The sequence below is a fragment of the Actinomadura rubrobrunea NBRC 15275 genome (assembly GCF_001552235.1).
Taxonomy (GTDB): domain Bacteria; phylum Actinomycetota; class Actinomycetes; order Streptosporangiales; family Streptosporangiaceae; genus Spirillospora; species Spirillospora viridilutea.
Map to the genome: position 1 here is coordinate 1 of NZ_BCQU01000055.1, position 44,784 is coordinate 44,784.

Here is a 44,784-nt window from a genome sequence, read left to right on the forward strand (position 1 = left end):
GCTGGCCGGGGGAGCGGCCGGCGCCGCCGCCGGACGGCTGGCCGGGGACCGCGCCGCCGCCGCGCCCGTCGCGCAGTCCACGGCCGGGCCGGTCGACGCCGGGCCCGCGGACCTGAGCGACGTGGCGGCCCGGGTGCAGCCGAGCGTGGTGTCGGTGGAGACGCGGTCGGCGCGCTCGCGCGGCACCGGATCCGGGTTCGTGATCGACCGCGGCGGCCACATCCTGACCAACGCGCACGTCGTCGAGGGCGCCGGGGAGGTCACCGTGGTGCTCGCCGACCGGCGCCGCCTGCCGGCCCGGGTGGTGGGCGCCGACCCCGGCGACGACCTGGCCGTCCTGGCGATCCCGGCCGGGGAGAGCCCGCCGCCGCTGGCGTTCGGCCGCTCGGCGGACGTGCGGGTCGGCGACCCGGTGCTGGCGCTCGGCTCGCCGCTGGGCCTGCACGGCACCGTCACCGGCGGCATCGTCAGCGCGCTGAGCCGCGAGGTCAGCCTGGGCGGCGGCGCGCGGCGCAGCGCGCTGCAGACCGACGCGTCGATCAACCCGGGCAACTCCGGCGGACCGCTGGTCAACGCGCGCGGGGAGGTCGTCGGGGTGAACACGGCGATCGCGCGGGGGCAGGTCGGCGGCATCGGCTTCGCGATCCCCGCCGACCGCGCGGTCGACGGCGCGCGGCGGCTCATCCGCTGACGCGCGCGTACCGTCGAGAGGGACGGGACCGGGTCCGCGCCCGGTCCCGCCGGACAGGGAAAGGGCGCATCGGATGCGGGTGCTGGTGGTCGAGGACGAGGAGGACCTCGTCGAGGCGCTGAGATACGGGCTGGTCCGCGCCGACTACGCGGTGGACGCGGCCCACGACGTCGAGACGGCCACGCGCAAGCTGTACGCGGCCGCCTACGACCTGATGATCCTGGACCTCAACCTGCCCGACGGCGACGGGTTCGACCTGTGCCGCCGCGTCCGGGCCGGCGAGCTGGACGGGGAGAGCGGCGCGGACCTGCGCATCCTCATGCTCACCGCGCGCGACCGCCTCGCCGACCGGGTGCGCGGGCTGGACGAGGGCGCCGACGACTACCTGGTCAAGCCGTTCGCGTTCGCGGAGCTGCTGGCCCGCGTCCGGGCCCTGCTGCGCCGCGACTCCGGCGGCGGGTCCGCGGTGTGGACGGTCGGCGAGCTGCGGCTGGACACCGGACGGCGGGAGGCGTTCCGCGGCGGGCGCCGCCTGCGGCTGACCCCCAAGGAGTTCGCCGTCCTGCGGTACCTGATGAGCCGCCCCGGCCAGGTGGTGTCGGCCGAGGAGCTGCTGGAGCACGTCTGGGACGAGAACGCCGACCCGTTCACCAACACCGTCCGCGTCACCGTCGGCACGCTGCGGCGCAAGCTCGCCGAGCCCGGCGAGGAGCAGCTCATCGAGACCGTCGTGCGGCACGGGTACCGCCTGCGCGAGACCGCCCCCGCGGCGAGGACGCCGTGACCGCCCCGGGGGACGGCGCCGAGCGCGCCGAACGCCTGGACGGCCCGCCGGCGCGCGGCCTGCGCCTCGGATGGCGGCGGCTGCCCGGGCCGATGCAGTCGATCCGGTTCCGCCTGACCGTCCTGTACTCGACCCTGCTGTTCGCGCTCACCGCGGTGGTGCTCGGCGGGGTCTACTGGGCCGTGGCGCGCAGCACCGACGCCCAGCCGATCACCAAGACGTTCCAGGCCGAGAAGGTCGTCCAGATGCCGGACGGCACCCAGCAGCGCCTCGGCCAGGTCGAGGTCGTCAAGGTGCAGCAGGTCGAGCAGGCCGTCAACTACGAGACGCAGCAGACGCTCAAGCACTACTCGCTGCTGATGCTGGGCGGGCTGTTCGTCGCCAGCCTGGGCATCGGCTGGGTGCTGTCGGGGCGGGCGCTCCAGCCCGTCGGCGCGATCGCCCGCGCCGCCGAGGAGATCCAGGCCACCGACCTGTCGCGGCGCATCCGCCTGTCCGGGCCGCGCGACGAGCTGCGCTACCTCGCCGACACCATCGACTCCATGCTCGACCGGCTGGACGCGGCGTTCCGCGCGCAGCGCCAGCTGATCGACGACGCCTCGCACGAGCTGCGCAGCCCGCTCGCGGTCATCCGGGCCAACCTGGACACCGTGCTCAGCGACGCCGACGCCGACGCCGCCGACCGGCGCCGCGCCGTGCAGGTGGTGGACCGCGCCACCGCCCGCATGACCCGCCTCGTGGAGGACCTGCTGGCCACCGCGCGCCGCTCGGCGCCCGCCTGCGACGACGCCGACGTGGACCTGGGCCTGGCCGCGCGCGAGGCGGCCGAGGAGTACGACGCGCTGGCCGCCGCGCGCGGCATCGTCGTCGAGCGGCGGCTGCGGCGCGGACTGACGATGATCGGCGACCACGACGCGCTGCGCCGCGCCGTGGGCAACCTGCTGTCCAACGCGGTGCGGCTGGCGCCCGCCGGGTCGCGCATCACCGTCGCCGCCGACCGGACGGACGGCTGGCAGTGGGTCGCGGTCCGCGACCTCGGGCCCGGCATCCGCGCCGAGGACCAGGAGCGGGTGTTCGACCGGTTCTGGCGCGGCGCCGAGAGCCGCCGCTCCCGCGGCCGGGACCGCCGCACCGGCCTGGGCCTGGCGATCGTCCGCAGCATCGCGGAGGCGCACAACGGCCACGTGCGGCTCTTCTCCGCCCCCGACGTCGGCAGCACGTTCGTGCTGTGGTTCCCCGTGTCCGGGAGGGACGGGCCCGCGTCCGCCGCGACGCCGCCCGAAACCGATCCGCTGGCGTCCGACGACGCGGTCCCGCGGCGCCCCGTTCGATGAGCCTTCATCCTCCTGACACAAGCCCGCAACCCGGGGGTGGGGGAATGGCGGTGCCCCGGGTGCGTGCGCCTCGCTTCGACGGGCACGCCCTCCAGAGGCCGGGAAGCGGCGTGAGGGGGAGGCGTCGATGCGGAAGGAGATCGTCCCGTTCGACGACGTCGTCGCCCGCTTCCACGGCGTCCGGATCTACGGGCGCGGCGACGGCCGCATCGTCTACCTGGCCGAACGCGGCGGCCTGTGCCACGTGGTGATCGTCCGTGAGGACCAGCCGCTCGGCGCCCCGGTCATGGCGACCGTGCTGACGTTCGACACCGAGCGGGAACGCGGCGCGCACCTGGCGTCCGGCGGCGGCGGCTTCGCCGCCCCGTCCTGAACGCCGCCCCTGCCCTGAACCGGATGCTGTCCTCCCGGCCACGGCGTCGTCCGCATGTGCGCGGGTATGCTGCGGTTTTCGGTAAACGCCAGGGTTCGGCGCACCTCACCTGGACCGGGTGGTCGATTCCATGGCGGGGCATGCTTCGCCATCCGTAGCCTTTGGGACATGATCGCAATCACGCACTTGGTGCTCGCCGGAGCCCAGGCGGACGGCGCCGCCGAGCCGACCGGCGGCATCGCGGGCTGGGCCACCGACCTGATGGAGCGCCTCGGCGCCGTCGGCGCGGGCGCGGCCATCGCCCTGGAGAACCTCTTCCCCCCGCTGCCCAGCGAGGTGATCCTCCCGCTGGCGGGGTTCACCTGCGCGCGCGGCGACATGAACCTGATCGCCGCGCTGGTGTGGACGACCGTCGGCGCGGTGGTCGGCGCGCTGGCGCTGTACTGGATCGGCGCCCTGATCGGCCGCGACCGCATCCGCCGCCTGGTCGACCGGATGCCGCTGGTCAAGCTGGAGGACCTGGACCGCACCGAGGCGTGGTTCGCGCGGCACGGCGGCAAGGCGGTGTTCTTCGGCCGGATGATCCCGCTGTTCCGCAGCTTCATCTCCGTCCCCGCCGGGGTGGAGCGCATGCCGATGACGTCGTTCCTGCTCTACACCACGGCGGGAAGCGCCATCTGGAACACCGTGTTCATCCTCGCCGGATACCAGCTCGGCGACAACTGGCACCTGGTGGAGCAGTACGTCGGCGCCTACTCCAAGGTCGTCGTCGGGCTCGCCGCGGTGGCGGTGGTCGCCTTCATCATCGTCCGCATCGTCAAAGGACGCGGCGGCGACGGCCGGCCGCCGGAGGGCGCGCACCACCGTTCCTCCCAGAGCGAGCACGTCGGCTGACGAAGGGGCGATACGGCCGCGGCGGCGATGCCGTCGCGGCCTTGTTGCGTCCGGGCCGTCCCGCCCGCGCCGCCGATGCCGGCGGACGCCGTGCGAACACGGCGCCGCGCGACAGGCCGATGCCGGGCCGCGGGATTGCAGGCGATCGTGATCCGTGTCACGGTGAGGGTGTCCCGGGGACGAGCGATCGACCGAACGCGAGGCGCGGATGGCAGCCAGACGGGAGAAGCGGATCGATCCGAAGAACTGGGCGAGTCTGAAGCCGTTCGGCATCGGGGAGGGCCGGCCGAACAACTACGCCGAGATCTGGCGGGCGGTGAAGGAGAACCGCGACCGGCTCGGCTACGCGTGGCGGATCCTCAAGACGGGCACCTGCGACGGCTGCGCGCTCGGCACCAAGGGCCTGCGCGACTGGACGATCGACGAGATCCACCTGTGCAACGTGCGGCTGCGGCTGCTGCGGCTCAACACCATGCCCGCCTTCGACCCGTCCGCGGCGGCCGACGCCGCGGCCCTCGCCCGCCGGAGCGGCGCCGAGCTGCGCGACCTCGGGCGCATCCCCTGCCCGCTGGTGCGGCGGCGCGGCGAGCCCGGGTTCCGGCGCATCGGGTGGGACGAGGCCCTCGACCTGGCGGCGGACGCGCTCCGCGAGGCGGCGCCGGACCGGTTCGGGGTCTACATGACCAGCCGCGGCGAGCCCAACGAGAACTACTTCGCCGCGCAGAAGGCGGTGCGCGCCCTCGGGTCCAACTCGATCGACAACGCCGCCCGCATCTGCCACTCGCCGAGCACGGTCGCGCTCAAGGACGCCCTCGGCGTGGCCGCCACCACCTGCTCCTACCGCGACTGGATCGGCAGCGACCTGATCGTGTTCATCGGGTCGAACGTGGCCAACAACCAGCCGGTCGCGATGAAGTACCTGTACCACGCCAAGAAGACCGGGACGAAGGTCGCGGTGGTCAACCCCTACCGCGAGCCCGGCATGGACCGGTACTGGGTGCCGTCCAACCTGGAGAGCGCGCTGTTCGGCACCAAGATCGCCGACCGGTTCTTCCGGATCGACGGCGGCGGCGACCTGGCGTTCCTGAACGGCGTGCTCAAGCACATGGTGGAGCGCGGATGGGTGGACGAGAAGTTCATCGCCGAGCACACCACCGGATTCGACGACGTCCGCGCGCTGCTCGACCGGCTCGCCTGGGAGGAGCTGGAGAAGGGCTGCGGCGCCGACCGCGACGAGATGCTCGGCCTGGCCCGCATGCTCGGCGAGGCGCGCACGGCCGTGCTGGTGTGGAGCATGGGCGTCACCCAGCACGAGTTCGGCGAGGACAACGTCCGCGCGATCATCAACCTGGCCCTGGCCAAGGGGTTCGTGGGACGCGAGGGCTGCGGCCTGATGCCGATCCGCGGCCACTCCGGCGTGCAGGGCGGCGCGGAGATGGGCGCGTACTCCACCGTCCTGCCCGGCGGACGGCCGCTCACCGACGCCCCGCACTTCACGCGGCTGTGGGGGTTCGAGGTGCCCGCGACGCGCGGCCGCACCGCCCCCGAGATGATCGACGCGGCCCACGAGGGGGAGCTGGACGTGCTGGTCAGCTCCGGCGGCAACTTCCTGGAGGTGCTGCCCGACCCCGACTACACGCGGGCCGCGCTGGAGCGGGTGCGCACGCGCGTGCACATCGACATCTGCCTGTCGAGCCAGATGCTCGTCGAACCGGCCGAGACCGTTCTGATCCTCCCGGCGCAGACCCGGTACGAGATGGCCGGCGGCGTCACCGAGACGTCCACCGAACGGCGCGTCATCTTCAGCCCCGAGGTGCCGGGCCCCCGCGTCGAGGAGGCCTGGCCCGAGTGGCGCATCTTCACCGAGCTGGCGGCGCGGGCGCGGCCCGAGATCGCGGACAGGGTGCGGTACGAGGGCACGTCGCAGATCCGCGACGAGATCGCCCGCGCCGTCCCGGCCTACGACGGCATCCAGCACCTGAAGGAGTACGGCGACCAGTTCCAGTACGGCGGCCCGCACCTGTGCGCGGGGTGGACGTTCCCGACCCCGGACGGCAAGGCGCGGTTCAGCGCGGTGGCGCCGCCGCCGGTGACGCGTCCGGACGGCGCGTACGTCGTGGCCACCCGGCGCGGCAAGCAGTTCAACAGCATGGTGCACGAACGCCGCGACGCGCTGAACGGCGCCCTCCGCGAGGCCGTGCTGATGAACCCCGGCGACGCCGACCGCGAAGGGTTCGCCGACGGCGACCCGATCGTCCTGACCAGCGACTTCGGGGAACTGCGGGGTCGGGTGCTGCGCGCCCCGATCGCCCCGGGCAACCTCCAGGTGCACTGGCCGGAGGGCGAGGTGCTGTACGACCAGGCCAAGCGCTCCCCGCAGGCCGGGATCCCCAACTACAAGAGCACCACGGTCACCGTGAGACGTCTGTCTGCGTGACCGTCACGTTCATCGGGGGCTGACAGGGGTCATCGCGTGAAAGGAGCTCTTCGATGACGCCCCCCACGACCCCGCCGCGTCCGCCCGCCGCCGCCTCCGGCGACCCGACCCGCGGCCGGCGGCGTCCACGCTCACCGGCGTGATGGGGCTGTTCAACGGCGGCGGCCGCGTCCTGTGGGGCTGGCTGTCCACCCCACACCGGCCGGATGACGGCGTTCCTCGCCATGCTCGGCCTGCAGGGCGTGTGCTTCCTGATCCTGCCGCACGCGTCCGCCGCGGCGCTGTTCGCCGTGCTGTCCGCGGTGATCTACCTGTGCTACGGCGGCGGCTTCGGCGCCATGCCCGCGACCGCCGGGGACTTCTTCGGCCTGCGGCACGCGGGCGCCGTCTACGGGCTGATGATCGTGGCGTGGAGCGCCGGCGGGGTGATCGGCCCGCTGCTGGTCGCCCGGCTGATCAGCGGCGACGATTACACCACCGCGTTCACCACGGTCGGCGTCATGGCGCTGGCCGCGATGGTGCTGCCCCGCGTCACGCGCGCCCCGGGCCGCAGCGCCGGCACCGCCGCGGAGCCCGCCACGGCGGACTGACCGTCGGGCAGGGCATCGTCGGGCAGGGCTTCGTCGGGCAGGGCTTCGTCGGGCAGGGCTTCGTCGGGCATGGCATTGTGGGGACGCGGAACGACACAGGGGGAGACGACGATGCTGGGAAGCCTCGACTGGACGCCCGCGTCCGACCGGCCCGACCTGCTGGCCGCACCGGTCGCCGCGGCGGTGCGCGACGTGCCGGACGCGTACGTCGCGCCGATCGACCCGGCCCTGGCCGACACCGCCGAGTTCTGCGCCCACTACGACGTGCCGCTGGAGGCCAGCGCCAACTGCGTGATCGTCGCCGCCAAGCGCGGCGGCGAGGTCCGCTACGCCGCCTGCATGGTGCGGGCCACCGACCGCGCCGACATCAACGGCGTGGTGCGCCGGCATCTGGGCGCGCGCAAGGCGTCCTTCGCGCCCATGGACGAGGCGACCTCCCTCACCGGCATGGAGTACGGCGGCATCACGCCGTTCGGCCTGCCCGAGGGCTGGCCGGTGCTGGTGGACGAGGCCGCCGCCGTGCTCCCGCAGGCCGTCGTCGGCAGCGGCGTCCGCGGGTCCAAGCTGCTGGTGCCCGGCAAGGCCCTGGCCGCGCTGCCCGGCGCCGAGGTCATCGCCCTGGCCCAGGCGTGACCTCCGCCGCGCCGCGACGCGCCCCGAAGGCGCCGCGGCGACGGCCGTGCCGACGCCGTCAGGAGGTCGGATAGCGGGTGCCGCCGACCGCGGCCGCCCGCGCGTACAGGCGGCGGTCGGCGGCCGTCATCTCCGCGACCGACCGGCAGCCCGGGGAGGCCGTGCGCAGCAGGCCGAACAGCACCGGGTCGGCGGGGGAGCGCAGCATCGGGACGGGGCCGACCGTCAGGGCCTTGACGAGCACGACGCCGCTGAGGCCCAGATCGCCGACCGCCGTCCCGGCGAGGACCTCGCCGAATGCCCGCAACGCGGCGCCAGCGGGAGGCCGTGCGCCGCGGCCGCGCGCACCGCGTCGGCCGCCTCGCGCGCACGACGGGCGCGCCACGCGCAGCGGGGCGGACCGGACGACGCCGCCGAAGTCGCGCCGGCCTACCGCTCCGACCGCCGGGCGCGGTCGCGGCGCCGGACCCGTTCGCGCAGCCGGTCGGACACGCGGTCCAGCGCCGCGCCCAGCACCTCCAGCTCCTCCTCCGTCAACGCGTCGATGAGCAGGTCGCGCACCACCGCCCGATGCCCGGGGCGGACCCGCGCCAGCCTGGCGGCGCCCTCGTCGGTGAGCTCCGCCCACACGGCGCGGCGGTCGGAGTCGCACGCCCGGCGCCGCACCAGGCCGTCCCGTTCGAGCCGCGTCACCTGGTAGGTGAGCCGACTCTTGGACAGCATCGCCTCGCGCGCCAGGTCGGACATGCGCATCCGGCGCCCCTCCGCCTGCGCCAGCTTGAGCAGCACCTCGAACTCCGGATGCGACAGCCCTCCGTCCCGCTTGAGCCGGCGTTCCATCTCATGCTCCAGTAGATGGGAGGCGGTCAGGAAGCCCAGCCAGGCACGCAGCTCCCGGGGGGACAGGGGTGAGGTGCCGGTCACATCGCCATCCTAATTTGTTCAAATTTGAATCACCGCCTGCGAAATTTGTCGGAATCTGAAAAAATCGCGCCGCCGCGTGCGCCGGCCGCCGGCGCCGCCCCGTCCGCGCCGCGGGCGGCCTTCACCTCGCGGGAGGACGCCATGGACCCCGCTCGTCTCCTCGGCCCCCTGCACGACGTCGGCCTGCTGATCGGCCGCCTGGCGATCGGCGTGATCTTCATTGCGCACGGCTGGCGGAAGCTCGCCGAGACCGGGCACGCGGGCGTCGCCGCGATGTTCGACGGCCTCGGCGTGCCGCTCCCGTCGGCGGCCGCCCTGTTCGCCACCTGGGTGGAGCTGCTCGGCGGCATCGCCCTGGTCATCGGCCTGCTGGTCCCGGTCGCGGGCGCGCTGCTGGCGTTCGACATGGCGGGCGCGTTCTGGTTCGCGCACATGGACAAGGGCCTGTTCGTCAGCGAGGGCGGCTTCGAGCTCGTGCTCGCCCTCGGCGCCACCAGCCTGCTGCTCGCCCTGACCGGCGGCGGGCGCTTCGGCGTCGACGCCGCGCTCCTCGGCCGCCGGAGAGCCTCGGGGCGCGGCCCGGCCCGCACCTGACGTCGAAGGGGTCTCCTGCGGGCCGCCCACCTGCGGCTATGCCGGCCGAGGGCGGCCGCGTCGGCGCCGGCCTCGTGTGGACCCGAGGGCGCGTCCGGGCCGTCCGCGCCCGCGCCGGGGGATGACGTCCGTCATGTTCGGCCATGCCATGATCTGTACCGACATGTCCCGACTGATTCTTTCCACGGCTCTGTCATCCCGATGTCATATAGATCAGGGCAGAATGACGAGAAGTTCCAGATGCCCGTTTCTGGGCATCTGATCGTCAAGGGTCCCATGGGAAGGCGGGTCATTGGTGTCGCACGGTAGTGAGTTCGTGGTGGTGGCCAATCGGCTTCCGGTGGACCGGGTGGTCGGTGAGGACGGGACGGCGTCCTGGCGGCGCAGCCCGGGCGGGCTGGTCAGCGCCATCGCCCCGGTGATGCGCCGTCGTCACGGCACGTGGATCGGGTGGGCGGGCGCGCCCGACGAGGAGCTGGAGCCGTTCGAGGACGACGGCATGTCCCTGTGGCCGGTCATGCAGACCGCGCAGGACGTCGAGCTGTACTACGAGGGCTTCTCCAACGCCACGCTGTGGCCCCTCTACCACGACGTGGTGGCCCCGCCGGTGTACTCGCGGGAGATGTGGGACGCCTACGTGCGCGTCAACGAGCGCTTCGCCGACGCGGCCGCCGAGGTGGCGGCCGAGCGCGCGGTGGTGTGGGTGCAGGACTACCAGCTGCAGCTGGTCCCGGCGATGCTGCGGCGCCGCCGCCCCGACCTGCGGATCGGGTTCTTCCTGCACATCCCGTTCCCGCCGCTGGAGCTGTTCTGGCAGCTGCCGTGGCGGCGCCAGATCCTCGAGGGCCTGCTGGGCGCGGACCTGGTCGGGTTCCAGCTGCCCGGCGCCGCCGCCAACTTCGTGCGGCTGTGCCGCCGCCTGCTGGACGCCCGGCACTTCCGGCAGGACGTGCTCTGGGAGGAGCGCGTGGTGCGGGCGCGGTCCTTCCCGATCTCGGTGGACGTGGGGGAGCTGAAGTCGCTCATCGCCCAGCCCACGGTGCGGGAGCGGGCCGAGGAGATCCGCGCCGACCTCGGCGCCCCGACCATCCTGCTGGGCGTGGACCGGCTCGACTACACCAAGGGCATCGCGCAGCGGCTCCAGGCGTTCGGCGAGCTGTTCGAGGACGGCCACCTCAAGCCGGGCCAGGCGGTGTTCGTGCAGATCGCCACGCCGAGCCGGGAGCGGGTCGAGCAGTACCAGCTGCTGCGCGACCAGATCGAGCAGCAGGTCGGCCGCATCAACGGCGACTACGGGGAGCTGGGCTTCCCCGTCGTGCACTACCTGCACACCTCCTACGACCGCGCCGAGCTGGCCGCCCTCTACCTGGCCGCGGACGTCATGGTGGTCACCCCGCTGCGGGACGGCATGAACCTGGTCGCCAAGGAGTACGTGGCCTGCCGGGACGACCTGCGCGGCGCGCTCGTGCTCAGCGAGTTCGCCGGCGCCGCCGCCGAGCTCAAGCGGGCCTTCCAGGTGAACCCGTACGACATCGACGGCCTCAAGAGCACCATGCTGGCGGCGATGAACGCGGACCCGGCCGAGCAGGCGCGGCGGATGCGGGCGATGCGCAAGCGGGTCCTCGAACACGACGTGGACCGGTGGGCGCACGACTTCCTCAGCGCCCTGGAACAGCCCCAGCGCGTCGGCTGAGGCGATCTCGCCGCCTCCTTTGCGGCACCACAATCCGCCCCTCCCGGTCACCTGATTCGGTCAGCCGGAATGGCTGATTCATCCCATCCGATTCACCGGGCCGCGCCGACGCGCCCCTCGTCCCCCGAGCCCGCCGACACGGAGACCGAGAACGCCGGCGAGGGCAGGGCGAGAGCCGCCACCTGACGCCGCCGCCTGACGCCGCACCCTGGCTCGCGGCGCCCGCGGCCGATGACATGACCCCTCGGTCGCGGAGCGAAGGCGCCCGCATTCATGCAGGTGGGGCCGAGGGGCGCGTGTGGCCCTCGCGCCCGCCGGGTTCCTCCGCCCTTCTGACGTCGAACAGCGTCATCGCGACGCGACGTGCGACGCCGCAGCCGACGTGCGGTGCGGGTCGGACCCCGGCTCCCACGAGACCGTCGAACCGGGGGATTTTCACATCGGCTCAGTCAGGCGGCGGTGTCAGCGTCGGGGGCTGCGCACCGGCCCGCGACCGGCGGGACCGTCCGCTGGGCAGGCCGGGTATGACGGCAGATCGCTCGTGCGGTGCGCCTCAGAAGCCGCGTGATGGCGCGCGTTCCGCCACTGGGGCCGGGCGTCCCAGGCGGGGAGGGCGTCCGCTTGGAACGTCGTGCGGTCGGGATGCGCGTGCGGGATGCCGAAAGCCGGGGCGGCTCGGACCTCGGGTCAGCGTCGGGCGGAGGCGGAGCGCAGCTCGAAGGCCGCCCACACGGCCTTGCCGCCGGTGGACAGCGGCGCCCAGCCCCACGCGTCGCTGACCGCGCCCACCACGACCAGGCCGCGGCCCGCCTCGCTGAAACGCTCCGGGTCGGGCGCGACCGGCTCGGGGGGCTGCGTTCCCGGGTCGGTGACGGCCACGACCAGGCGCCGGGGGTGCCCCAGCAGGACCAGCTGGATGGGACACGGCGGAGCGGGGCGCAGCAGACCCGCCAGCCCGTGCCGCAGGGCGTTGGTGACCAGCTCCGACACGGCGGTCAGCACGTCGGGGGCGACGTCGGCCATCCCCCATTCCCGCAGCGTGGCCAACGTGAAGTCGCGCGCCGCCTTGGCGGACGTGGGCTCGGCGGGCAGCACCCGGCGCGCGGTGCGCGAACGGCCCGAGGGCGGCGTCGGCCAGTAGCCGGCCAGCCCCGGCGCGGCCGGCGGGACCGCCGACGCCGGGCCGCCGTCCGGCCACGGCGCGCGCTCGGCGGCCGCGGGCCGCCAGGTCCGCCTGTCCCCGTGCGCGGGCGGAGCGGCGACGTCGTCTGCCTGGTCAACGATCATTGTCAGACCCCAGTGGCGAGCGGGTGTGCAGTGCGCGGCGTTCGCTATCTTGCTCCCCATGTCGTGCAGATGCAAGACCGTCTGCATGAACCAATGCAAGAACGAATGCACGTGCATCTCGTACCATGCACATAGGGGTGGGGCGAGATCACAGCCTCCCGCCCGGGAGGCGAGACGGCCTGACAAGGGGGCACGCATGTACGGCGATGAGCTGTCCGACCTCTCGCCGGACGGACTCGTCTGGCAGAAGAGCCGCCGCAGCAACCCGAGCGGCAACTGCGTCGAGTTGGCCGAACTCCCCACCGGGGAGATCGCGGTGCGGAACTCCCGGTATCCGGACGGACCGATCCTCGTCTACACGCGGGAGGAGGTCGAGGCGTTCGTCGGCGGGGCCAAGGACGGCGACTTCGACCACATGCTGGTCTGAGGCGCCCCGGGTTCCGTCGGGACGGCCGTAAACCGAATCCCGTTCCATCTCGGCGTCGCGCCGGGTAGCGTGCGGATGCATGCACCCTGGCCAGATCGCCGAGCGGACCCCCGGCAGGCCCGCCGTCATCATGGCGGGCTCCGGGCGGGTCGTGACGTTCCGGGAACTCGACGAGGAGTCGAACCGGCTCGCGCAGCTCCTCCGCGCCGAGGGGCTGCGCCCCGGCGACCACGTCGCCTTCATGCTCGAGAACCACCCGCTGTTCCTGGCCGTGGCCTGGGCGGCGCAGCGTTCCGGGCTCTACTACACCGCCGTCAGTTCGCGCCTGCAGGCCGACGAGCTGGCCTACATCGTCGACAACTGCGGGGCGAAGGCGTTCGTCTCCTCGCGGGCGCTCGCCGGCACCGCCGCGGCGGTCACCGAGCGCACGCCGGGCGTCCGCCTGCGGCTGATGCTGGACGGCGTCGCGCCCGGCTTCGAGTCCTACGAGGAGCGGGTGGCGGCCCACCCGCCGACCCCGATCCCCGACGAGTGCGAGGGCGCCGACATGCTCTACTCGTCGGGCACCACCGGCCGTCCCAAGGGCGTCAAACCGCGGCTGCGGCTGGATCCGATGGGGACGCCCGGGCCCCTCTATCAGCTGATCTCGCTGCTGTTCCAGCCCGACGCCGACTCGGTGTACCTGTCCCCGGCGCCGCTCTACCACGCCGCGCCGCTGCGCTACAGCCTCACCTTCCAGCGGTTCGGCGCCACCGTGGTGGTGATGGAGAAATTCGACCCCGAAGGCGCGCTCGCGGCCATCGAGAGGTACGGGGTGACGCACAGCCAGTGGGTGCCCACCCACTTCATCCGCATGCTCAAGCTGCCGCCCGAGGTGCGCGCCCGCTACGACCTGTCCACGCTGCGCTGCGCCGTGCACGCCGCCGCGCCCTGCCCCGTCCCGGTCAAGGAGCAGATGATGGAGTGGTGGGGCCCCATCCTGCACGAGTACTACGCCGGGACGGAGGGCAACTGCTTCGTCTACGCGAGCCCGCGGGACTGGCTCGCCCACAAGGGGACGGTGGGCAAGCCCCTCTTGGGCGAGGTCCACGTGTGCGATGAGAACGGCGACGAGGTGCCGCCCGGCACGCCCGGGACGCTCTACTTCGACAAGGGGCCCGAGTTCGAGTACCACGGGGACCCCGAGAAGACCGCCGCGTCCCGCGACCCGAAGGGACGCGGCTGGACGACTCTCGGCGACGTCGGCTACGTGGACGAGGACGGCTTCCTCTACCTGACCGACCGCCGCTCCTATGTGATCATCAGCGGCGGGGTGAACATCTACCCCCAGGAGGCCGAGAACGTCCTGGCCGTCCACCCGAAGGTCGCCGACGTCGCGGTCATCGGCGTCCCCGACGCGGAGATGGGCGAGGCGGTGAAGGCCGTCGTGCAGCCGGTGTCCATGGACGACGCCGGGCCCGACCTGGAGGCCGAGCTGATCGCCTACTGCCGCGACCGCCTGGCCCACTACAAGTGCCCGCGCTCGGTCGACTTCCGCCCCGAGCTGCCCCGCCACCCCACGGGCAAGCTCTACAAGCGCCTGCTCAAGGACGAGTACTGGAAGGACCACCGCCCGGAACCGCAGACCTGATCAGGAGACCGAGGCCCGGCTCCGGCAAGAGGGGGCGGCCGGCTGTGTGCGCGGTGTGCGGCGCCGAGAGGCCCTGAGAAAGGCGAACGCCCCGGCCCGGACTCCCGCGGACGCCGGGGCGGGGCGTTCGGCCCTGTGGAGTGCTCAGTGCATCGGCATCGGGGCGTCGACGCGCGTGCCCTCCGCGGCGTCGACGGGGGCCGGCTTGCGACGCGGCAGCACCAGCGCGGGCAGGAAGGCCAGCGTCAGCAGCGCCAGCGACCACCAGTAGGTGGTCTGGAACGCGTCGGCCATCCGCTCGAAGATCTTCGCCAGCGCCTCCGGCGGGATCTGCGCCGGGGCGGGCGTCTGGGCGGCGCCGCCGCTGCTCAGCCCCCGCTTCTCCAGCTCGGAGGCCAGCAGGACCGCGATGAACGCGGTGCCGATCGAGCCCGCCACCTGCTGGATGATGTTCAGCGCGGTGCTGGCCCGCGGCACCTCGTCGTGCGTGAGCGACTGCATGGCGGCCGACATGGTCGGCATCATCGTCATGCCCATGCCGAGCCCCATGACGAACAGCGCGGCCCCGAGCGCCCAGTAGGACGCGTCGACGGTCAGCTGCGACGCGAAGCCCGCCACGCCGAGCACCACCACGGCGAGGCCGATCAGGACGACCCGTCCCGGGCCCACCCGGTCGGTCAGCTTGCCGCCGATCGGCATCGTCACCATGGCGCCGAAGCCCTGCGGGGCGAGCAGCAGGCCCGCCGCGAACGCGGTCTCCTGGCGCACCGTCTGGTAGTACAGCGGCAGGATCAGCATGGCGCCGAAGAAGGCGCAGGCGAACAGCACCATGGTCCCGGACGCGGCGGCCACCGACCGGCGCTTGAACAGCCGCAGGTCGATGAGGGGGTTGGCGTTGCGGCGGCTCAGCGCGTGGAGGACGAACGCGATCGAGAGCACCGCGCCGACGACGGTCGGGATCAGCACGTCGGTGCGGCCGAAGTCGGACTTCTCCGCCCCGGTGGCCAGGCCGTAGATCAACGCGGCCAGGCCCGGCGACAGCAGCAGCAGCCCGAGGAAGTCCAGCCGCTCGGCGGGCTGCGGCTCGTCCCGCTTGAGGATGCGGGCGGCCAGCACCAGCGACACAACGCCGATCGGCACGTTGATGTAGAAGATCCAGCGCCAGGACACGTCGTCGACCAGCCAGCCGCCGAGGATGGGGCCGGTGATCGGGCCGAGCAGCATCGGGATCCCGACGATGCTCATCACCTGGCCGACCCGCTGCGGGCCGGCCGCCTGGGTGAGGATCGTCATCCCGGCGGGCATGATCATGCCGCCGCCCAGGCCCTGCAGGACCCGGAAGAGGATCAGCGACTCGGCGTTCCAGGCCGTGCCGGCCAGCGCCGAGCCGATGACGAACAGCGCGATCGACAGCATGTACAGGCGCTTGGTGCCGAACCGCGCCGAGGCCCACCCTGTCACCGGGATCACCGTGGCCAGCGCGAGCGTGTAGCCGGTCGCCACCCACTGGATGGTCTCCAGGGGAGCGTCGAAGTCCTCGGACAGGTGCTTGAGGGCGACGTTGACGACGGTCACGTCCAGGATGGACATGACCGCGCCGAGGACGACGACCATGGCCACCGCGAGGACGCCGCGATCGAGGCCCTCACCGGACGGCGGGTCCGGCGGACCGGTCTCTTTCAGCGATGACGCAGAAGCGGACAAGACGGTATTCCAATCATCTGGGCCCGGGCATGCGGGCACGACAGAGCACGCGGGGTGGGAACGCCGGAGCAAAATACTGCAGGGACTGACAGTTTCGCGAACCATTAAACCCGCGCCTGTCCGGGAGTATTCCAAGGGGGTGTGACATTCCGTGCACGTCGGATCCGCTAGCTGCGCCCCCTCGCTCCCCCTACGGTGCAGTCTGATGTGACATTGGCGACATCCACCTCAAGCTCAGCGGACACCCGGGACCGTCCGCTGTCTCCCGCCCTGCGTCCGTACACCGACGCGGCTGCGGCGGCCACGCCCTCACACCGTGCCTGCGCCACCCGTCCGCTGACTGGCGAGCGTGGAGGAGGCGGGGTGCGCTGTACGCGTAGGCCGTCCCTAGCTGGTCACTGCCTTGCCGCCAGAGAGGCTGTACGCGTGCCTGGGCGCTGCGGATCGCAGCATGCCCAAGTGGCCGCGGAGAGCAGCGCGCCTGCGCTGCCCGCGCGCTGACCGGCGTGCGTGGGACAGGCGCCACCGCGCGGTCGCTGGAGGCCCGCCTTGATGCCGCCTGCGGTCGCGATCCTCTGCGCGAGCGGCAGGCGGAGGCGGTGAAGATGCCCTCGGCGCCGTACCGGCGCCCGCAAGGGCCGCATGAGCCACGGCCACCGGGCCGCGGAGCCGAGGGCGCCGGCGCGTCAGGCGGCGGGCGGCAGGCCCAGGGAACGGGCGATGAGCATGCGCTGGACCTCCGACGTGCCCTCGCCGACCTCCAGGATCTTGGCGTCGCGGTAGAAGCGGCCCACGGCGTACTCGTTCATGAAGCCGTAGCCGCCGAAGATCTGGGTGGCGTCGCGGGCGTTGTCCATGGCGGCGTTGGAGGCGACCAGCTTGGCGATGGACGCCTCCTTCTTGAACGGCTCGCCCGCCAGCATCTTGGCCGCGGCGGCGTAGTAGGCCAGGCGGGCGGTGTGGGCGCGCGCCTCCATGTCGGCGATCTTGAACTGGATGGCCTGGTAGCGGCCGATCTCGCGGCCGAACGCGGTGCGTTCGCGGACGTAGCGCAGGCACTCGTCCACGCAGCCCTGGGCCAGGCCGACCGACAGCGCGGCGATGGCGATGCGGCCCTCGTCCAGGATCCGCAGGAACTGGGCGTAGCCGCGGCCGCGCTCCCCGACCAGGTTCTCGGCGGGCACCCGGACGTCGGAGAACGCCAGCTCGCGGGTGTCGGACGCCGACCAGCCCACCTTGGAGTACTTGCGGCCCACGGCGAACCCGGGCGTCCCGTTCGGGACGATGATGGTGGAGATCTCGTTCTCGCCGGTCAGCGCGGTGACGGTGACGAACGCGGTGATGTCGGTGCCGGCGTTGGTGATGAACGACTTCGACCCGTTGATCACCCAGTGGTCGCCGTCGAGGCGGGCGGTGGTGCGCATGCCGCCGGGGACGTCGGAGCCGCCGCCCGGCTCGGTCAGCCCGAACGCCGCGAGCTTCTCGCCCGAGGCCAGCGCCGGGAGCCACCGCCGCTTCTGGTCCTCGGAGCCGAAGCGGTAGATGGGCATGGCGCCCAGGGACACGGCGGCCTCCAAGGTGATGGCCACCGACGAATCGACGCGGGCCAGCTCCTCGAGGGCGAGGCAGAGGGCGAAGTAGTCGCCGCCCATGCCGCCGTACTCCTCGGGGAAGGGCAGGCCGAACAGCCCCATCTTGCCCATCGCGGCGACGATCTCGTACGGGAACTCCCCCCGCTCGTACAGGTCGCCGATCACCGGTGCGACGGACTCGCGCGCGAACCGCTCGACGGTGCGGCGCAGCTCCTCCTGCTCGTCGGTGAGCGTGAAGTCGATCATCTGTGCTCCTCGTTGCTTTCTCGCGCCGCCGGCGCTTCGGCGCGCGGCGCTCGCGGTGACAGGGCCTGGACGACACGGGAGGGACTGGGCCGGCCGAGGCGCTCGGCCATCCAGCGGCTGGTGGCGACGAGTGCCTCCAGGTCGACGCCGGTGTCGATGCCCAGTCCGTGCAGCATCCAGACGAGGTCCTCGGTGGCCAGGTTTCCGGTGGCGCTCTCGGCGTACGGGCAGCCGCCGATGCCGCCGGCGGAGGCGTCCACGGTGGTGACCCCGGCGCGCAGGGCGGCCAGGGTGTTGGCCAGGGCCTGGCCGTAGGTGTCGTGGAAGTGGACGGCGATCCGGTCGGGGCCGATGCCGGCCGCGGCCAGCGCCTCGATCAGCGCGGTGACCTGGCCGGGCGTGCCGACGCCGATGGTGTCGCCGAGGCTGAGCTGCGAGCAGCCGAGGTCCATCAGGCGGCGCGCGACGGACACCACCTGCTCGATCGGCACGTCGCCCTCCCACGGGTCGCCGCACACCATGGAGACGTAGGCCCGCACCCACAGGCCCTCGGCCCGGGCGCGCTCGACGACGGGCGCGAACATCGCGATGGACTCGTCGACGGTGCGGTTGAGGTTGCGGCGGGCGAACGTCTCGGTGGCGCTGCCGAAGATCGCGATCTCGGTGACGCCGTTGCGCAGCGCCCGTTCCAGACCGCGCTCGTTGGGCACCAGGACCGGGTGCCGCACCCCGGGGCGGCGCGGCAGCGCGGCCAGCACCTCCTCGGCGTCGGCCAGCTGCGGCACCCACTTGGGGTGGACGAAGCTGGTCGTCTCGATCGTGCGCAGTCCGGCGTCGGCGAGCCGCATGACGAACTCGGCCTTGACGTCCGGGGGGACGATCGTCTTCTCGTTCTGCAGCCCGTCGCGCGGTCCGACCTCGTAGATCGTGACCCGCTCGGGCAGGCCGGCGAGCGGCACGCGCATCGTCATCCCTCCTCGATGACGGCCAGCACCGCGTCGAGGGCGACCTGGGCGCCCGCGCGGACCGGCAGGCTCGTCACCGTGCCCGCGATCGGCGCGGTCACGGTGTGCTCCATCTTCATGGCCTCCACCACCACCAGCGGCTGCCCCGCGTCGACCCGGTCGCCCTCGCCGGCCTTGACCGCCAGCACGGTGCCGGGCATGGGGCTGCGGACGACGCCGTCGCCGGCCGCGGCCGCGCCTTCCGCGGTCTCGGTGCGCACGTGCTCGGTCAGCGCCCAGGCGTGTCCGTCGCGGCCGAGCCACAGCGTGTCGCCGACGCGGGCGTGCCGGTACGTCAGCGTGCGGCCCCCGTAGGCGAGCAGGAGCGTCCGGTCCCGGCGGGCCAGGGACGCCTGGACGGGCTCGGCGCCGCCGATCGAGACGAGGGCGTCATGGGCGCGGCCCTGGACGCGCACCTCGACGGGGTCGCCGCCGGACGGGGTGATGATCCACGGCGTCCAGGCGGGGGCGCCGGGCCGCCAGCCGTCCGGGATGGCCCACGGATCGGTGTCGTCCTCCGGCTCCAGGGCGAGCATGCGCTCCAGCGCCGCGGCGGCGAGGACCTCGTCGGGGACGGAGCCGTCTCCCGTGAGGTCGGCCAGGCGGCGGTCGACCAGGCCCGTGTCGAGACGGCCCGCGGCCACGTCCGGGTCGGCGAGCAGGGCCCGCAGGAACGCCACGTTGGTGGTGACGCCGAGCAGCGTGTACGAGGCGAGGGCGCGGTCGAGGCGGCGCAGGGCGGCGGCGCGGTCGGGGCCCCAGGCGATCACCTTGGCGACCATCGGGTCGTACGCGCCGCCGACCTCGGTCCCCTCGTCCAGGCCCGAGTCGACGCGGGTGTCGGACGGCTCCTCCAGCAGCAGCACCCGGCCGCCGGTGGGCAGGAAGCCGCGCGCCGGGTCCTCGGCGTAGACGCGGGCCTCGACGGCGTGGCCGTTCAGGGCCACCTCGTCCTGGGTGAAGGGGAGCGGCTCCCCGGCGGCGACGCGCAACTGGAGCTCCACCAGGTCGAGGCCGGTGACCAGTTCGGTGACGGGGTGCTCGACCTGCAGCCGGGTGTTCATCTCCATGAAGAAGAACTCGTCGGGGCGGTCGGCCGACACGATGTACTCGACCGTCCCGGCGCCGGTGTAGCCGACGGCCTGCGCCGCCGCGACGGCGGCGGCGCCCATCCGCGCGCGGGTCGCGGCGTCCAGCAGCGGGGACGGCGCCTCCTCGACGATCTTCTGGTGGCGGCGCTGCAGGCTGCACTCGCGCTCGCCGAGGTGGACGGCGTTGCCGTGGGCGTCGGCGAACACCTGGATCTCGATGTGCCGCGGGTTCTCGACGAAGCGCTCCACCAGGAGGGTGTCGTCGCCGAACGCGGAGCGGGCCTCGCGGCGGGCGGCGGCGATCGCGTCGGGGAGGTCGGCGGCGTCCCGGACGAGCCGCATGCCCTTGCCGCCGCCGCCCGCGGACGGCTTGAGCAGCACGGGCAGGCCGACGTCCAGCGCGGCCCGCGCGAGCTCCTCGTCCGACAGGCCCGGCTCGTCGCGGCCCGGCACCACCGGGACCCCGGCGGCCGCGACGGCGCACTTGGCGCGGATCTTGTCGCCCATCGTCTCGATCGCCGCGGCGGGCGGGCCGACGAACACCAGCCCGGCGGCGGCGCAGGCCTCGGCGAACGCGGCGTTCTCGGCCAGGAAGCCGTATCCGGGGTGGACGGCCTGGGCGCCGGACGCGAGCGCGGCCGCCACGACCGCCTCCGCGTCCAGGTACGACGGGACGCGCACGGCCTCGTCCGCCTCCCGGACGTGCGGCGCGGCGCTCCGCCCGGGGCCGGCTCCCGCGTCGGCGTCGGTGTACACGGCGACCGAGCGGACGCCCAGCCGCCGCAGCGTGCGGAACACGCGGACCGCGATCTCGCCGCGGTTGGCCACAAGGACGCTTTCGAACATCACGGCCTCACATCCGGAATACGCCGTAGCCGACGGGGTCCAGCGGCGCGCCGGCCGCCGCGGACAGCGCGAGCGCCAGCACCCGCCGGGTGTCCAGCGGGTCGATCACGCCGTCGTCCCACAGCCGCGCCGTGGAGTAGTACGGGTTGCCCTGCCTTTCGTACTGCTCGCGGATCGGCGCCTTGAACTCCTCCTCCGCCTCGGCCGGCCACTGCTCGCCGCGGGCCTCCAGCTGGTCGCGGCGGACGGTGGCCAGCACGCTCGCGGCCTGCTCGCCGCCCATCACGGAGATCCGCGCGTTCGGCCACATCCACAGGAAGCGGGGGGAGTACGCCCGGCCGCACATCGCGTAGTTGCCCGCGCCGAACGATCCGCCGATCACCACGGTGAACTTGGGGACGCGGGCGCACGCCACGGCGGTGACCATCTTGGCGCCGTGCTTGGCGATGCCGCCCGCCTCGTACTGGCGGCCCACCATGAACCCGGTGATGTTCTGCAGGAACACCAGCGGCACCGAGCGGCGGTCGCACAGCTGGATGAAGTGGGCGCCCTTGAGCGCCGACTCGCCGAACAGGATGCCGTTGTTGGCGACGATGCCCACCGGGTGGCCGTGGATCCGCGCGAAGCCGGTCACCAGCGTGGTGCCGTACTCCTTCTTGAACTCCTGGAAGCGGCTGCCGTCCACGATCCGCGCGATCACCTCGCGCACGTCGTAGGGGGTGCGGGGGTCCGGCGGCACCACGCCGTACAGCTCGCCCGGGTCGACGGCGGGCGGCTCGGGCTCGGTCACGTCCCAGGGGCGCGGCTCGCGCGGCCCGAGCGTGGCGACGATGTCGCGGACGATCGCCAGCGCGTGCGCGTCGTCCTCGGCGAGGTGGTCGGTGACGCCGGAGGTGCGGGCGTGCAGCTCCCCGCCGCCGAGCTCCTCGGCGGTGACGACCTCGCCGGTCGCGGCCTTCACCAGCGGCGGGCCGCCCAGGAAGATCGTGCCCTGGCCGCGGACGATCACCGCCTCGTCGCTCATCGCCGGGACGTACGCGCCGCCCGCGGTGCACGAGCCGAGCACGGCGGCGATCTGCGGGATGCCCCGCGCCGACATGGTGGCCTGGTTGTAGAAGATCCGGCCGAAGTGCTCGCGGTCGGGGAACACCTCGTCCTGGCGGGGCAGGAACGCGCCGCCCGAGTCGACCAGGTAGACGCAGGGCAGCCGGTTGTGCAGCGCCACCTCCTGCGCCCGCAGGTGCTTCTTGACCGTCATCGGGTAGTAGGTGCCGCCCTTGACGGTGGCGTCGTTGGCGACGACCACGCACTCGCGCCCGGCGATCCGCCCGACCCCGGTGATGATCCCGGCGCCGGGGGCCTCGTCGTCGTACATCCCGTAGGCGGCCAGCGGCGACAGCTCCAGGAACGGCGACCCGGGGTCGAGCAGGGCGTCGACCCGGTCGCGCGGCAGCAGCTTGCCGCGCGCCACGTGCCGCTCGCGGGCGCGCTCGGGACCGCCGCGCCCGGCCCGGTCGATGCGCTCGCGCAACTCGGCGGCCAGCGCCGCGTTGTGCTCGGCGTTGGCCTTGAAGGTCGCGTCCGCGGGGTCGGCGCGGCTGGTCAGAACGGATCCGGCCATCAGTCGTCCTCGTCTGTTAACGACCGTTAACAACGCCTGATGTTAATACTCATTAACATCGGCCGTCCAGCCTCCTAGACTTCCGGCATGACCTCGCAACCCCTGCGGCCCGCGGGCGACCGGGCGGCGGCGGCGTCGCCGCGGCGGGCGGAGATCCTGGCCGCGGCCGCCGAGCTGTTCGCCCGGCGCGGCTACCACGGCGCGTCCATCGGCGACCTCGGCAGGGCCGTCGGGCTCACCGGTCCCGCCCTCTACCGGCACTTCCGCGGCAAGGAGGCGGTGCTGGCGGAGATGCTGCTGGACATCAGCGAGCGGCTGCGGGCCGAGGGCGCGCGGCGCGCCGCCGACCCCGACCCGGGGCGGGCCCTGGACGCCCTGCTGCGCTGGCACATCGCGTTCGCCCTCGACAACCCCGCGCTGATCACCGTCCACGAGCGCGAGCTGGACAACGTCCCCGAGCCGCAGCGGCACGAGATCCGGCGCCTGCAGCGCGCCTACGTGGAGGAGTGGGTCGGCGTGCTGCGCCGCCTGCGCCCCGAGGACCCGCCCACCGAGGACCGGGCGCGCGCCGCCGTGCACGCCTGCTTCGGCCTGCTCAACTCCACCCCCTACAGCGCCGCGGCCCTGGACCGCGCGGCGATGGGCGACCTGCTGTACGCGATGGCGTCCGCCGCCCTGCGCCAGGTCGCCGAGCCGTCCCGCAATTCGTCCCGCTGACGTTGAACGCCTCGGGCGGGGCGTGCGTACGACTGGGCATGACGGACCAGAAGGTGGCGCCGCTCGACGGCGGTTCGGCCGTCGGCCGGCGTGAGGCGGGGCACGGGGCGCCGCCCTCGGACGGCGGCCCCGCGGGGCCGGCCACGACGGACGTCCGGGGCGCCGACGCCGCCGACCGGGCGGCCCGCGACTGGTCCGGACGCAAGCCCGGCGGCCACCGCGGCACCGACCCCGCCGCCGGCGGCGAAACGGGGACCGCCGCAGGCGCCGCGCCCGAAACAGGCGGCGAAGCCGCGCCCGCGGGCGGGACGCAGGCGGAAAGCGCGGACCGGACGCCCGCGTCGTCCGCGCCGCCCGCCGCCCCCGCGGCTCCCGAGAAGAACGCCGCCCCCGCGGCTCCCGAGAAGAACGCCGCGGCCGACGACCCGGTCGAGGTGTGGCCGTGCGCGAACTGCGGCAGGCCCGTCCCGCAGCCGGTGCGCGGCACCTGGTCGGTGCGGTACTGCACGGACAACGACGGGGCGTGCGCCGCCGAGGCCCGCGCACGCCGCGAACGCGGCCGCGACACCCCCGGGCTGACCGGCCAGGTCGCCTGGGCGTGGGAGATCGTCGAACGGATGGAGGAGGCCGTGGGGCGGCTCGCCGGGTCGCTGGCCTCCGAGCTGAGCGTCGCCGGGGTGGAGCGGCGCATCGCCGACGCCAAGGCCGAGGCCGCCGCCCTCGTCGCGGTCGCGCAGAAGGAGCGCGACGCCTCCCAGCGGCAGGCCGAGGCGGCGTGGCGCCAGGCCGCGGCCGCCCGCGAGCGGATGGAGAACGCCGAACGGGAGGCCGCCGCCGCCCGCGACGAGGCCGCGCGGGCCCGCGCCGAACGCGACGCCGCGCGCCGCGAGGCCGCCGAGGCGCGCGAGGCCGCCGAGCAGGCGGTCGCCGCCAAGCTCGCCGCCGAACGCGAACGCGACCGCGTCGTGGAGCGCGAGGGCGAGCTGCTGTCGGCGCTGGAGTCGGCCCGCGCCGAACTGGTCACCCTGCACTCGCGGCTGTCGGACTCGGAGACGATCATCGAGGGCCAGCGGATCGAGGCCGCCGCCGCCCGCCGCGCCGCCGACGACCTGCGCGCCGCCGTGCACGAGGCCGAGACCAAGCGCGGGCAGGCCGTGGCCGACCGCGACCAGATGCAGGCGCGCCTGCACGAGTGCGAGCAGCAGAACTGGCGGCTGACGCGGACCGTGGAGGAGCTGCGCGCCGCGCTGACCGCGCTCACCGGCGAACGCGACGCGGCCCGCGCCGAGGCCGAACGCGCCCGCCGCCAGATCGACGCCCTGACCAGCTCCGCCCTGCCGGGCGCCGCCGCCGGGCGCCCGGCGGCCGGCACCCGACCCGCCGCCGAGCCGGAATCGGCCGGGCTGCACGCCCTGGACGGATTCCGGCTCCCCCACGCGGGCTGATCGAGACGAGGAGGTGAGGCCCCTACCGCAGAGCACTGGCCCTGTCTGAGCGGCCGCCGCGCCGAACCGGGACGGCGCGGCGGCCGACGCCGATCGGGGCGGTTCAGTCCGCGGAACGCCCGCGCAGCCGCGCCGTGTAGTCGACGGCGCCGGCGCGCACCGCGGCGTGCACGGCCCGCGCGATCCGCGCGCCCCACGTCGAACGCGGCCCGGCGAACGGCTCCTCCGCGCCCGAGTCGGGGACCATGGGGGCGGCCACGCAGATGGCGTCCGACGCGGTGCCGGTGCACGCGTACCCGGCCTCCAGCAGCGCCTGCGTCTTGGCCTCGGTGGCGGTGATGACCGCGTTGACCAGGGCGGCGTCGCCCAGCGGGACCGGCACCGCGACCACGATGTTGACCGTGCCGGGCGCGGCCCCGTCCAGCCGCGCGGGGGCCAGCTCCGGGTCGGCGGCGCCCGGGGGAGCGGCGGCCCACGTCGGGACGCGCAGCCCCACCGTCGCGGCCACGGTCACCCCCTCGTCCGAGGCCTGCACGGTCCGGTCGACCGGCGCCGCGGTCATCATGCCGACGCCGCGTCCCAGCAGGCCGTACCCGGCCGCCAGCTCGCGCAGGTGCTCCCGCGGGTCCAGGCGCGCGTACCCGCCGGGCACCTGGGCGTTCAGCACCCAGTCCACCGGCCCGATCCCGCCGCCCAGCAGCGCCGACGAGATCGCCCGCAGGCCCGGGCCCGGCCGCCACACCGTCGCCGCCAGCCGCGCGCCGTCCTCCACGCGCCACCGCGTCACCAGTCTCATCGAGGCCCGCATGAACGCTCCAAAGACACGACGGGCCGGCCGTCCGGGCCCGGCGCGACGTGCACCCGGGCGCCGAAGTGCGCGCCGACCGCCTCGCCGGTGAGCACCTCGCCGGGCGGGCCGGACGCGGCGACCCGCCCCCGCGACAGCAGCACCAGCGCGTCGGCGTACTGCCCGGCCAGCGTCAGGTCGTGGATCGTGGTGAGCACCGTCAGCCCGTCGTCCCGCCGCAGCCGGTCGACCAGCTCCATCACCTGCTGCTGGTGGCCGATGTCCAGCGCGGTCGTCGGCTCGTCCAGCACCAGCACGGGCGCCTGCTGGGCCAGCGCCCGCGCCAGCACCACCCGCTGCCGCTCCCCGCCCGACAGCCGGTCCAGCGGACGCGCGGCCAGGCCGACGAGGTCGAGCCGCTCCAGCACCTCGGTCGCCACCGCCCGGTCGCGGGCGCTCTCGCGGCCCAGATGCGGGATGTAGGGGGAGCGGCCGAGCAGCGTGTAGTCGAACACCGTCATCCCCGGCGGCAGGTTCGGGTTCTGCGGCGCGTACGCCACCAGCCGGGCGCGGCGGCGCGGCGGCAGCGCCCACGGGTCCGCCCCGGCGACGCTCACCGTGCCGCGGCGCGGCCGCCGCAGCCCCAGGATCGCCCGCAGCAGCGTCGACTTGCCCGCCCCGTTCGGCCCGATGACCGCCGTCCACGTCCCGGCGGGCGCCTCCAGGGACACGTCCCGCAGCACGGGCCGCCCCTCCAGGTCGACGTCCAGGCCGCGCACCGTGACGGTCACGTGTCCACCTCCCCGCGGACGGCGCGCAGCACCGCCACGAAGAACGGGCCGCCGACGAACGCGGTGACCACGCCGAGCGGCAGCTCGCCCGGCGCCACGACCGTGCGGCCCACCAGGTCCGCGACGGTCAGGAACGCCGCGCCGCCGAGCAGCGACAGCGGCAGGACGATCCGGTACGAGCCGCCCGCCAGCCGCCGCACCACGTGCGGCACCACCACGCCGACGAACCCGATGAGCCCGCTGACCGCCACCGCGCACGCGGTGGCCAGCGACGCGGCCGCCAGCACGGTCAGCCGCACCCGCGACGCCGACAGCCCCAGCGCCGCGGCCTCCTCGTCGCCGACGCTCAGCACGTCCAGCAGCCGCCCGTGCAGCAGCAGCGTCGCCACCGCCACCGCCGCGTACGGGGCGATCATCGCCAGCGTGGGCCAGTCGGCCAGGGTGAGACCGCCCAGGATCCACGAGTAGATCCGCTGCAGCTCCTCCGCCTTGGCCTGCTGCAGGAACGCCTGCACCGACGCGAGGAACGACGACACCGCCACGCCCGCCAGCACCAGCGTCGCGGTGCCGGACCCGCCGCCGCGGCGCGCCGTGCTGCCCAGCCCGTAGGCCAGCGCGACCCCGGCGACCGCGCCGGCGAAGGCGGCCAGCGGCACCGCGAACGTCGGCCGGTCCGACATCACGACGATCACCAGCGTGGCGCCGACGCCCGCGCCTGCCGCGGCCCCCAGCAGGTACGGGTCGGCCAGCGGGTTGCGGAACACGCCCTGGTAGGCCGCGCCGGCGACGGCCAGCAGCCCGCCCACCACCGCGCCCAGCAGCACCCGGGGGAGCCGCAGCTCGAACAGCACGTTCCGGTCGACCGGGGCCAGCCCCGAGTCGACGTGCACGAACGGCAGCCGGTCGGCCAGCGCCTTCACCACCCCGCCGGCCGGCAGACCGGCGGGGCCGATCAGCAGCGCGGCGAGCAGCGCCGCCGCGAGCACCAGCGCGGTCACCGCCAGCGGCACAGGACGCAGCCGCGCCGCCTCCCGCGCCTTCACCGGAGGGGCGGCGTCACCGCGCCGCCGACGCCTTCTGCACGGCGTCCCCGATCACCTTGACGAGCTCGGGCAGCCGCGGACCCCAGCGGGACGCGATCGAGTCGTCCAGCTCGACCACGTTCCCGCGCTTCACGGCGTCGAGCCCGTCCCAGCCGGGGCGCTTGGCCACTGCGGCGGCGTTCTGCCCGCAGCACTTGGTGTCGGCCAAGAACACCAGGTCCGGGTCGCTCTTGAGCAGGTGCTCGCGCGACAGCTGCGGGTAGGCGCCCGCCGCCGGCTGCGCCCCGTCGGCGATGTTGCGCAGCCCGAACAGCCCGTACACCTGCCCGATGAACGTCTTGGACGTCACCGTGTGCAGCTGCTCGTCCAGCTCGTGGTAGTAGGTGAGCGGCTCGCCGCCGGGCGGGGCGGCCTTCTTCGCGGCGTCCACGGTCTGTTGGATGCGGCGGCGCATGTCGTCGACGAGCCGGCGGGCCTGCTCGGCGTGGCCGGTGGCCGCGCCCAGATCCATGATCTCGTCGTAGGCGTCCTCGAACCGGGCGGCGGCGGGCTCCAGCAGCACCGGCACCTTCACCTTCTCCAGCGCCTTGACGATGCCGTCCATGTCGTCCGACAGCACCACCAGGTCCGGCTTGTAGCCGATGATCGCCTCGGCGTTCGGCTTGAAGCCCGACAGCTTGGTCCGCGGCGCGTTCGCCGGGTGGTCGGAGTACTCGTCGACGGCCACCACCTGCGCGCCCGCGCCGATGGCGAACAGCGTCTCGGTGTGCGTGGGCGACAACGACACGATCCGCTTGGGCACCGCGGGGAGGGTGACGGTCCCGTTGGCCGCCTGGACGGTGATCGACGCACCGTCCTCGCCCTTCCCGTCGGACGATGCGTCGTCGTTCGCGCCGCACGCCGCGGTCAGCGTCACGACGAGGGTCAGGGCGGCCGCGCCCAGGGCACGTAGCGGTCTCAACCGGGCCTCCAGGTGGGCGGGAGAGGCCGCCGCGACGGGCCGCCCCTTCCGCGAGGGTCGACTGTCATCCGCGCGCGGGAGGCGACCTGGCTCGGCCGAGCGGGGACGGCCATCACAGTTGCGGGACAGCGCCGGAATCGCACCGGACTTCGCTCCATGGCGCGCTCGACCGGCAACGTTATCAGCCGTTCGTCCCGGTCCGACACCGGACGTCCCCACTTGGGCTATCGTCGGCCTCGCACAACTGATCAACACACGGGTGGAGGAGTGGCGTGGTGAGTGGCGTGGCCGAACAGCGGGGTGTCGCGCTGGTCACCGGGGCGTCGCGGGGACTGGGCGCCGCCATCGCCCGCGGACTGGGCGCCGACGGGTGGGCGGTGGCGGTCGGCTACCGGTCCAACGCCGACGGCGCCCGGCGCGTGGTCGAGGACATCCGCGCCGCGGGCGGCACCGCCGAGGCGTTCGCCGCGGACGTCACCGACGAGGCCGAGGTGTCCGCCATGGTGCGGCGGGTCGTCGAACGCCTCGGCCCGGTGGAGGTGCTGGTCGTCAACGCCACCGGCCCCCAACCGCTGGTCGCCGTCGAGGAGCTCACCTGGGAGACGCACCTGGACCAGCTGCGCTTCTTCGTCAAGAGCCCGACCCTGCTGCTGCAGGCGGTGCTGCCCGGGATGAAGGAGCGGGGACGCGGCCGGGTCATCCAGATCGGCTCCGACGTGTTCGAACGCGCGCTGCCCGGCATGTCCGCCTACGTCGCCGCCAAGGGCGCGCAGATCGGGCTGACCCGGTCGTGGGCGCGCGAGCTCGGCCGGTACGGCATCACCGTCAACCTCGTCGCGCCCGGCTGGATCCCGGTCGAGCGGCACGCCGACGTCCCCGCCGAGGAGCGCGCCGCCTACAAGGCGGACGTGCCCCTCGGCCGCATGGGCGTCCCCCAGGACGTCGCAGCCGCGGTGTGCTTCCTGGCGTCCGACGCGTCTTCCTTCATCACCGGCGAACGCATCACTGTCAACGGCGGCCACACCATCGCCTAGACCCGGCCGGGAGCCCGCCGCGGTTCGACGCGACAGCGTCGACCCCGTACGAGACGTGGTGGGGGCGGGCTCCGCGGCGGCGGTCAGCAGGCGGGGACGACGGGGTTGTCGGAGCCGGTGTAGACGTAGGCGTCGGCCACGTAGCCGGCGCCGACCTTGTTCCAGATGTTGCTGGTGCCGTACGTGCCGGTGACCGTGGTGCCCCGCCGGTAGCAGGTGAGGAACACGGTGCCTCCGTCGGGCACCGACCCGATCGCGGACGTGTCGGTGCCCGGCCCGGACCGCACGGTCAGCGGGGCGCCGGCGGTGTTGACCGTCCCGGCCGGGCCGATGCAGGCGTTGCGGCTGGTGTAGTTGGCGGTGCCCCAGTAGAGGATCTGCGACCCGTTGAAGCGGATCTTCTGGTCGACGCCGTTGAGGCGCTGCTCGTAGTGCAGGTGCGGACCGGTCGAGCCGCCGGTGGTGCCGACGGTGCCGATCTGCTGCCCGGCGGTCACGCTCTGCCCGACCGTGACGAACTCCCCGGACAGGTGCGCGTACCGGGTCCGCCACCCGCCGCCGTGGTCGAGTTCGATCCACAGCCCGTAGCTGGTGCTGCCGGTGTTCTCCACGCGTGCGACGGTGCCCGCCGCCGACGCGGTCACCGCGTCGCCGTCGTCTCCGGAGCGGTTGAGGTCCACCGCGTTGGCAGGGCTGTGGTTGCTGCGGGTCTGCCCGGACCACACCTGCCCGCAGGGGAACGGCATTTGGAACGCGGGCGCGGCCATGGCCGGGGCTGCGGGCAGCAGGGCCAGGACGGGGGCGGCGGCGAGGACCACGGCGGTCGTACGTGCGGGTGTTCTCATGGAGGGCTCCGTAGGGGGCAGGCGGGGGAGTGCGGGTCAGCAGGAGGGGGCCACCGGGTCGTCGGACCCGGTGTAGACGTAGGCGTCGGCGACGAAGTGGCCGGGGCCGATGCGGTCCCACAGGTTGCTGGTGCCGTACGTGCCGGTGACGGTCTCGCCCCGCACCTGGCACTCGATGACGACGTTGGCGTAGTTGGCCGCCAGTCCCACGACGCTGGACGAGGTGCCGGCCGACGAACGCACGTTCAGGGGCGTCCCGTTGGTGCGGACGATCCCCTTGGGCCCGGTGCCCGTCCACAGGTAGGTGACGTTCACCCAGGCGTTGTCGGTGAGCCGCAGCCCGTCCCAGAAGGTGCCGTCGGCGAGGTCGATGCCCGCCGGGTTGGCGACGGTCCTGCCGAACTCGTCCTTGCCGCCGTTGTAGCCGTCCTGGTAGGCGGCCTGGGCCTCGGGCTTGCCCTGGGGCAGGTCCTTCCACATCTGCCGGACGGACGACGGGTTCCAGTAGTCGTCGCGGGTGTTCCAGGGGCCGACGTCCCACACGGGCGCGTACTCGCAGCGCGAACCCGACGTCGTGCACACGCGCACCGAGTACTCGCCGGCGTTGTTGGACGACAGCCCGCGGCGCGACGGCAGCGCGACGAAGTGGTCCCGCGTCGTGATGACGTGGCCGTTGGCCGTCGTGCCGCCGACCAGGCCCTCGCGGGTCGCGTACACGCGGTACGTCTGCGCGGCTGCCGCGGCCGGGGCGCGCCGTTCGGCGGTCAGGTCGCCGGTGAGCCGCACCGACGACACCGCGGGCGAGGGGGCGCCGGGCGCGGCCGACAGCACCACCCTCACCTGGATCCGCGTGGACGCGGCGGGCAGGACCTGCCCGGCGGGATACCACTCGGTCCAGGAGGTCCCGCCGAGGTGCGCCCGCACCTCGACGGCGCCCGCGCCCGACACTTCGGCGCGCACGCGGTTGACGGGTTCGGGCAGCTCTTTCGGGGGGAGCAGCAGCTGCCCCGAGGCGACGGCGCCGTCCAGGGCGGCGGGGCCGGTGCGGGTGTCGCGCAGGCGGAGCGCGCGGCCGTCGTGGCGGACGTTGACGTCGTCGCCGTCGATGGCCGACAGGTCCGGGGTCCAGGCGGTCTGCGCGTGGGCGGTGGCGGGCAGGCCGACGAGGGACGCGAGGACCCCCAGAGCGACCATGCCCCTGCGGATCAACGGGAGCATGACCTCGAGGGTGACCGCGCGTGATCAACCCGACAAGCGTGGAAACCGCACGAAAGCGCCCGCCGGTTTTCGGCTACCGTGCGGTAGGTCCCAGCTAGAAGCGGGGGGACGGCTGCCGCTCCCTCCGGTGCGGCGGCCGCCGAACGGCGGGGTCCGGCGGCCGTCCGTCGCTGCCGCGGGGCGGACGCGGACGTCCCGCGCCGCCGGGCGTCCCGAGGGGCCTAGGCCGCGGCCGCGGCGGTGCGGCGGCCGTGCCGCAGGCCGTGCACGGCGGCGACCACGGCGGTGAGGCCCGCGCCGATCGCCGCGATCGTGAAGCACAGCACGTACCCGTGCAGGTTCGGCACGTTCGTGCCGCGGATCACGTTGGCGGTGAGCACCGAGGCGGTCGCCGCGCTGGCCGTGCTGCCCCCCGCCGTGCGGACCAGCGAGTTGATGCCGCTGGCGATGCCGCTCTGGCTCATCGGGACGTGCTGCACGGCGAGGGTGCCGAGCGCCGCGTAGGCGATGCCGAAGCCGACGCCCTGCACGGCGCTGAACACCAGCATGTCGGCGACCGAGTCGTTGAAGAGCGCCAGCCACACGTAGCTGAGCCCGGCGAACACCGAGCCGATCGCCAGCGTGTACGCCGCGCCGAGCCGGGCCTCGAACCGCCCGGCCAGCGCCGAGAAGACCAGCATGGTGACGGTGCTGGGCAGCATGTAGAGGCCGACGTCCAGCACCGTGCCGCTCAGCCCGTAGCCCAGCCGCTCCTTGGGCGTCTGCACGAAGTTGGACACCAGGGTGAAGGCGGCGAACATGGAGAAACCGAGCAGCAGCGAGGCCAGGTTGGCCGACAGCGACCGCGGGCCGACCAGCAGGTTCAGCCGGACGAGCGGTTCGCGCACGCGCAGCTCGATCGCCACCCAGGCCGCGCACAGCGCCGCGGCGGCGGCGAACAGGCCGATGATCCGCCCCGAGCCCCAGCCCCACGCGTTGCCCTGGCTGATGCCCAGCAGCAGGCACACCAGCCAGGCGCCGAGCACCAGGGCGCCGAGCACGTCGGGCCTGCCGCCCGTGCGTCCGCCCGCGGACGGCGCGCACAGCGCCACCAGCGCCAGCGCGCACGCGCCGAGCCCGGCCGCCGTCCAGAACACCGGGTGGTGGCTGGTGGTGCGCTCGGCGATCACGCCGGTGAACAGCATGCCGGCGGTGCCGCCCACGCCCATCGTGGCGCTGACGACGCCGATCGCGGTGGTCACCCGGTCGGGCGGAAAGGCGTCCCGGATGGCGCCGATGGCCAGCGGGATCAGCGCGGCCGAGGCGCCCTGCAGCGCCCGGCCCGCGATCAGCGCGCCCAGCGAGTCGGACAGGGCGCACACCACCGACCCGGCGACCAGCAGCCCCAGGGTCACCATGATCATCAACTTCTTGCCGTACATGTCGCCGAACCGCGACAGCAGCGGTGTGGCGACCGCCCCGGCCAGCAGGGACACGGTGAACACCCACGTGATCGCCGACATGGACACGTGCAACGTGGTCATCAGCCTGGGCAGCAGCGGCAGCACCAGCGTCTGCTGCACCGAGACGGCCATGCCCGCGACGGCCAGGGCCGTCAGGGTGAGTCGGGCGGGCGAGCGTGCGGCGCTCGCCTTCGCGTGGTCGGTGCGTTCTCGCTGTCCGGTCCCCGTGGTACCGGTGCCGGTCATGAAACCTCCTGTCGAAGGGCATAGCGCGTCGGGGTGGGCGCGGTGATCCGCGAGCGAGCGCGATCTAACTTGCTTAAGTTAAGCAAATAATCCCTAGGATGGATGACATGTCCCTGCACCGGCTCCTCCCCGCCGGCCCGGCCGCCGAGACGGACGGGCCGGTTCCGGCGGACGTCATCGAGATCGAGCGCGCCCTGACGAGGATCGCCTACCTGCTCAACCGCAGCCGCCGGCACGGTCAGGTGAAGGCCGAGGCCGACGTGGAGGTGGACCGCGCCGCCGTCCCCGTCCTGCGGCTGCTGTCGGACTCCGAGCCGCTGCGCCTCGGCGAGGCGGCCGGGCGCCTGGGGGTCGAGCCGTCGCACGTGACGCGGCAGGTGCAGCGGCTGGTCAGGGCGGGCTACGTGGAGCGGCTGCCGGACCCGGACGACCACCGCGCCTTCCGCGTCGGCCTGACCCCGCGGGGCCGCGCCGCGGCCGACCGCATCCGCCGGGTGGGGCTCCAGCGGATGCATGAGGCGCTGGCCGCCTGGTCGCCGGACCAGCGGGAGCGGCTCGCCGTGCTGTTCAACCGCATGGTCGACGACTTCCTCGCCCACGCCGAGCACGGGCGGACGGCCTGCTGCGACGCCTCGGACAGCGCCTCGGACAGCGGCTCGGACGGCGGCTCGGACGGCGGCTCGGGCGGAGCGAAGGCGGCCGAGGGCGACGTGCGGTAGACGGCGCGCGGCCGCCCCTCGACTAGGGTCCAAGGAGTGATCACTGAGGAGCTGTCGCGGAACGTCGCCACCGCGTGGGGGGACGACGGGAAGCGATGGCTCCGGGACCTGCCGGGCATTCTGCGCGAGCTGCTCCGTGACTGGGACCTGAGGGCAGGTCGGCCGTTTCCGTCGTCCTACCACTACGTCACCTCCGTGACCCGCGGCGATGGCGCACCGGCCGTGCTCAAGCTGGGCGTGCCGAGCGAGACGGCGCTCGCCGGGGAGGCGTCCGCCCTGGCCGCGTTCGACGGTCGCGGCGCGGTCCGGCTGCTGCGGACGGACCTCGAGCGGGGGGCGCTGCTGCTGGAACGCGTTGCACCCGGGCGTCCCGCCCGCGATCTTGTACCCGCACGGGACGCCGAGGCGACGACGGCGATCGCGTCGGTGATGCGGCGCCTGCACGTTCCGCCGCCGCCCGACAGCGAACTGCCGGACCTGCTGACACAGGCCAGGGCCTTTGACGACTACGCGGCCAGGCACGGGGAGAACGGGCCGCTGCCGCTGGACATGGTGCTGCGCGCGGGCGGGCTGATGCGCGAGCTGTGCGCGTCGGCCGCCGAACGCGTCGTCCTGCACGGCGACCTGCACCACGACAACGTCCTGCGCGCCGCCCGCGAGCCCTGGCTGGCCATCGACCCGCATGGGCTCGTCGGCGACCCCGGCTACGACGTCGGCGCGATGCTCTTCAACCCCGACCCGGGCGACCGCGACGAGAAGCCGACCGCGCTGGTGCCCGCGCGGGTCGAGCAGCTCGCCGACGAACTGGCCATGCCGCTGGACCGCGTCGTGGCGTGGGGGTTCGTCAAGGCCGTCATGTCGGACGTATGGACGGCCGAGGACTGGACGCCGGGCGCGGGCTGGTCTCCGATCAGCCGGGCGTTCGATGTGGCGCGCCTGCTGGCGCCCCGCCTTCCGTAGAGCCGCCCCTTCACCGGCCCGCCATACGGCCGCCCGTGTCTGAGAGCAGGGCAGGGGTGGTAGTCATGCCGGTTCCGACTACGCGCCGCGCATCGCTTGAGGCAGCGTCGTGAGCGCGGACCGGGGCGGCGTCCGCCAAGCGCGCCCTCGTCACCGACGGCGAGATGCCGGGGACGTCGTCCGGTCCCGGGCCCGTCGGGTCGCAACCGCACACCGCGGCCCCGGCATCGGCCGTGCGCGAAAGAGGACGCGCCGCCCGCCGGCACCGCCACGGGATCCGCCCGACCGGCTGCGACCCGGGGCGGGCGGCGCGCCGGGTTTCCCCGGTGCGGCAGGGGGGACGCTGCTGCTGGGTCGGGCCTGCTCCATCGTCGGCGGCGTTCGAGGCGGGGGCGTGAACGTGGAACGCAAGGACGACGCGGAGACCGCGCGGACACGGCAGGTGCCGCCGTCGCTGGTCCTCGCCGCGGGCTGGGCCTGGCGCCTTCTGGTCCTCGCCGCCGTGCTGTACGTCCTGGTCCGGATCGCGAGCAGGCTCACCTTCGTGGTGATCCCCTTCGTGGTCGCGCTGCTGCTGTGCGCGCTGCTGCACCCGGTCATCGCGCGGCTGTCCCGGTGGGGGATGCGGCCGCTGGCCGCCACCTGGATCACCATGCTGCTGTCGCTGGTCGTGCTCGGCGGCGTCGGCTTCTACGTCGGCGTCCAGGCCAACGCGCAGTTCCCCAGGCTGGCCGCCGAGGTGCAGCAGACCGGCCGGCAGGTGCAGGACTGGCTGGTCCACGGGCCGCTGCACCTGAAGACCTCGCAGCTGCAGCGGTACGTCGACGAGGGCGTGAAGTATCTGGAGGAGCGGCGCGGCCAGCTCGCCGGCACCGCCGTGGAGGCGGGGCGGCTGACCGTCGAGATCCTCGCCGGCTTCGTCCTCATGCTGTTCGTCCTGTTCTTCCTGCTCAAGGACGGCGGCCGGATCTGGCGCTGGATGATCGGCGGGCTCGGCCCGTACCGCGCCCGCGTGGACCGCGCGGGCCGCGCCGCGTGGCGGACGCTGTCGCAGTACGTCCACGGCACGGTCGTCGTGGCGGCCATCCACGCGATCACCATGGCGATCGTGCTGACGGTGCTGGGCGTGCCGCTGGTCGCCCCCCTCGCAGTGATCATCTTCCTGGGGAGCTTCATCCCCATCGTCGGCATCCTGGTGAGCGGGGCGCTCGCCGTCGCCGTCACGCTGAGCGCGAAGGGCATCTGGGCGGCGCTGATCTTCCTCGGCCTGCTGCTCGTCGAGCAGCAGATCGAGGGGCATCTGCTGCAGCCGCTCGTGGTCGGCCGCTGGGTGCGGCTGCATCCGCTGGCGATCATCATGGCCATCTCCGTGGGCGGCGTCCTGGCCGGCATCCCCGGCGCCGCGCTGGCCGTGCCCCTGGTCGCCGTCGTCTACCGGGTCATCCCCGCCCTGCGCGCCGATCCGGTGCCCGCCGCTGCCGCCCCCGCTCCCGCCGACCCGCCGCAGGCCGACGACTCGTCCGACGACCGGCGGCGCGACGAGGAGGGGGAGACGGGCGCCTGAACGCCCGTGCCGGAGTCGACGCGCCCGAACGTCGCCGTGAGGGCCGGTCGGCCGGTCCGCGGGCTGTGTCCTCATCGCGGTCGGCGTCCCCCTCGCGCGGCGGAGACGCACGTTCATCCGCGGGGCGGGAGACAGCGCGTGCCGCTTCGGCGAAGGATGTGACGCAGGAAGCACTCGATGACGAGGGGGGACGTCATGCAACGCTTCGCGCTCATGTACCGGATCAAGCCGGGCAGCCAGGCGGCCGTCCGCAAGCTGCTGTCGGAGTACGAGGCCCCGCAGCAGATCACCGACGGCGCGGCCCGGCTGCTCGGCACGTCGGTGTTCATGAAGGACGACGTGGTGGTGCGGATGATCGAGATCGAGGGCGACCTGGAGACGGTGGCGCGGCACCTGTCCCGGCAGCCGTCCATCCAGCGGCTCGAACGGGAGCTCGACCGGTACGTGGCCGAGAAGCGGGACATGAGCACGCCCGAGGGCGCGCGCGAATTCTTCCGCAAGGCGCTGATGGAGACTCTCATCACCCGCACGGCACCGCCGTCGGAGCCCGCTTTCAGCGGCCGCTGACGAAAAGGCCGCACGGCATTCGCACGGGTCGCCGGAAGGGGGACGGCGACCGGTTCCCTTGCCCGCGCGATGGGCGCCGCGTCGGTGATCGCCGGGGAAGTGGCGTGCCTTTGGGGAATGCATGGGAATTCACCGTGCGCCCGGCGGTATAGGTCCATTGCCGTACGACGTGCCGCGCCGCCGAACGACGTCGACGCCGGCGTACGGATGATCATCGGGACCCGCGTCCGGCGGGCGCCCTCGCCCTTGTCTTTCCGCCCTTGCGCGGTGCCCTGAAACGGAGGCGCAGGCAGTGGAACCCGTGCGCGTGCTGATCGCCGACGACCAGCCGCTCGTGCGCGAGGGGCTGCGGGCCACCCTCGCGCCGGCGCAGGACCTGCGCATCGTCGGCGAGGCGTGCGACGGGCTGGAGGCGGTGCGGCTGGCCCACGCGACCAGGCCCGGCGTGGTGCTGATGGACATCCGCATGCCGGGCCTGGACGGGCTGGAGGCCACCGAGCGGCTGTGCGGCCCGGACGGCGTGCCGGGCGTGCGGATCATCATGCTCACCATGTTCGACCAGGACGAGCACGTGTTCGGCGCGCTGCGCGCCGGGGCCAGCGGGTTCCTGCTCAAGGACGTGCCCGCCGAGAAGATCGTCGAGGCGGTGCGCGTGGTGGCCGCCGGCGACGCCCTGCTGGCCCCCGCCGTCACCCGCCGGCTGATCGCCGAGTTCGCCCGCCGGCCGACCGTCACGCCCGGCGCCGCCTCCGCCCTGGACGGGCTGACCGCCCGCGAGACCGACGTCTTCAAGCTGCTGGTGCGCGGCTACGGCAACGAGGAGATCGCCCGCATGCTCTCGCTCGGCGAGAGCACGGTGAAATCGCACGTCCAGCACCTCTACCAGAAACTCGGCGTGCGCGACCGCGTCCAGTTGGTCATTCACGCCTACGAGTGCGGGCTGCTGCGCCCGGGCGTCGCGGCGGCCTCCGCCGAGCGGAGGAACTGACCGCCTTCGCGGAGGACGGGGCAATTCATATCGCCGTGGGAAGACGTCGGTGAATTGCCGCCCTAACGTGGTGCCGTCATGTTTTTCCGAATGATCGGGGAGTGAGCCGTCGTGTCTGACCGCACCCTCATCGTCGCGCGTCTCAAACCGGGTGGAGCCGATGGCGTCGCCAGGCTTTTCGCCGAATCGGACGCGTCGGAGCTGCCGCGCGCGCTGGGCGTCGTCCGGCGCCACCTTTACCAATTTCACGGGCTGTATTTCCACTATGTCGAGTTTGAGGGTGACGCCCGGGCCGCGGTGGAGCGCGCCCGCAAACGCGCCGACTTCCAGAAGCTCAGCGACGACCTGCAGGCCTATGTGATGGCCTACGACCCGGCGACGTGGCGAACCCCGAAGGACGCCATGGCCGAGGAGTTCTACCGGTGGACGCCCGAGGAGGGCGCCCAGGGTCCCGCTCTGCGCGCAGCGTCGCGGCCGGCCGCCGCGCGGGGGGACGCATGAGGGGCGCGACCGCGGCGGCCGCGGACCGGCGCGCCCAGGCCACCGCCCGCTGGGTGCGGTGCGCGGCCTGCGGCACGACGCTGTACGTCCCGCGGCTGTCCAGGCTGCTGGGGGTGTGCCCGGACTGCGGTCACCACCACCGCCTGCGCGCCGGCGAGCGCATCGACCACCTGCTCGACCCGGGGTCCTTCACCGCCGCCTCCGACCGGATCCGCAGCGCCGATCCGCTGGGCTTTCGCGACCGCCTGCCCTATCCGGAGCGGCTGGCCGCCGCCATGGAGAGCACCGGGCTGGACGACGCGGTCGTGCGCGGACGCGGCACCGTGCAGGGCACCGAGGTCGTGGTGGCGGTCATGGACTTCGCGTTCATGGGCGGCAGCATGGGCTCGGCGGTCGGCGAGGCGGTGACCCGGGCGGCCGAGGAGGCGCTGGCCACCCGCACCCCGCTGCTGCTCGTGACGGCCTCCGGCGGCGCCCGCATGCAGGAGGGCTGCCTGTCGCTGATGCAGATGGCCAAGACCGCGCAGGCGATCCGCGCCTGCGGCCGCGCCGGCGTGCTGACGGTGAGCGTGCTGACCGACCCCACGTTCGGCGGAGTGACCGCGTCGTTCGCCACCCTGACCGACGTCGTGCTGGCCGAGCCGCGCGCCCTCGTCGGGTTCGCCGGGCCGCGGGTGATCGAGTCGGCGACCGGGCGGCCGCTGCCCGACGGGTTCCAGACCGCCGAGTACCTGCGCGAGCACGGCATGGTCGACCTCGTCGAGACGCGCGCCAACCTGCGCCCGGTGCTCGGACGCGTCCTCGCGCTGTGCGCGCCGCGCGCCGACGACTGCGGGCACCGTCCGCCGCAGCGGTCGGAGGCGCGGGAACGGGACGCCTGGGAGACGGTGCGTTTCGCCCGCGCCATCGACCGCCCCACGACGCTGGACTACATCGGCATGATGTGCGCGGACTTCGTCGAGCTGCACGGCGACCGCGCGCACGGCGACGACCCGGCGATCGTGGGCGGGCCGGCCCGGCTGGGCGGGCGCAACGTCATGATCATCGGCCATCAGAAGGCGCACGACACCGCCGGGCTGGTCGCCCGCAACTTCGGCATGCCGCACCCCGAGGGGTACCGCAAGGCGGTGCGGCTGATGCGGCTGGCCGAGCGCCTCGGCCTGCCCGTCGTCACCCTGGTCGACACGCAGGGCGCGGCGGCGGGCGTGGAGGCCGAGGAGCGCGGCCAGGCGTGGGCGATCGCCGAGTCGATCGCGACGATGGCCGAGCTGACCGTGCCGGTCGTCGCCACCGTGATCGGGGAGGGCGGCAGCGGCGGCGCGCTCGCGCTGGCCGTGGCCGACCGCGTGCTGATGCTGGAGAACGCCTGCTACTCGGTGATCAGCCCGGAGAGCTGCTCGGTGATCCTGTGCGGGGACTCCGGACGCGCCGCGGCGATGGCCGAGGCGCTGCGCCTCACCGCGCCCGAGCTGCTGCGGCTCGGGGTCGTCGACGGCGTGGTGCCCGAACCGGACGGCGGGGCGCAGCGCGCGCCCGAGGACGCCGCCGACGCGCTGAAGGCGGCGGTGCTGCGCGCGCTGCACGACCTGGACGGGCTCGACGGCGCCGACCTGGTGGCGCGTCGGCACGCCCGGTTCCGCACCCTGGGGGTGGTCGCCGATGCCTGAGCATTCCCTCTCCGCCGCGGCCGACGACGCGCGGCGCATCGCCGGGAACGGCGCGGCCAAGGACCGTTCCCGGGCGCAGGCGGCGCAGGGCCGCGGCGGACCGGACCTGGCGCGTGAGGCGAGCCCGAACGGCGCCGCCGCGGGTCCGTCCGGCAACGGCCGTCCCGCCGCGCCCGGGGCCGGGAGCGGGCCCGCCAAGTCCGCCGCGGGCAACGCCGCCGCCAAGACGCGGTCCCGCAACGGCGTGGCACCGGCCCGCTCCGCCGGCGACGCGGCGCGGGGCGGCGCCGCGACCCGGGCCGACTGGGAGGCGCTGGTGCGCACGCTGCGCGAAGAGGCCGCCGACCTGGTCAGGTCCGTGCCCGGACCGCTCGCCCGGCTCGCGGTGCGCGTCGGCGACTGCTCCGTCGAGATGGCGTGGGACCGGCGGCCCGCCGCCCGCGCCGCGGCGGATGCGGACGCCGCGCCGTCACCGCCGCCCGCCGGCGCCGGACCGGGCGCCGGGGCCCGGGCCGCGTCCGACGCGGCGGGCGACGCGAAGGCCGACGCCCGCTCCGACGCCGGGACCGACGAAGGGTTGGAGACCTGCGCCGCGCCATTGGTCGGCACGTTCTACCGGTCCCCGGCGCCGGGCGAGGACCCGTTCGTGGAAGTGGGCGACCGGGTGAAGGCCGGCCAGCCGGTCGGGATCGTCGAGGCGATGAAGCTGATGAACGAGATCCCCGCCGAATGCGACGGCGAGGTGGTGGAGGTGCTCGTCCCCGACGCCGCCCCCGTGGAGTTCGGGCAGCCGCTGGTGCGCATCCGTCCCGACCGCCGCGGCGGCGCCGACGGCGACCGACGGCGGGACTGACCGGGGGCGCGCGGTGTTCCGAAAGATCCTCATCGCCAACCGCGGGGAGATCGCCGTGCGGATCGCCCGCACCTGCCGGGAGATGGGCATCGCGACCGTCGCGGTGCACTCCACCGCCGACCGGGACGGGCAGGCCGTCGCGCACGCCGACGAGACCGTGCAGATCGGCCCGCCGCAGGCGCGGCGCAGCTACATGTACGTGCCGGCGATCATCGAGGCGGCGCTGCGCACCGGCGCGGACGCGATCCACCCCGGCTACGGGTTCCTGTCGGAGGACCCCGACTTCGCCCGGATCTGCGCCGAGCACGGCATCGCGTTCATCGGCCCGCCGCCGGAGGTCATGGAGACCACGGGCGACAAGGCCCGGGTGCGCCGCCTGATGGCCGACGCCGGGCTGCCGGTGCTGCCGGGCAGCGACGGCACGCTGCCCACCCTGGACGACGCGCAGGAGGTCGCCCGCCGCATCGGCTTCCCGGTGATCGTCAAGGCGGCGGCGGGCGGCGGGGGACGCGGCATCGCGGTGGCCGACTCGCCGTCCGCGCTGTGCCGCGCCTACCGGGAGACCACGGCGGTCGCCCGCACCGTGTTCGGCGCTGGCGACGTCTACCTGGAGCGGTACGTGCCCGCCGCCCGCCACGTCGAGGTGCAGCTGCTGTGCGACGGGCACGGCGCGGCGATCCACCTCGGCGAGCGCGACTGCTCCCTGCAGCGGCGGCGGCAGAAGCTCATCGAGGAGGCGCCGTGCCCGGGCCTGTCGCCGCACCTGCGCGAGCGGCTCGGGGAGTACGCGGTGGCGGCGGCCCGCGCCCTCGGCTACGAGGGCGCGGGGACGGTGGAGTTCCTCGTCGACCACTCCGGCGAACCCACGTTCATGGAGGTCAACGCCCGGATCCAGGTGGAGCACCCGGTCACCGAGATGATCACCGGGCTGGACCTGGTCCGGGAGCAGATCCGCATCGCGGCGGGGGAGCGGCTCGGGCTGACCCAGCGCGACGTGCGGCCCGTGGGCTGGGCGATCGAGTGCCGGGTCAACGCCGAGGACCCCGACGCCGACTTCCGCCCCACCCCCGGACTGCTGGAGGTGTTCCGGCCGCCCGGCGGCCCCGGGACGCGCGTCGACTCGGGCTTCGTCCAGGGCGACCGGGTGCCGTCGTTCTACGACTCGCTGCTCGCCAAGCTGGTCGTCTGGGCGCCCACCCGGGAGCAGGCCATCGCCCGCGCCGACCGGGCCCTGGCCGAGTTCACCGTCCGCGGTCCGGGGATCGCGACCACCGTTCCGCTGCTGCGCGCGCTGCTGGCGCATCCGGACTTCGTCGCCGGACACCACCACACGAACCTCGTCGACCAGATGGCCCGTTCGAAAGGAGACAGCGATGTCCGAGAGGACGACGTCCGCACCGGCGCTCACCGATGACGACGTGCAGGCGCTGCTGCGCGCCGTCGGCGCCGCCGGCGCCGCGCCCGGCGACCGCGGCAGAACGTTCGAGGAGCTGGGCCTGGACTCCCTGGCGCGCTTCGAGATCGCCAGCCGCATCAAGAACCGCTACGGCGTGGACGTGGAAAGCGAGATCACCGCCGAGACCAGCCCGGCCGGCCTGCGCGACCTGGTCAACAGCAGGCTCGCCGGGGCCTGACGGCCGCGGGGGCCGCACGGGCCCCGTCCGGAGTCCAGTTTCCAGGCACGCACCGGGCCGCAGCGGCCCCGCAGAGGAGGACGACATGATCGGCACCACCGACAACTCGATCGTCATCGACGCGCCCGTCGGGTACGTCTTCGCCAAGACCAACGACGTGCGCGGCTGGCCGGACCTGTTCACCGAGTACAAGAGCGTGGAGGTGCTCGAGGAGGAGGAGAACGCGGTCACGTTCCGGCTCACCATGCACCCCGACGAGAACGGCACGTGCTGGTCGTGGGTGTCGCGCCGGGAGTGGGACCCGCGCACCCGCACCGTGCGGGCCCGCCGCGTGGAGACCGGCCCGTTCGAGTTCATGGACATCATCTGGACGTTCGAGGAGCTCGAACCCGACCGCACCCGCATGCGCTGGGTGCAGCACTTCCGCATGAAGCCGGACGCGCCGGTGGACGACGAGTGGATGACCGGCAACATCAACCGCAACTCGGTCGAGCAGATGCGGATCATCAAGGAGCGGCTGGAGCGGCGGCGCTCCACGGCGGTGGGACTGGACGACGTGCCGTCCAACACCCGGCGCGGCGGCGACATGCGCACGCTGCTGGCGCCCAGCACCATCGGGTCGGCGTACGGCTTCGGCGGCGCGATGCGCCTCGGCCCGCACGAGCGCACCCGCGAGCACTACCACCCCTACTCGGAGGAGTTCCTGTTCGTCACGTCGGGGGAGATGCGCGTCGAGCTGGACGGGCGGCCCTCCACCATCCGCGCGGGCCAGGCGATGCTCATCCCGCGCGGCGTGCGGCACCGCGTGACCGGCGGAGACACCGAGTCGATGGTGGTGTTCCACCTGAGCCCGCTCGCGCCGCGCCCCGACCTCGGCCACGTCGACACCGAGGACGAGGCGGCGGGCGCCGCGGCGCGGCCGTCCCCGGCCGCGGCCGCCGCCTCGCGTCCCGTCGCGCACGCCGCCGGGCAGGGGGCCAGGCCGGGCGCGAAGCCCGGCAAGGCCGGCGCCAAGACGGGGGCCAAGCCGCGCGTCAAGGAGACGTCGTGAGGCCCGAGAAGGGCGCGGCGCGACGTACCGGTTCCGGACCGCGGCGGACCGTCGTCACGGGCATCGGGGTCGTGGCGCCGGGGGGCGGCGACCGCGAGGAGTTCTGGCGGCGGATCGTCGACGGCAAGCCGGCCATCCGGCGCATCACGTTCTTCGACCCCGCGCGCTTCCGGTCCCAGGTGGCGGCCGAGTGCGACTTCGCGCCCGCCGACTACGGGCTGACGCCCCGGGAGACGCGGCGCACCGACCGGTTCGTGCAGTTCGCCATGGCGGCCGCCGACGAGGCGATCGCCGACAGCGGACTGGACCTGCAGACCGTGGACACCGAGCGGATGGGCGTGTCGCTCGGCACGGCCACCGGCGCGGCCGCGACGCTGGAGGACGAGTACGTGGTCGCCAGCGACCACGGCAGGCACTGGGTGGTGGACGCCGACCACGTCATGCCGTTCATGTACCAGGCGCTCGTGCCGTCCAGCGGCGCCGCCGAGCTGGCGGTGCGCTACGGCGCGCACGGCCCCGCCGCGGTGATCTCCACCGGGTGCACCGCGGGCATCGACGCCATCGGCCACGCCCACCGGCTGATCCTCGACGGCGAGGCCGACGTGATGGTGGCGGGGGCCTCCGAGGCGCCGGTCACGCCGTTCTCGGCCGCCGCGTTCGACGCGATCCGGGCGACCACGCCGCGCAACGACGACCCGGAGGGCGCGTCCCGGCCGTTCGACGCCGACCGGCAGGGCTTCGTGCTCGGCGAGGGCTGCGCGGTGCTCCTCCTGGAGGAGCTGGGGCACGCCCGGGCCCGCGACGCCGAGATCTACTGCGAGATCACCGGGTACGGCACCCGCGCCAACGCCTACCACATGACCGGGCTGCGGCCCGACGGCCTGGAGCTGGCCGAGGCCATCTCCGAGGCCATGCGCCAGGCCCGGCTCGACGGCTCCGACCTGGGGTACATCAGCGCCCACGGGTCCGGCACCAAGATGAACGACCGGCACGAGACCGCCGCGTACAAGCGCGCGCTGGGGCCCGCGGCCTACGACGTGCCGATCAGTTCCATCAAGTCGGTGGTGGGGCACTCGCTCGGCGCGATCGGGTCGATCGAGATGGCGGCGTGCGCGCTGGTGATCCAGCGCGGCGTCATCCCGCCGACCGCCAACCTGCAGACCCCGGACCCCGACTGCGACCTGGACTACACCCCGGTCACGGCCCGGGAGGCCCGGGTGGACCACGCCTTGTCGGCGGGCAGCGGCTTCGGCGGCTTCCAGTCCGCCATGATCTTCTCCCGGCCGCCGGGCGGCCGGGCGGAGCGATGACCGCCGCGGGCGGCCGCGCGGCCGCGACCGCGGTCCGCGCGCCGGC

The 44,784-nt window shown here is 74.1% G+C and carries 42 protein-coding genes; 27 read left to right on the plus strand and 15 right to left on the minus strand.

Annotation, left to right across the window (positions count from 1 at the left end):
* The 8 genes from AR3_RS17800 to AR3_RS17835 all read left to right on the plus strand — a co-directional run.
* On the plus strand, positions 1-691 hold a 691-nt coding region (locus AR3_RS17800; protein ID WP_067915352.1), incomplete at its 5' end, for a S1C family serine protease.
* A gap of 73 nt (positions 692-764) precedes the next feature.
* On the plus strand, positions 765-1,475 hold the full coding sequence (locus AR3_RS17805) for a response regulator transcription factor (RefSeq protein WP_067915353.1): 711 nt from the start codon (positions 765-767) through the stop codon (positions 1,473-1,475).
* A complete protein-coding gene (locus AR3_RS17810; RefSeq protein WP_217998618.1) occupies positions 1,472-2,809 on the plus strand; it encodes a sensor histidine kinase in 1,338 nt (445 codons plus the stop codon). The genes AR3_RS17805 and AR3_RS17810 overlap by 4 nt, the downstream gene beginning before the upstream one ends.
* 127 nt (positions 2,810-2,936) lie before the next feature.
* Positions 2,937-3,182, plus strand: a complete 246-nt coding sequence (locus tag AR3_RS17815) for a hypothetical protein (protein WP_067915354.1) — start codon at positions 2,937-2,939, stop codon at positions 3,180-3,182.
* A gap of 168 nt (positions 3,183-3,350) precedes the next feature.
* Positions 3,351-4,076: a DedA family protein gene (locus AR3_RS17820; RefSeq protein ID WP_067915355.1), complete on the plus strand. Its 726-nt coding sequence runs from the start codon at positions 3,351-3,353 to the stop codon at positions 4,074-4,076.
* Positions 4,077-4,284: 208 nt separating this feature from the next.
* Entirely contained in the window at positions 4,285-6,513 is a 2,229-nt protein-coding gene (locus AR3_RS17825; RefSeq protein WP_067915356.1) for an FdhF/YdeP family oxidoreductase, read from the plus strand.
* A 206-nt stretch (positions 6,514-6,719) separates the two neighbouring features.
* Positions 6,720-7,103, plus strand: a complete 384-nt coding sequence (locus AR3_RS17830) for an MFS transporter (protein WP_067915357.1) — start codon at positions 6,720-6,722, stop codon at positions 7,101-7,103.
* 111 nt (positions 7,104-7,214) lie between these two features.
* Positions 7,215-7,736: a YbaK/EbsC family protein gene (locus tag AR3_RS17835; RefSeq protein WP_067915358.1), complete on the plus strand. Its 522-nt coding sequence runs from the start codon at positions 7,215-7,217 to the stop codon at positions 7,734-7,736.
* A 58-nt stretch (positions 7,737-7,794) separates the two neighbouring features.
* Here AR3_RS17835 and AR3_RS17840 read toward each other — a convergent pair whose 3' ends face one another.
* Positions 7,795-8,043: a hypothetical protein gene (locus AR3_RS17840; RefSeq protein ID WP_067915359.1), complete on the minus strand. Its 249-nt coding sequence runs from the start codon at positions 8,041-8,043 to the stop codon at positions 7,795-7,797.
* A gap of 122 nt (positions 8,044-8,165) precedes the next feature.
* A complete protein-coding gene (locus tag AR3_RS17845; RefSeq protein ID WP_067915360.1) occupies positions 8,166-8,660 on the minus strand; it encodes a MarR family winged helix-turn-helix transcriptional regulator in 495 nt (164 codons plus the stop codon).
* A 141-nt stretch (positions 8,661-8,801) separates the two neighbouring features.
* On the opposite strand from AR3_RS17845, the gene AR3_RS17850 reads away from it, so the two are divergent.
* Both AR3_RS17850 and AR3_RS17855 read left to right on the plus strand, forming a co-directional pair.
* Positions 8,802-9,254, plus strand: a complete 453-nt coding sequence (locus tag AR3_RS17850) for a DoxX family protein (RefSeq protein ID WP_067915361.1) — start codon at positions 8,802-8,804, stop codon at positions 9,252-9,254.
* A 295-nt stretch (positions 9,255-9,549) separates the two neighbouring features.
* Complete coding sequence (locus AR3_RS17855; protein WP_174545456.1) at positions 9,550-10,947, plus strand: alpha,alpha-trehalose-phosphate synthase (UDP-forming); 1,398 nt, start codon at positions 9,550-9,552, stop codon at positions 10,945-10,947.
* Positions 10,948-11,634: 687 nt separating this feature from the next.
* On the opposite strand, the gene AR3_RS17860 is transcribed toward AR3_RS17855, so the two are convergent.
* Complete coding sequence (locus tag AR3_RS17860; protein ID WP_067915363.1) at positions 11,635-12,234, minus strand: ATP-binding protein; 600 nt, start codon at positions 12,232-12,234, stop codon at positions 11,635-11,637.
* A 196-nt stretch (positions 12,235-12,430) separates the two neighbouring features.
* On the opposite strand from AR3_RS17860, the gene AR3_RS17865 reads away from it, so the two are divergent.
* A complete protein-coding gene (locus AR3_RS17865; RefSeq protein WP_067915364.1) occupies positions 12,431-12,661 on the plus strand; it encodes a DUF397 domain-containing protein in 231 nt (76 codons plus the stop codon).
* Between the two features lie 79 nt (positions 12,662-12,740).
* A complete protein-coding gene (locus tag AR3_RS17870) occupies positions 12,741-14,291 on the plus strand; it encodes an acyl-CoA synthetase (RefSeq protein WP_067915365.1) in 1,551 nt (516 codons plus the stop codon).
* Positions 14,292-14,435: 144 nt separating this feature from the next.
* Here the strand turns inward: AR3_RS17870 and AR3_RS17875 are convergent, their stop codons facing one another.
* From AR3_RS17875 to AR3_RS17895, 5 genes are all read right to left on the minus strand, one after another.
* A complete protein-coding gene (locus AR3_RS17875; protein ID WP_227023265.1) occupies positions 14,436-15,995 on the minus strand; it encodes a DHA2 family efflux MFS transporter permease subunit in 1,560 nt (519 codons plus the stop codon).
* 686 nt (positions 15,996-16,681) lie between these two features.
* Positions 16,682-17,833, minus strand: a complete 1,152-nt coding sequence (locus tag AR3_RS17880; RefSeq protein ID WP_067915366.1) for an acyl-CoA dehydrogenase family protein — start codon at positions 17,831-17,833, stop codon at positions 16,682-16,684.
* Positions 17,830-18,798, minus strand: a complete 969-nt coding sequence (locus tag AR3_RS17885; RefSeq protein ID WP_106258955.1) for a hydroxymethylglutaryl-CoA lyase — start codon at positions 18,796-18,798, stop codon at positions 17,830-17,832. The genes AR3_RS17880 and AR3_RS17885 overlap by 4 nt, the downstream gene beginning before the upstream one ends.
* 2 nt (positions 18,799-18,800) lie before the next feature.
* The gene (locus tag AR3_RS17890; RefSeq protein ID WP_067915368.1) at positions 18,801-20,774 is read right to left on the minus strand and encodes an acetyl/propionyl/methylcrotonyl-CoA carboxylase subunit alpha; all 1,974 of its coding nucleotides are present in this window, start codon (positions 20,772-20,774) and stop codon (positions 18,801-18,803) included.
* Positions 20,775-20,781: 7 nt separating this feature from the next.
* On the minus strand, positions 20,782-22,395 hold the full coding sequence (locus AR3_RS17895; RefSeq protein WP_067915369.1) for a carboxyl transferase domain-containing protein: 1,614 nt from the start codon (positions 22,393-22,395) through the stop codon (positions 20,782-20,784).
* An 87-nt stretch (positions 22,396-22,482) separates the two neighbouring features.
* Here AR3_RS17895 and AR3_RS17900 point away from each other — a divergent pair, with 87 nt between their 5' ends.
* Complete coding sequence (locus AR3_RS17900) at positions 22,483-23,112, plus strand: TetR/AcrR family transcriptional regulator (RefSeq protein WP_067915370.1); 630 nt, start codon at positions 22,483-22,485, stop codon at positions 23,110-23,112.
* 38 nt (positions 23,113-23,150) lie between these two features.
* Positions 23,151-24,557 carry a hypothetical protein gene (locus tag AR3_RS17905; protein WP_067915371.1) on the plus strand — a complete coding sequence of 469 codons (1,407 nt, stop codon included), beginning with the start codon at positions 23,151-23,153 and terminating at the stop codon, positions 24,555-24,557.
* 103 nt (positions 24,558-24,660) lie between these two features.
* Here AR3_RS17905 and AR3_RS17910 read toward each other — a convergent pair whose 3' ends face one another.
* The 4 genes from AR3_RS17910 to AR3_RS17925 are packed head-to-tail and all read right to left on the minus strand — an operon-like array spanning position 24,661 to position 28,139.
* Positions 24,661-25,353, minus strand: coding sequence for an adenosylcobinamide amidohydrolase (locus AR3_RS17910; RefSeq protein ID WP_106258975.1), 693 nt, complete (start codon positions 25,351-25,353; stop codon positions 24,661-24,663).
* Positions 25,350-26,135, minus strand: a complete 786-nt coding sequence (locus AR3_RS17915) for an ABC transporter ATP-binding protein (protein ID WP_067915373.1) — start codon at positions 26,133-26,135, stop codon at positions 25,350-25,352. Before AR3_RS17915 ends, AR3_RS17910 begins: the two co-directional genes overlap by 4 nt.
* A complete protein-coding gene (locus tag AR3_RS17920; RefSeq protein ID WP_067915374.1) occupies positions 26,132-27,178 on the minus strand; it encodes a FecCD family ABC transporter permease in 1,047 nt (348 codons plus the stop codon). The genes AR3_RS17915 and AR3_RS17920 overlap by 4 nt, the downstream gene beginning before the upstream one ends.
* 13 nt (positions 27,179-27,191) lie before the next feature.
* A complete protein-coding gene (locus AR3_RS17925; protein WP_067915375.1) occupies positions 27,192-28,139 on the minus strand; it encodes an ABC transporter substrate-binding protein in 948 nt (315 codons plus the stop codon).
* A gap of 272 nt (positions 28,140-28,411) precedes the next feature.
* Here AR3_RS17925 and AR3_RS17930 point away from each other — a divergent pair, with 272 nt between their 5' ends.
* The gene (locus AR3_RS17930) at positions 28,412-29,173 is read left to right on the plus strand and encodes an SDR family NAD(P)-dependent oxidoreductase (RefSeq protein WP_067915376.1); all 762 of its coding nucleotides are present in this window, start codon (positions 28,412-28,414) and stop codon (positions 29,171-29,173) included.
* 83 nt (positions 29,174-29,256) lie between these two features.
* Here the strand turns inward: AR3_RS17930 and AR3_RS17935 are convergent, their stop codons facing one another.
* From AR3_RS17935 to AR3_RS17945, 3 genes are all read right to left on the minus strand, one after another.
* Positions 29,257-30,018 carry a M23 family metallopeptidase gene (locus AR3_RS17935; RefSeq protein ID WP_067915377.1) on the minus strand — a complete coding sequence of 254 codons (762 nt, stop codon included), beginning with the start codon at positions 30,016-30,018 and terminating at the stop codon, positions 29,257-29,259.
* A gap of 36 nt (positions 30,019-30,054) precedes the next feature.
* The gene (locus tag AR3_RS17940) at positions 30,055-31,236 is read right to left on the minus strand and encodes a DUF8814 domain-containing protein (protein ID WP_067915378.1); all 1,182 of its coding nucleotides are present in this window, start codon (positions 31,234-31,236) and stop codon (positions 30,055-30,057) included.
* Between the two features lie 221 nt (positions 31,237-31,457).
* A complete protein-coding gene (locus AR3_RS17945; protein WP_067915379.1) occupies positions 31,458-32,924 on the minus strand; it encodes an MFS transporter in 1,467 nt (488 codons plus the stop codon).
* A gap of 98 nt (positions 32,925-33,022) precedes the next feature.
* Here AR3_RS17945 and AR3_RS17950 point away from each other — a divergent pair, with 98 nt between their 5' ends.
* The 12 genes from AR3_RS17950 to AR3_RS18005 all read left to right on the plus strand — a co-directional run bounded on the left by AR3_RS17950 (position 33,023) and on the right by AR3_RS18005 (position 44,738).
* The gene (locus AR3_RS17950; protein WP_227023266.1) at positions 33,023-33,643 is read left to right on the plus strand and encodes a MarR family winged helix-turn-helix transcriptional regulator; all 621 of its coding nucleotides are present in this window, start codon (positions 33,023-33,025) and stop codon (positions 33,641-33,643) included.
* A 237-nt stretch (positions 33,644-33,880) separates the two neighbouring features.
* A complete protein-coding gene (locus AR3_RS17955) occupies positions 33,881-34,603 on the plus strand; it encodes an aminoglycoside phosphotransferase family protein (RefSeq protein WP_451916695.1) in 723 nt (240 codons plus the stop codon).
* Positions 34,604-34,997: 394 nt separating this feature from the next.
* Positions 34,998-36,167, plus strand: a complete 1,170-nt coding sequence (locus AR3_RS17960; protein WP_227023267.1) for an AI-2E family transporter — start codon at positions 34,998-35,000, stop codon at positions 36,165-36,167.
* A 177-nt stretch (positions 36,168-36,344) separates the two neighbouring features.
* The gene (locus AR3_RS17965) at positions 36,345-36,734 is read left to right on the plus strand and encodes a SchA/CurD-like domain-containing protein (protein WP_217998619.1); all 390 of its coding nucleotides are present in this window, start codon (positions 36,345-36,347) and stop codon (positions 36,732-36,734) included.
* 292 nt (positions 36,735-37,026) lie between these two features.
* On the plus strand, positions 37,027-37,722 hold the full coding sequence (locus tag AR3_RS17970; protein WP_067915383.1) for a response regulator: 696 nt from the start codon (positions 37,027-37,029) through the stop codon (positions 37,720-37,722).
* A 111-nt stretch (positions 37,723-37,833) separates the two neighbouring features.
* Positions 37,834-38,223, plus strand: a complete 390-nt coding sequence (locus tag AR3_RS17975) for a TcmI family type II polyketide cyclase (RefSeq protein WP_067915384.1) — start codon at positions 37,834-37,836, stop codon at positions 38,221-38,223.
* Positions 38,220-39,890 (plus strand): acetyl-CoA carboxylase carboxyltransferase subunit alpha, encoded by a 1,671-nt coding sequence (locus tag AR3_RS17980; protein WP_067915385.1) that lies wholly within the window; start codon positions 38,220-38,222, stop codon positions 39,888-39,890. The genes AR3_RS17975 and AR3_RS17980 overlap by 4 nt, the downstream gene beginning before the upstream one ends.
* Complete coding sequence (gene accB / locus AR3_RS17985; protein WP_067915386.1) at positions 39,883-40,743, plus strand: acetyl-CoA carboxylase biotin carboxyl carrier protein; 861 nt, start codon at positions 39,883-39,885, stop codon at positions 40,741-40,743. The genes AR3_RS17980 and accB overlap by 8 nt, the downstream gene beginning before the upstream one ends.
* 13 nt (positions 40,744-40,756) lie before the next feature.
* Positions 40,757-42,157: an acetyl-CoA carboxylase biotin carboxylase subunit gene (locus AR3_RS17990; protein ID WP_067915387.1), complete on the plus strand. Its 1,401-nt coding sequence runs from the start codon at positions 40,757-40,759 to the stop codon at positions 42,155-42,157.
* Entirely contained in the window at positions 42,117-42,377 is a 261-nt protein-coding gene (locus AR3_RS17995) for an acyl carrier protein (protein WP_067915388.1), read from the plus strand. The genes AR3_RS17990 and AR3_RS17995 overlap by 41 nt, the downstream gene beginning before the upstream one ends.
* Positions 42,378-42,462: 85 nt before the next feature.
* Positions 42,463-43,428 (plus strand): cupin domain-containing protein, encoded by a 966-nt coding sequence (locus AR3_RS32790; protein WP_083951645.1) that lies wholly within the window; start codon positions 42,463-42,465, stop codon positions 43,426-43,428.
* Positions 43,425-44,738, plus strand: coding sequence for a beta-ketoacyl-[acyl-carrier-protein] synthase family protein (locus tag AR3_RS18005; RefSeq protein ID WP_067915389.1), 1,314 nt, complete (start codon positions 43,425-43,427; stop codon positions 44,736-44,738). The genes AR3_RS32790 and AR3_RS18005 overlap by 4 nt, the downstream gene beginning before the upstream one ends.
* Positions 44,739-44,784: the final 46 nt, after the last annotated feature.

Bases quoted from the DNA above. Each gene is read 5' to 3' on its own strand.
- AR3_RS17805 (WP_067915353.1), top strand. From the start codon at position 765: ATGCGGGTGCTGGTGGTCGAGGACGAGGAGGACCTCGTCGAGGCGCTG.
- AR3_RS17815 (WP_067915354.1), top strand. From the start codon at position 2,937: ATGCGGAAGGAGATCGTCCCGTTCGACGACGTCGTCGCCCGCTTCCAC.
- AR3_RS17820 (WP_067915355.1), top strand. From the start codon at position 3,351: ATGATCGCAATCACGCACTTGGTGCTCGCCGGAGCCCAGGCGGACGGC.
- AR3_RS17825 (WP_067915356.1), top strand. From the start codon at position 4,285: ATGGCAGCCAGACGGGAGAAGCGGATCGATCCGAAGAACTGGGCGAGT.
- AR3_RS17830 (WP_067915357.1), top strand. From the start codon at position 6,720: ATGACGGCGTTCCTCGCCATGCTCGGCCTGCAGGGCGTGTGCTTCCTG.
- AR3_RS17835 (WP_067915358.1), top strand. From the start codon at position 7,215: ATGCTGGGAAGCCTCGACTGGACGCCCGCGTCCGACCGGCCCGACCTG.
- AR3_RS17850 (WP_067915361.1), top strand. From the start codon at position 8,802: ATGGACCCCGCTCGTCTCCTCGGCCCCCTGCACGACGTCGGCCTGCTG.
- AR3_RS17860 (WP_067915363.1), bottom strand. From the start codon at position 12,234: ATGATCGTTGACCAGGCAGACGACGTCGCCGCTCCGCCCGCGCACGGG.
- AR3_RS17865 (WP_067915364.1), top strand. From the start codon at position 12,431: ATGTACGGCGATGAGCTGTCCGACCTCTCGCCGGACGGACTCGTCTGG.
- AR3_RS17870 (WP_067915365.1), top strand. From the start codon at position 12,741: ATGCACCCTGGCCAGATCGCCGAGCGGACCCCCGGCAGGCCCGCCGTC.
- AR3_RS17880 (WP_067915366.1), bottom strand. From the start codon at position 17,833: ATGATCGACTTCACGCTCACCGACGAGCAGGAGGAGCTGCGCCGCACC.
- AR3_RS17885 (WP_106258955.1), bottom strand. From the start codon at position 18,798: ATGCGCGTGCCGCTCGCCGGCCTGCCCGAGCGGGTCACGATCTACGAG.
- AR3_RS17890 (WP_067915368.1), bottom strand. From the start codon at position 20,774: ATGTTCGAAAGCGTCCTTGTGGCCAACCGCGGCGAGATCGCGGTCCGC.
- AR3_RS17895 (WP_067915369.1), bottom strand. From the start codon at position 22,395: ATGGCCGGATCCGTTCTGACCAGCCGCGCCGACCCCGCGGACGCGACC.
- AR3_RS17900 (WP_067915370.1), top strand. From the start codon at position 22,483: ATGACCTCGCAACCCCTGCGGCCCGCGGGCGACCGGGCGGCGGCGGCG.
- AR3_RS17905 (WP_067915371.1), top strand. From the start codon at position 23,151: ATGACGGACCAGAAGGTGGCGCCGCTCGACGGCGGTTCGGCCGTCGGC.
- AR3_RS17910 (WP_106258975.1), bottom strand. From the start codon at position 25,353: ATGAGACTGGTGACGCGGTGGCGCGTGGAGGACGGCGCGCGGCTGGCG.
- AR3_RS17935 (WP_067915377.1), bottom strand. From the start codon at position 30,018: ATGAGAACACCCGCACGTACGACCGCCGTGGTCCTCGCCGCCGCCCCC.
- AR3_RS17940 (WP_067915378.1), bottom strand. From the start codon at position 31,236: ATGCTCCCGTTGATCCGCAGGGGCATGGTCGCTCTGGGGGTCCTCGCG.
- AR3_RS17945 (WP_067915379.1), bottom strand. From the start codon at position 32,924: ATGACCGGCACCGGTACCACGGGGACCGGACAGCGAGAACGCACCGAC.
- AR3_RS17950 (WP_227023266.1), top strand. From the start codon at position 33,023: ATGGATGACATGTCCCTGCACCGGCTCCTCCCCGCCGGCCCGGCCGCC.
- AR3_RS17965 (WP_217998619.1), top strand. From the start codon at position 36,345: ATGACGAGGGGGGACGTCATGCAACGCTTCGCGCTCATGTACCGGATC.
- AR3_RS17980 (WP_067915385.1), top strand. From the start codon at position 38,220: ATGAGGGGCGCGACCGCGGCGGCCGCGGACCGGCGCGCCCAGGCCACC.
- accB (WP_067915386.1), top strand. From the start codon at position 39,883: ATGCCTGAGCATTCCCTCTCCGCCGCGGCCGACGACGCGCGGCGCATC.
- AR3_RS17995 (WP_067915388.1), top strand. From the start codon at position 42,117: ATGTCCGAGAGGACGACGTCCGCACCGGCGCTCACCGATGACGACGTG.
- AR3_RS32790 (WP_083951645.1), top strand. From the start codon at position 42,463: ATGATCGGCACCACCGACAACTCGATCGTCATCGACGCGCCCGTCGGG.